Source organism: Weissella minor, from assembly GCF_001437425.1.
Taxonomy (GTDB): domain Bacteria; phylum Bacillota; class Bacilli; order Lactobacillales; family Lactobacillaceae; genus Weissella; species Weissella minor.
In genome coordinates, this window is record NZ_JQCD01000009.1 from 57429 (window position 1) to 110083 (window position 52655).

Below are 52655 nucleotides of genomic sequence, written 5' to 3' on the forward strand. Positions count from 1 at the left end.
TGGCACAAGCGATGGAAATTGTTGAGGTTAATGGCACACAAACCTTTGCCTTTCCAGATCCAGATGGTCATTATTTCGTTGTGGCAAAAGGATAAGTGGCGGTCAGGTTATGACATATTGGCAACCAACTCCAGCACGTTATCAATTAGCCTTAACCTATTTGCGACATCAGATTTCTTTTGGACAACATCAGATTTCTTTTGGACAACATCATTTTTTGCAATACAAGGCTAATTAAGACGCTCAAAAAGAATATGTGGAACCTTTAACGCAAACGAAGATGCGATGTGGGAAATGACGAGCTGGCTGTCACCAACAGACCGGGTTCAGGAGGATGAGTAAATGCGTTTATGGCATGAAAAATTGATTTCCAAGCTGCCACGCCAACAATTGTTAGGACAACATCGTGAATGTTGTGCCTTGCGTGGCAAAGGCTGGGGAAGACCGCATCAAACGGTCAATTATGTCTTTTTACATTCACCTTATAAATTATTTCAGTACCATCAACTCGTGATGGCAGAGATGACAAAGCGTGGTTATCAGCATGAAGTGAAATGGGATCAACCAAATTATCGTGGACAACAATTAGCGGCATACGCAGAACTAACGCCGGTTCCTTTAACGAGACCTATTTTTCCAGAACATGATGATGCTTATTTGGATGAATGCTTGCGGAATTTAGCCGCGAAGGGCATTGAACTTAATTAAAAAGAAAATACAGGACGAGATTATGGATGAAATGATTACTTTAACCCATGCACGTGAGAATAATTTAAAGGATGTTAGCTTAGAAATTCCAAAACATAAAATTTCTATTTTTACTGGGGTTTCAGGTTCTGGTAAATCTTCAATTGTTTTTGATACAATTGCGCAAGAGTCAGGGCGTCAAATGAATGAGACTTACACGGGAATCGTTCGAACATTTTTACCAAAGTATAAACGACCAGATATCGATGATATTCATGGTATTTCGCCCGTTATTATTGTGGATCAAAAAGCAATGGGTGGTAATGTGCGTTCAACTCTGGGGACGACAACTGACATTAATTCATTGTTCCGAATTTTATTCTCGCGCGTAGCTGAGCCACATTTGGGTGATTATGCTAATCTCTATTCCTTTAATGATCCACAGGGGATGTGTGAAACATGTGAGGGCTTAGGGCGCATCATTACCTTAAATATTGACGCTGCCTTTGATAAGACGAAATCTTTAAATGAAGGACCATTTATCTACCCTGGTTATAAAGTTGATGGGATGCAATGGCGGACTTTTGCTGAATCAGGATTTTTCGACAACGATAAAGCCTTGCAGGATTATACTGATGCAGAATGGCATCAATTCTTATATGGTGAACAAACAAAAGTCGAAATCACTTATAAAAAATCAAAGCTTGAAGTGACGTATGAAGGTTTCGTGAATCACTTTATCCGGACCCAAGTGAAGACGGATAAGGAACAAACAAAGACATCAGCAAAAATTATGGACGAATTTAGCATTGCTGAAACATGTCCAACCTGTGGTGGGGCGCGTTATAACCAAGCCGTTTTAAATTCAACAATTGATGGTTATTCGATTTATGATTTAACCAATTTAGAGCTAGATGAATTAGCACAAACATTACCTAAATTAACCGTGCCAGCTTCGGCCCAAGGCTTGATTGACGGCATTTTAACCCGAGTAAACAGCTTGATTTCAATTGGTTTGGGTTATATGAATTTGACCCGTGAAACCAGTACATTATCTGGTGGGGAATCACAACGTGTGAAGATGATTAAAAATCTTTCAAGTAGTTTGACGGATATGATTTACGTTTTTGATGAACCAAGTACTGGTTTGCATCCGAAAGACGTCCACCGGATGAATGAATTATTGGAACAAATTCGTGATATCGGGAACACGGTCTTAGTTGTTGAACATGACCCGGACGTGATTAAAATTGCAGATTATATTGTAGACGTCGGACCTAAAGCTGGTGTCCATGGTGGTGAAATTATGTTCACCGGTTCTTATGATGAATTATTAGCATCAGACACGTTAACCGGCCGTTCTTTAAAACAGGCTTTGCCTTTTAAGCCAGTTCCACGTAAGCCTGAGCATTTCATTACCACCCAGCCAAGTGAATTACATAATCTTAAAAATGTTGCGTTATCAATTCCAGAACAGGTGCTAACCGTGTTAACTGGTGTGGCTGGATCAGGAAAGAGCTCGCTGATTAAAGGTGTGTTCTTAATGGAACATCCTGAAGCTATTTATATTGACCAAAAGCCAATTCATACCAATAGTCGTTCGAATCCAGCGACGTATATGGATATGATGACAGCGATTCGAAAGTTATTTGCGACTTCAAATGACGTTGATAATGGTTTCTTCAGTTATAATTCAAAGGGTGCTTGTACGGAATGTAATGGAACAGGAAAACTACAATTGAACCTATCATATATGGATCAAAATGATGTAGAATGTCCACGTTGTCATGGAACACGTTATGAGCCCGAGGTCTTACAATATACGTATAAAGATAAGAATATTGTAGACGTTATGGATATGTCGATTGAGGATGCGTTAGATTATTTTGAAGCGAAGCCACTTCTTAAAAAGTTACAACAATTAGTAGATGTTGGACTAGGTTATTTGAGCCTCGGACAGAGTTTAAGCACCCTGTCAGGTGGTGAGTCGCAACGTTTAAAGTTAGCTAAGGAGTTAGCTGGAAAAGATGGCATTTATGTCTTAGATGAGCCAACAACAGGTTTGCATATGTCAGATATTAGTTTAATCTTGGATATTTTAAATCGTTTAGTTGATCGCGGAAATACGGTCATTGTGATTGAACATAATCTTGATGTTATTCGACAAGCGGATTGGATGATTGATATGGGACCGGCCGGCGGAAATGCTGGTGGTCAGATTATTTATACAGGAACACCTGCAGCTGCCGTAACAGATAAACAGTCAGTGACAGGTCAATATCTATAAAAAAGGTTCGAACGACTGCATTGTCGTTCGAACCTTTTTTTATTTCAGGATTTTCTTAATCGCTTGCGTGACACGCTTACGTGCTTTTGTATCCATTTGTTTGTAAATGTTTTCTGGCACTTGTGAACGTTGGGCATTCGTTAAACGTTCTTGCTTAACCGCATTCTTTAAGGAGAACAATAAATCATCTTCATTATCGACAACTGGGCCCACAATATCGTGAGGGTCAATATCAAAATGGCGATTTTCAACCAGTTCATCAAATTGATAGTAAATAACTGGTCGGTTTTGTAGGGCAAAATCAAAACTAACACTGGCGTAGTCGGTAATCATAATTTGATTATCCCGAAGTAAGTCTGACACATCTTTACGACGTTTGTTCTCTAAAATTTTAACAAAATCAGAATGGAACAAATGACGGTATTCACGCATGTCAGGATGTAGAATGAACGAAATTTGCAAGCGCTTTTCAGCGGCGAGTGCTTTAAGTTCAGGGTTATTAATTAATTGCATGTATGTCGTATAGAATAAACTTGTTTTAAATTCATCTTCAGTGACATCCATTAATTTACGACGACGCGTTGGCATAATCAAGACGTGGCGACGGGCTTTGAAAGTTGACCACATGCGATTTCGCAACAATTCATCAAAACGGGGAAGTCCGGTTAGTAAAATTTGATTACGCTTATAGCCAAACTCACTTTCAACGAATTCAACTTCACGATCAGAACTAACCACAATTTGTTCATTGACGGCTGGCTTTTCACGGACCGCTTGTGCTTTAAGACCAGCGATACCGTGTTGTAAGTTAATCTTTGGTGTTTGCGTAATTTTTTGATTTAGATAATTAGAATCAAAAGGTAACAAATTTTCGACATCGTGCGTGAATAAGAATAAATCAGCCATTAAGAATAATTCAAGATGGCGTGGCGTTTGGAACGTGATGATATGATCTTCGTAGTGGTCCAAATTCTCACGCTCAGTTGATTCACTAGTGATGACATAGTAAGTATCGAAGTCTTTGGCATGATATTTATTCAGGTAATTAAACATCACGCTACCATTGTCATGTGCTTCTGTGACCCGTTCAGTAATTAAAATGACTGGACGCTTGCCCGTACGTGGGTGGTCAGAGTTTGGATGTTTGGCCTGATAGGCTTGAAGTTGAATTTGTAATTCTTGCGGTACAAAACTAGCAGCATAAGCTAATTGTTGTGTCGCTAATAGGGTTGGTTGAATCAACATGCACAACTGTTGGTCATAGTTTGTATAAGCATCCGTTAATGCTGTGGCTTTTTCAATGGTCAAAGGCTGGACAACGGGTGCAATATCTTGATGGTCTTGATCAATCTCAATCCAAAAAGTATTTTCTGTTTTGGCACCATTCTTTTGAACGGAAGGGATTTCATCAAATTCACGCGCAATATCAGTCGGTGAGAATTCAGCTAAGACACGACTTTTAAATGTGCCTTGTCCCATATCAAAAGTTGAGGTTGTAGCACTCGCAACTTTCATAATTTGTTGCTTCTCTTCATGGCCAATCAAAATTTGGACCGCTGAAGGAGCGACTGACTTAGCATAAACATCTAATGTTAATTTGATATTGTTTTGATTTTGTTCAAAAGCAATTAGCGTTGCATTTTCGAATAAGGCTTGCCCCGAAGGCAATGCATTCATTGAAAACGCTAATTGTTCTTGTTCATCCATGAAAAGATAAAGGCGGTCATGACCAACATTAGCGGTTAATTTATTTTCAGGCACAAAAAAATTGTCAACCTGAAAATCAATTGTCTGTGGCTCAGCATCTGAACCATAAATTAAACGTGCGGTAACAATGTTTTCTGAATGCAAGAAACTCGTAACTTGTGTGTCAGAAATGGTATACGTGTGCGCCCCCTCATCTGAAAAATAAGTATCCGAGTTAATACCTTGGATTCGAAGACTTGGTAAGACCATTTCACTTGAAATAATAAATTGCCCTTGCGAGAAATGGGCCTTAACGTATGCCGGCATGTTTGTGCACTTCCTTTCGATGTCATTCAACCTGTACTTTTTAATTGTACAATTTGTCATTTAAATAATAAATCGATTTTGGTCAGGCTTAATGCTTCATTAACCTTTAATTGAATTGGTATGAATTATTCTGGAGAGTGCGCTATTTCAAAGTATTAGATATATAATATATGTAACTAAGACGGATAGGTGGGGAACGTGTATGCGAAAATTGTTGCAAGTGTTAGCAGGATTAAGTTGGTTTGGGTTACTATGCTTTGCGGGTTGGCAGATCTATCAAGGGACCTTTGGGAATCAAATGCCCGTATTCGCCTATAATCGACCACAAGGACATTTGGGATGGGGCATCACCGGTGCAGGAATTTTAACGTTAGCTGCAGTTGTTTGGCCTAAAGGCAAGTAAACTTAACAAAAAACAGTAAATTATAGTTGAAACAGAAGTGGGATTTATGTATAATAATCATGTTGTGTTTGTGTGACCCACAAACTGCAACCATTCGTCGCCTGTACTAAGTGGGAAACCCGCGGGCACGGTGAGTCTAAGTTGTCGCTAGAAATAGCATTAATTTTTATAGGAGGTCTGCAGACTCATGGCAGCATATGCAATTATTGAGACTGGTGGTAAGCAATACAAGGTTGCCGCTGGTGATACAATTTATGTCGAAAAGCTAGACGCCGAAGCTGGCGAAAAGGTTACTTTTGACAAGATCGTCTTTGTTGACGATAAGTTTGGTACACCTTATGTTGAAGGTGCATCAGTAACTGGAACTGTTGAGAAGCAAGGTAAGGAAAAGAAGGTTGTTACTTTCAAGTACAAGCCAAAGAAGCACTCACACTCAAAGCAAGGTCATCGCCAACCTTATACTAAGGTTGTCATTGACGCCATTGCCTAAGACATCGGAAAGAAGAGGATTTAAATCATGGAATTGAATTTGAACAACTTGACGATGCTTGCTCACCACAAAGGTGGAGGTTCATCAGCCAATGGTCGTGACTCAGCTGGACGTCGTCTAGGTACGAAGCGTGCAGATGGTCAAGACATCAAGGCCGGATCAATCATTTACCGCCAACGTGGAACTCACATCTACCCAGGTGTAAACGTTGGTCGTGGAGGCGACGATACTTTGTTCGCCTTGACTGATGGTGTTGTAAAGTTCGGTCGTATGGGCCGTGACAAGCGCCAAGTTTCTGTTGTTTCTCGTGAAGAATACAACGAAATTATCGCTAAGTAATTAAACTTAAATAAAGACTTACCAATTAGTTTTGGTAAGTCTTTTTTTGTTTAGTTATGCATAAAAAAACATTTGATGAATATGATAAAATAAAGTGTTTTAAATTATTTATAGACTAATACGGTGTGGGGAGAATCAATGAGTATTGTTGTTTTGTGTATGTTTGCAATTATTTCTGCAGCCTCACGTGGTGTTATTAGCGTGATTGATCGATATCAGATGGGTTATCGAAAAGAGTCAGCATTAACAGTAAATTTTTATAATAATTTACTGGCGGCGATTGTGGCAACCATTGTCTTATTGAGTATTAGCAGGCAAGCTGATTTTCGTTTTCTAACAACGCTGTCAGGCTGGATGAATATTTTCTTATATGCCTTATTGGTACAAGGGGTAGCTTATGGTTATAGCTTTGTCTATAAGAGATTGACGGTTTTAGATGCAGTCATTGTGAGTAAAAGCTCGGATGTGCTGATACCAGTTGCTTTATTTGTAACGACTGGTTATTTTAGTTGGTACCAATATTCATTTTCAATTTTATCAACTTTACTAGTTTTTACTTTGGGTTATGTGTCGTTGAATTTGGCGAAACAAAGGAATCAATTGCAAGCACAGCTTAGCAATATGACAAAAGCTAGTTTAATCATTGTACCCATCATTGTTTTTCAGGCGTGTGTCTCACCCTTGTTAGTGACAGGTGTATCACACAGTATCTATACATTAATGGCGTTTACTTTATTTACAATCTATATCAGATTGGGAATTAGTTTCGTCAGTCTTGTCCCCAAGTACTTGAAAGCATCAACGCATCGGACCCCGGCACAGATTTCAAAAAAGCAAGTTATTTTGATTTACGGTTCGCGTGCATTTTTGACAGTGCTAGCACAGGTAACGTTCACTTTAGCGACATCGTCAAGTGAATCTGGAATTGCTTGGATTTTCTTGAATATGACTTCTTTGTATAGTGTGGTCTTTAGCCATTTGATTTTAAAAGAAGAGCTGTATAAGTCTGAATTTATTATCCTGGTTGTCGTAACACTGCTAGCAATTATTGGATCACTATAAAGCAGGCCATTTCGGTTTGCTTTTTTATTTGGTACATTAACAATAAAATATACCTGTATTAATTCTCATTTGCGTTTAAAATAGAATTATAAGGTTACTGAATATTGGAGGATTATTATGCGCTATGTATCGTATTTCGGAACGGATGTTGTCACAAATATCGCAATGGACTCTTGGTTATTAAGCAATTTGAAGGCTGATGAACCAATTTTTGCGCTTTGGCGTAATGATAATGCCATTATTATTGGACGTAATCAAAACACATATGCTGAAATTAATCAGGATTTTGTTGATGAAAAAAATATTAATGTTGTGCGACGTGCAACTGGTGGTGGTGCCGTATATGACGATTTAGGGGTGTTATGCTTTAGTCTGTTTGTACCCGTGACATCAAAGACCGGGACAATTGATTTTGGCACCTTTATTAAGCCAGTTCTTAAAGCGTTACAGGATATGGGCATTCCAGCAGAGCTGACAGGACGGAATGACTTACTCGTTGATGGTAAGAAAATATCAGGTAATGCGCAACGACTTGAGCATGGTTATGTCTTGCATCATGGAACATTGATGTACGACGTGAATGTGGATACAATGACGCGTGCGTTACACGTTTCGGATGATAAATTCGTGTCAAAGGCCGCTAAGTCAGTGCGCAGTCGTGTGGGGATGATTCGTGATATTAAACCCGACTTATCATTTGAAGATTTATATGAAGGTTTGATGGATGAATTGACCAACCACGGGGCTGATGGTGAACTTATTTTGACCGATGAGCAGAAGCAAAGCATCCTGGACCTTCGGAATAATCAGTTTGCAAAGTGGGAATGGACGTATGGGGAATCACCAGCTTCTGATTTTCATAATCAAAAGCGCTTTTCTGGTGGCACATTAGGAATTTCCGTTAATCTCGAACATGGCTTAATTCAGGCAATTGATTTTACCGGTGATTTCCTGGGTCTCGAAGAATGGCGTGATATTGCGGATGACTTTAAGGGGATTCCATTTAACAAGCATGCTGTATTAGCAGTGCTTGAGCAAAAAAATAATCAGTTACAATATTTTGGTACAATTACGAATGAAGAAATTGTGAGTTTGATTGAAGCGTAGTTAAATAAGTGATGTGAAGCGTCAGTTTCATATCGCTTTTTTTATGGGTTAATCGCATTCGTTGTATTGAGCAAGAAGTTGTTATGTGTGCATGTAACAAATTAAGTGCTTGGCGTAATTCGTTTAAATTTGCTAAATTAAACCGTAAAGAAGACGAAGGGAAATTGAAAGATGAGAATTGGAGAACGGTTAAGAGGGCTACGGGAAGCGCATGGATATTCACAAGAAGATTTGGCTCAGGTATTACATGTGACGCGTCAATCAATTTCACGCTGGGAGAATGAAAAAGCGGATCCGAGTTTAGCCATGTTAGCTAATATTGCAGAATTATATGATTTATCCTTAGAAGAATTATTTCAAGATAAGCAACAGGCAGTGATTCATGAAATTGACCGAAAGGTTCGCTGGGGACAGTGGAGCTTGCGCATTGGCTTGGGCTTACTTATTATCGGGGTACTTGTTGGTGGAACGTTACTGTATGGTCGAAAAAATCAAGTGGTCTTGATTGATCGTTTTAATCCATTTTTAAAAACAAAAATTGAATATGCCATTGCACCAACGCCAGAAGATTTAAAAAAAGTGAAAAAGCAGGCAGGAAAAACAAATTTAGATGTTGATTTATGGGTAACGTCGGATCCATTTGGTTCGGGAGAATGGATTAAAATGACATTGTTCGAACCAGCTGATGAAGAAAATCATTATGTGATTGTGCGACATAAAGGGGCATATGTTTCAGGTGCACGTGTGATTAGCAAAAATGATATTCCTAAGCCAAATCAGGTTAACTTGGGGGATGCTTATGTGCCTTATGAACCTAAGGCAGAGGGGCCACGTGTAACTCTATTTGAAAATAATGGGCCATCATTTTCAAAATGATGTATTAAAAAAGTCATCGCCACTTTAATTGGATAGTGGGGATGACTTTTTATGATGATTAATTAAATAGCATACTGTAGATTGATGCATACATGAGACCCGCACCAACAAGCACAAAAATGTGCCAGTAAACATGGTTTAAAGGTAATTTTGGAATCAGATAAAGTAAGGCACCGCAGGTATAAACAATACCACCAGCTAATAGTAGGTTGAAGGCAACTGGCGTTAGAGCAGCATGCAACGCGGGGAAGGCGAGTAGGATTAACCAGCCCATAAATACGTAAATCAGAACAGATACCCAGGGCCAACGACCAACGAAAAATAAATCATAGATAAATCCTAAAATTGTACATAGTAGAATCGTAAACCAAATGGGCCAACCAACTTTTGGATCTAAAAATAACCAAGTATAGGGTGTGTAGCTTCCAAGAATGATGAGGTAGATACCTGAATGATCTAAGAATTGAAAAAATTTGCCAGCTTTTGTAAAAATAAGAGAATGAAATAAAGTAGATGCTAACAAGAATAAAATCATTGAGCCAGCATAAATTGAAAGTGCTGTGAGCGTAAACGCTGAAAAATGTTGTTGGATACTTTTCGTAATCAAGACAGTTGTACCAACAATTGCAGCGACAACACCGATACCATGGGTAACAGCGTTCAAGGTTTCATAGGTGATTAAGTAACGACGATTTTCTTGAGTGAGACTGGGCATAGTGAACTCCTTTGATAGCGGATTTGTAGTTTGTTTAAATAATAGTAACGCCTATATCTAGTTTTGTAAACTAGATTGTTGAATATTGGTAAACTGTATAGGCGTTTTTGTACACAAAAAAAGCCCGATGTGCATCGGGCTTAAGGTTTAAGATTTAAATTGAATTTTAACGTAGTCACGATAGAGTGGTAACTTATCCATTAGTTCTTGGTGCGTACCATTACCGCTAACTTGACCGTGATCAATGAAATAAATATTATCGGCATCAACAATTGTACTTAGGCGATGGGCAATTGTTAAGGTTGTGCGTCCAGCCATTAAAACAGCTAAGGCTTTTTGAACCATTGCTTCAGATTCTGAATCTAAGCTAGCAGTGGCTTCGTCTAACATTAAGATCTTTGGATCGCGTAAGAAAGCACGGGCAATTGCTAAACGTTGTCGTTGACCACCACTTACTTTAACACCGCGTTCACCAACTTGAGTATCGAGACCATCCGGCATCTCGCGCACAAATTGATCCGCATACGCTAGTTCAAGTACATGCCACAAGTCATCATCTGAATAAGCGTTATCATCTAGGCCATAAGTTAAATTGTGGCGAATGGTACCGGCCATAATGGCAGAATCTTGACTGACAAAGCCAATTTGCGAACGCCAATCTTGTAGATTAATATCATTAATATTTTGACCATCAATACTGATTTGGCCATTAGTCGGCTCATAAAAACGTTCAATTAAGCTGAATATGGTTGACTTTCCACCACCAGAAGGACCAGCGAAGGCAACGACTGTGTTAGGCTTGGCTTCAATTGAGATGTCTTTCAAAATTGATTCACCAGTATCATATTCAAAATCAACATGTTGCATCGCAAGGGTCTTACCACTTACATCTAAAGTGTTAGAATTGTCGTCGAGCTGTTCTTCAGGTTCTTCTAATACCTCACGCACACGTTCAGTTGATCCAGCGGCCTTTGACAAAGTTGTGAAGAAATTTGCCACGATGGCAATCGGGCTCATGATTTGGAATAGGTACATTAAAAATGACACCATTATTCCCATCGACATCGTTCCGTTCATCACACGAACTGCTGCATAACTTAGTAAGCCAACAATGACAGCAAGCATCATTGAAGACATGATTGGGCCAACGATTGAATCATAAATAGCTTCTTTTAGTCCAATTTGGTAAAGGTTTTGAATATATGAACGACCATGCTTACTTTCATAAGGTTCAGCATCTGAAATTTTAACAAGGCGAATTTCGCTTAGCGTTTCATCAGAGACACCACTAAATTTAGAAAGTGCATCCTGGCGTTGACGACCAACTTCGCCGGATTTTTTCATAATTGGTAACATGATGACCATGGTTAAGGGCACTGTGATAAACATGATGGTTGTCATTTTCCAATCCATCAAAGCCATGATGACTAAAGCTCCAAAGAATTGAAGTAAAGCTGTAATCATCTTAGGGAATGCATTGGCTAGTAGATCCTTGATTTGCGTCGTATCATTCACTAATCGAGAGGTCATCTCACCGGATTTGACGTCATCATAGTAACTAACATGTAAGCGAATGAGCTTGTTCCAGAGTGTTTCACGTAATTTTGCGACAACATCCTCGCCAAAAAAACTGAGAATAATACCAGACAATGAGCTAACAATGGCACTCGTGATAAAGAGGCCTAAAACTAAAATTAAGAATGTTTTATCAACACCATGATTCAGATTATTCACAACGGTTTGTGCCAATCTTGGAACTGCTAGTTGTGCGGCGCTGGCAATGATGCCGAGTCCAAGCCCTAGAGCAAGCTGCCAGTATTTGGGTTTTGTATTTTTAAGTAAGGTAAAGAAGGCTTTCAAATCAAACTTATGTTTTGTCTGTTGCCTTGCATTAGATGGTTGACGATCCATTTTTTGACTTCCTTTTTTTAAATTAGCGGTCCCAAGGGCCGTTCCAATTTTGTTTATGCATATTGTGCCAATCGTGATTCATTTGATGTTGCATGTCCGACCAATTGATAGCTTCTTGAGTATCAACGAGCTTATTTAATAACGCATCCAGTTGATGTTTCTCTTCATCGGAAAGGCCATTAAATAGTTTGGCAGCGATGTTATCTGATACTTGCTCTAAACTATCAAATTGCGCCTGGCCACTTTCACTAATTTGAACTAATGAAGAGCGCTTATCTTGTTCATTTGGTATGCGATTGACAAATTGATGGTGTTCCAAATGTTTGACCATTATGCTTACAGAGCTGGGTTTAATATCCAATTTGATTGAAATGTCAGTATTAGACAAGCCTTCTGGATATTCGCGCAACAATTGAAGTAAACGTAATTGACCACGGCCAGCATCTTGACTACCGCGTTCAAGGAATTGGCTTTGGCGATGAATGGATGCATCAAATTGACGATTTTGAAATAGCTTACCAAATGTTTCAAGTAAATCTTTGTTAATGGTCATGAATGAGTTCCTCCTGTGCTTGATTTATTTTAGTTAGTTTTAAAGTGGATTAGCTAACTAAATTAAGCACAAAACATATCTTAGTTTTTTAGTTAGTTTTTGTCAACAGAAAACTAACTAATTATTTTAGAAAATGAAAATGAAACTGCGGAATGATGGTAAAATTAAAGCATAATACATTAGAGGAGTTGGGATATGGTATATTTATGGATCCATTTAATTACATGGGTGGTATTACTAGTGGTTGCGAGTTTAGCAATTTTTGTTAGTGATGATAAGATCAGCAAAATCAGTATGATGGTTGCACGTTTGGGGTATATTTTCGCAATTGTTTCCGGTGCGATGCTCTTTAGCTATGCCTATCAGGAAAATGCTATGCAAACGATTATCAAGGTTGTGTTGGGAATTGGTTTAATTGGCTTAATTGAGGTCGCATTTGCAAAGAAGAAGCGGCATGAGCTGAATGTTGGGTTTGCGTTCGTTGTGATTGTGGCAATTATTTTAGTTGGCTTGTTTGGAATTCATCTGGCAGGCGGCTACCCATTTGTCCACTAAGAAAAAAAAGAGCTTCCATTTACGGAAGCTCTTTTTTAGATATTAGCAGCCAGGCTATCAAGACTGGCGATGACAATATCACGATTAGTATGTTCGGATTTAAAATTGAGTTGACGATCAGCTTTAGTTGTATCAATTTGACGATTAAGTTTAGCCAGTAATAAGCCTTCGCGTGCAGCGTGATTGAAGTGGCTTGCAATTTGTAATGCCCAAGTTGGTAAGGTGCGCTTTGGAAGATTTTTAGATAAATCAGGACGAGTTTCTTGAATGATTTGTGCCATCTCTTGGAATGAAATTTGGCCAGGTGCAGAGGCGATGAGTCGTTCGCCGGTTGATTGGTCATTCTCCATCGCCAGAATGTGCATGGTGGCGACATCACGAACATCGACGATATTGAGATTGATTTTCGGCAAGACAGACATCTCACTGCCGACAATTGTCTTCAATACATCAAAGCTACCTGAAATGTGATTGTTCAGTGCTGGCCCAAACATCGCCACGGGGTTAATAGTTGTTAGATTAAGGTTGTTTTGTTTAGCAAAATCCCATGCGGCTTGCTCAGCAAGCGTTTTTGATTTTTCGTAAGCTGAAAGGCCTGGTTGATTGATATTTGTCCAATCATTTTCATTAATGAGATGGTTTGGATCAAAAGAACTAAAACCAATCGCGCCATAATTAGACGTCATCACAATTTTTTTAACATTAGCGGCCTGGGCAAAGCCCATTAAACGAAGTGTTCCAGCCTTTGAAACATTAATTTGTTCTTCTTCATCTGCATTACCAAAAAAGACAGGGGATGCAACACTTAAAAAATAGTCGACATCTTTAAAGGCGTCAGCCCAACCATCGTCCTTTAATAAATCGGCATAGAAAAGTTCCAACTGATTTAAGCGCGGTGTATTGTTTTCCTGCAAGGTTGTCCGTAACTTAGTGGCACTCTTTTCATTCCGAACGGATGCTTTAACTTGATAATCACGCTCTAATAATTGGTCAATAATGTGAGTCGCTAAAAATCCATTACCACCTGAGACTAATACTGTTTTTTTCATAATAATACCTCTTTTTATTTTGCTTTAAGTGAATAAATGTAGTATAAAGTGTAGAGTTAACTCTATAGCAAGCGGAGATTTTAAAATGACTTATAAAACACATGAATTTGCTCAAATGATGGGTGTGTCAACATATACGATTCGTTATTACGATAAAGAAGGCATGCTACCCTTCGTCATTCGTGATGCCAATGGGTATCGGGTTTTTACAGATGCTGATGTGAATATTTTTAAAACAATCTTGTGTTTGAAACAAACAGGGATGCCTTTAAAGCATATTAAGCATTACATTCATTTGGTTGAAGTTGGACCGGAAACGGTGGATGAGCGATTAGAAATGTTAGAAGACCATAAACAAATGGTGCTTGAAAAACAACGCTTGGTGACTGAGAACCTAAAAGGTGTTCAAGAGAAAATCGATAAATATCGTGATCCAGATGCAAAAGACGTCATTAGGCAAGAATTAGCTTATGTAAAAGCAGAAAAACAAAATGTGTAGGTAAATTTAGATTTAGATAGAAGAAAGACGGAGTCAACTGATGCAAGCACAATTAGGTTTAGTTATTGCAATTGATGGTGTTTTATTTGATACTGATGCGTTGTATGATGCCATTGATGAAAATAACAAAAAAGTAAATAAACGTTTACCGCGGAGCATTTGTAATAAGTATGTCCCTGCGTTACAAGTACCGCAGAGTGAATTAGAAACACTGAAAAAGTATCCCATTCGAGTTGGCTATATGAGCCATCATGATCCGATTATTATTCGAGAAATGCTTAACCAACGTAGTGGGGTTCGGCAAAATTGGTCATCCCTATTATCATTAGCAGATATTACAGAAAATGATTTTGGGTGGTTTGCAGGCTCAAATTTCATTACAACAAATGCTGGGACATTGTCCCCTGATATCAATCATTTGACGAATCAGGCTGTCCCAAACAATGATCAAGTTTCGCAACTTAAAGCAGTCATGGCATCGGAATTGAGCGCAGGGGCTCCAATGATTGGTGTTGTTAATACGGTTGCGGATTTTAAACTGCTTGAAGCCAATAACATTGACGCGTATTTTGCATTGTGGGCAGTTAAAGAACGGCCGCAAGAGGCACTTATAAATGAACGAGGCGTTGAATCATTCTCGGATGTGTTTGCATTGATTGAAAAGATACTTTGAAGGAGCATGAAGGCATTAAGATTTGTTAATTAATTTGTTAAATTGAAAGAACTCGCTTATAATGTATCCTGTATGTTTGTGCCCTAATGGTAATAATTGCGGGGACAAGAAAGAGAATTGTTAACAATCTAAAGGTAAAAATTTATGATAGACGATGAAGAAATGAAAATTGTCACCAAGAATGTCACCAAGAAATTTGAACTGGAATCATCTAAGAAAAAGCATATTAAGGAGCTACTTACACCATTTCGCAAGAAAGAAGATAATTCTTTTTGGTCGCTAAAAGGTGTAACATTTGATGTTAAACCAGGAGAAGCGGTTGGAGTTGTTGGCTTAAACGGGTCAGGAAAGTCAACTTTGCTAAACATTGTGAGTGGTATTTATCCGCAAACAACAGGTGAAGTACAAATTAATGGAGATACCTCTATTATTTCGATTGGTGCCGGTTTAAAAGAAAACTTGTCAGGTCGTGACAATATTGATTTTAAACTTTTGATGATGGGCTTTACGAATGCTCAAGTCAAAGAAACAATGCCAAGTATTATCGAATTTTCTGAATTGGGTGAATTCATTGATCAACCGGTTAAGACTTACTCATCAGGGATGAAGTCAAAGCTTGGTTTTTCAATCATGGCCCATACTGACCCAGATATTATGATTATTGACGAAGCTTTGTCTGTTGGAGACTCGACTTTTGCTAGTAAGAGTTTTGATAAAATTCGTGAATTTAAAAAGCAAGGGAAAACGATTTTCTTTGTGAGTCACTCAAATAATCAAATTAAAGAAATTGCAGATACCGTTTTGTGGATGCATTATGGTGAGTTGCGAGAAAATGGACCTGCTGATGTGGTGATGCCACATTACATTCGCTGGCAAAAAGAATTCAATGCACTACCGCGTAAAAAGCGTGAAAAGTACATGTCACAGCGTAAAAAGTTACAACGTGATTTTTCAGTTCAAGATATTGCAGAGGCAGAGCTACGTGAAACGTTAGAAGGTCCAAACCCTGACCCTACTCTTGTAGAAAGTCGTAAAGCGCGTGCTGAATTTGTTACAAAAGAGTCCAAGAAACTGAATAAGCGAAGCAATCCGCATCGCCTGGGATGGGTGAATTTAGCGATTATTTTTGCACTAATTTTCACAATTGGCTATACAGCTTATACAACTGTTCATAGTGCTGAAGCGCAAAGAATTGAAGTAAAGCAAAAGAAAGAAGCATCTCGAAAAGCTAAAATAGCTAATGAAAAGAAAGCATCTGAAAAAAGAAAATCTAAAAAAGAGAAGCGGGAAAGTAGTGTAATTACGAGTGAGTATTCGCCTGTGCCCGAATCTCAAATTACCAATGAGACACCGGCCTCTATATTACAAGATGCTGGTAATCAAGAAGATGCTGGTAATCAAGAAGATGCTGGTAATCAGGGTGACACTGGTAACCAATCAATTGCAGGTAATCCGGCAAACGCAGGCAATCAGGCAAATACGGGTAGCCAAGCAAATGTTGGTGGGCAAACGGATTCCGGTAACCAAACTGATTCACAGGCGCCAGGAGATGCAACGGATGTACAAGGTACAACTGATGCGGATTCAAATGGTGTAAATTAAATCGTAAAAAGTTGAGAGGACAAATAGTCCTTTTTGTAGAGGAGTTGTAGACATTATGATTAATGCACTCAAAATACTTTGGGAGCAAGTAACCAATTTGCCATTGATTATCCGTATGGTGAAATTTGGGGACCAAAATACCTATGGTAGCTTTATACTTGGACAAACCTGGAAAATTGTGAACCCAATTTTGCAAGTAACCGCTTATTTTTTGGTTTTTGGTTTAGGTTTTAGACAAGTAACTATGCCAGGTGCTCCCACATCAAGTCCGCTTTACTATTTAGCATGGATGATGTTTGGAATGGCAATATGGCGTTTTATGAACGAAGCAATAATGAATGGTTCATCTTCCATTAAAAGACAACTTAAAATTGTGACAAAGATGAAATTTCCCATGTCAGTTTTACCATCAATTTCAATTGGAACATCAATTTGGACATTAATTGTACTAACGGTACTTGGACTGGCTTTTTTGTTCATTTCAGGACAACCAATCAGTTCGCATTGGCCATGGGTAATCTATTATCTTATTGCCACATTAATATTTGTTTATAGTTTTGCATTGTTTAATTCAACAATTTTAATTATAATTCCCGATTACATCAGTATTTTGCGACTTGTTATGTCGATGGGAATGTGGTTTGCAGGTGTTATCTTTAATTTAGGACAAATGAATAATCTTGTTGGAGATATTTTAAGATTAACACCATTTTATTATTTAGTTGCTGGTTATCGTGATGCATTGTTTGCACCTGATCCAGTATTAGCACGAGAGTTTACTTCAACGACTATTATTTTCTGGTGTTCAGTTCTACTATTGCTAATTGTGGGAACTTACTTGCATCGTAGTTTTAAAGATATCTTTGTTGAATATAAGTAATTTAATCAATTTTTAAATTATTCTCAAGCTTAGTATTTCTTAAGGACGTTACAAGAATTGACTGTTACACTATAAGGTAGTCAAATAAAAAGTATCGTTTTTGAATTATATGAGTCGGATTTGATTCGTACATTACAGAAAATATTTAATTTAAGGGGAGCAATTTATGGCAGCGCCGACATCATATTTAGTTATCGAAGAAGTTCATTTATGCATGTTAAACATTTTAGATGATATTTTGGCATATTTAAATGAGCATGATATTCCATATGTGCTTAGTGGAGGCTCGGCTTTGGGGGCCATTCGTCATCGCGGATTTATTCCTTGGGATGATGACATTGATTTAGCAATTCCACGTGAAGGGTACAATGAATTTTTAAAGAATTATAAGCCAACAAATAAAGACTATTCAGTGATTAGTGTCTATGATTCAGACAATTCTGATATATCATATATGCGTGTTGTTGATGAAAAGACCGCTTCAAGTAACCGATATTTAAATATTAATAATGGTATCTTTGTGGATGTCTTTCCGATTGACCATTTGCCTGACAGTAGTTTTGGTCAACATATGGCTTGCTATCGCATGAAATATCTTGATTTTTTGCGTAATTCAACCCGTCGAATTGAATATAAAAAAGCAGACGGTATGGTCAGAAACACAATGAAGCGTGCGTTTGCCTTCGGATTGCGTAACAAAAAAATTGGTTATTATGCGAATAAAATGAATAAGTTGGCACTTAAAACCAATGAAAAAAATAAAGATAGTCACACTGTTTCTTTGTATGTTGTGCAAGGAATCAACAAATTGCGTGAAAATAACACGGTTGAGACGTACACAACTGATCGTCAAAAGGCAATGTTTGAAGGACGTGAAGTCTATGTTCCTGGTGAAAAGTATCTCGTAAAGATATATGGGCCAGATTATATGGAAATCCCACGTAAGCATAAGACTCATGGAAAGTTCTACATCATTAATGACAAAGATACTGGGTTATCGTGGCGAGATGCACTTGAGCAACTTAATGACCAAGATGAAATGGAAGAATCTAATAACGAGGAGGACAATCAAGCATGACAGCATTAATTAAAGCCGTGGATAAAATTGATGATATTTATCATTCAATTGATGCTTCGCTTCGTTCTGATTTAGAAACCATTTTATATCAAGCCGCCCAATCAGGTGAGTTTGGGGTCGTTTTAGAACAGCATAATGATTTGTTTGATAAGCTACGCTTAGCCAATTTTTTTGAGATGCCACTAGGCTTTAAGTTGGTTAGTGCGAATTTGGCAAATGGAGATGTTCAAAGTTCTTTGCTTTGGGGTACGGTATCAGTGAGAAATTCCAGTCTAGTTACTGACTTGATCGCACAATCAATTGAGAATTTTGAGAGTCATTTGACAGAATCAGAACAACAAATTTTTAATCGTATTTCACAGAAAATTGACGAGAATAATTTTTTTGAAAATACAGAAATTCCAGTCTTGGATGAAGAAGCATTCTTCGTTGAAGAGCATGCAATGTATTTCCGAGCATATGGATACCGGATTAAATTTGGTTTGGGTCAAAATCCTGAAATTGTTGGTCGCGCCGAACGAAAATATGCAGTCCGTTTTTTGACAGTATATTAAGACAAACAAAAGCAGTTATGTCATATGACATAACTGCTTTTATTTTGCCAAAAATGGTATGATAAAAATAAAAAAGAGGCTATGTTATGAAGCAAAGATATGAAATTCCAACTGCGGTGTATGCACTAATGTATGATGGAAACCAAATTTTACTACAAAAAAGAAATCATACTGGAATTGAAGATGGGGCCTTTGACCTAGCGACTTCAGGGCACGTTGAGGCTGGAGAAACATATGTAGATGCCATTGTTCGTGAACTAAAGGAAGAACTGGGCATTCAAGTTTTACCAGAGGATGTTGCATTTTCAAATATGATTCATTCCAAATATCATGATGATGGTTTGGTTTATAATAATGTATATTTCAAGATAAAGCATTATACAGGCACGCCTGCTGTAATGGAGCCAAGTAAGAATGCAGGTCTCGAGTGGTTTGATTTACAGACATTACCTGATAACTTAATTGCTGACCGACGCCTAGGCATTGAAAATGATCTCAAGCATCAAGCATTTGCAGAGTTTGGCTGGGAATAGAAAATTCAAGACGAATTGAGGAGATAAATGCATAGAACAAGAAAACATGTTATAGCGTGGTTATTGAGTTTGCTGACGGTTGTCAGTGCTGTGCTCTTAGGGTTAACAAGTATTGCGTCGGCTGACGATGATTATGCAATTACTAATTTTGATCAACAAATTCAGGTTCAATCTGATGGCTCAGCCGATGTCTACTTAAAAACAACTTATCGCTTTGATGATGATATGAACGGTGTCTACATGCAGCAAGGGCTAGGCGATGATGTGTCCCTAGTTGGTACGCCTAAAGTAACTGTCAATGGGAAACCTATGGCTGCGTATTCCGAAGGATCTAAGCAGGGGTTAAAGATTGAAAATATCAATGACGGTGAAAAAGGGGTTCGCTTTAAATTATACAACCCGGTTGAATACGGGGATACGACAACCATTGAATGGCGTTATACATTAAATAATGTGGCCAAAAGATACCAGGATGTCGGTGAGTTAAATTGGCGCGTTGTGGGCGGAAATTGGATGGTGCCATTTGATAAAATGCGAGTTTCTGTGACATTTCCCAATGCACCTTTAAAAGATGAAAAAACTTGGCAACACGGTTTAAGTAAACAAGAGGGAAAGTATGAAAATAAAACGGGCCGTTGGTTGTATGAAGACACTGATTATCCTGAAGAGCAACCGTTAGAGTTACATATGATTTTTGACCCAGCTACTTTAAATGATGCCAAAGTGATTCCTGAAAAAAAGCGTGCTGAAATTGAGGCGCAAGAACAGGCTTTAGCTGATCGTGAAGCTAAACGTGTCCGTCAGTATCAATACTTTCAAATTGGATTATTTGTACTGGTAGTCGCTGGCTATGTTTATTTACGTCGTTATTGGCAAAAAACACAAGCTTTAAGCGCTTTTGAAAGAGATCAAGAGCGTCAGTACGATTTACCATCGAATGACTTGCCAGCCACGATTGGGCGACAATTATATGATAATGATTTAGAAGATCAAGTTACGTTATCAGCGACTTTGATGGACTTGATAGCACGCCATTATGTTGAAATTGAAGATTTGACACCGCATAAATCCGGACGTCGTAAACAGTTTATCTTAACGCTAAAAAAGCCAGTTGATGATTTACAAATGTTCGAACAGACTGCTTTGGTATTAGTATTCCAACAACCCCTACAGGTAGGCATATCAATCGAAAGTAATAAATTGGAGCGTAAGCGAAATTCTGAGAAAAAGAAATATGCTAAAGATATTAAAAAATATCATCGACAGTTAGTTAAGGCTTACCCCGATACGTTAATCGATCGGCCAGTTCGGCAACACTTGGATCAAAATAATATGATCCAATGCTGTTTCTTTGGCGTCCTAGCAGTGATGCAAGTGATGCTACTTTTGACAAATGAGGGGGCTGTTAATTATATTTATGGCTTACTAGGTGGTGCTATGATGGGAATTGGCATGACGCTGTTACTGGTACGTAGAAGCGTTCATAAATTTTCTTATACCTCGGTAGGAAGGCCAATTGCGCTAGACTGGCATCGATTTGGCAATATGCTGGACCATGTTGGTCAGATGTCAAAACGGGAGATTGATGAAGTGGTCCTATGGGATCGTTATTTTGCGTACGCCATTATTTTAGATAAAGCAGATAAGGTATCGGCTGCACTAGAAAAGTTGGATAATTCGCAGAATGCAGATTTTGCATCATCTCAAGTATCAACAACTGCAAAGATGATTTTTGCTTATCAATTATTCCAACCAAATGTATTAGGTAATAATTTACCATCAACTAGTTCTGGCTCAGGTGCAAGCGGGAGTGCCTTTGGTGGTGGCGGTACCTCTGGTGGCTTTGGCGGATCAAGCGGTGGTGGTGCATTTTAATAGTGTTAACATCGTATGAATTAAAACAGGGTCTACGGACGCTGTTTTTTTTGTAGCAGTGTCTTTCTTTATCTTTAAGTCTGCAGAACGTATAATTAAAAATAGTATGCGATATGCAGCAACGACAGAGAAAATAAAAAAGCAATTGGTGTAAAGGGATTTATGGTAATTGCATGAAATGGTGAAATCATGACGACATTAAAAGATGTAGCAGAAGCTGCAAACGTATCTCCGACAACAGTATCTCGAATTATTAATGGTGATAGTTCATTGAAAGTGTCGGATGGAACGCGTGAGACAGTTCAACAAAAAATTGAAGAACTTGGTTATCGGGTTAAAACGAAACGACCAACTGCCGGTAATAAAGTGGCGTTGATTACAGCGCTTTCCGAAGAGCGTTCAGTCAATGATTCCTATTGGCAAAGTATTTGTTTAAGTATTGAACGACATGCAAAAGATATCGAGATTACGAATTTAATCCGACTTAGTGATGATTTTCAGAAACATCAATTAGAGATGTATGATGCTGTCATTCTGGTGGGTGATTTATCTGAGCAATCTATTAATCAATTAGCCTCAATTAATCCCAACTTAGTGGCAGTAGATTCAAAAGCTGAACATATACATGTAACGAATATTGCACCTGATTTTGAGATAGTGATGAAAGAGATTTTAGAATCCTTACAAGCAAATCAATACCAAGCGGTAGCTTACATTGGTGGTATGAATCGTCTACAAGACGTTCAAACAGGGCAAGCTGTAGAAGCCTTGGATGATCGTTATTATATGTACCAATCATGGATGAAAAGTCATGGACAAGCTGATTATAGTTACATCGGAGAATGGGACGCACAGACCGGCTATGACGGTGTTGAAAAATTGTTGGCACAAAGCCCAACATTAAATGCAATCATTGTCGGATCTGATTTAGTGGCCATGGGGGCCATGAATAAACTTAAAGAATTAGAATTAGTACCTGGTAAAGATATTCAGGTAATTAGTTTTGATAATCTTGATTTTTCACAATATTTAAATCCCAGCTTAACGAGTGTTGATTTGAATATTGATGCGTTGGCGCAAATGGCGATAAATCAGGCTGTGAGCTTAGCTCAAGCGCCTAGGGATTGGATGGCCAATATTAAAATTCCAGGCAAAATTTTATACCGAGATACCTACCAAGGTTAGAATTTGTTTTTTTGAAAGCGTTTACACAGGTAAACTGACATGTTGAGTGTTCAGTAAAATTTTACTGAAAGTATTTTTTAGGGATGAATTGATGCGAGCTGGCCTTTACGAGACTTTTGAGCAAGCTGATTTTACAACAAATGTTTATCATTTTAAGGCACTTTAAATCGTAGCATAGAAAAAAACGGTATGGCTGTTAAACCATACCGTTTTTTTTAGAAATTTAAACGAGTTTATGTGCAACAAATTGATCACCAAGATACTTGCTTGTCCAAGCCACGATAATAACGACCGGATAGAGGCTTAAGGGGCAAAGGACCAGGTAGACAAGGGCCATAATTAAGGGACTACGATTAATAAAGACAGACGCTGCTAATGAGGTCACAATCACAAAAATAGGCGAGAAGATACCAACTAAGCTAGCTAAGACACCTGCAAATAGAAAACTTGAAAGCATGGCTGGAAAAATTAATCCACCACGCCAGCCAAGGTAGAAGCCAACGTTAGAAAGAATGGGCTTTCCGAGGGCCACAAGCATTAGAAAAGCAAGTGAATAAGCGGTTGGTTGTTTAACAATCGCGATTAATTGTTGTTGGCCTGAGAATAAAAACATTGTTGAATAGTAACCGACAGCACCAATGATGATACCACCAACGATGGGGCGTAATGTTTGGGGCATGGTCATACGATTTGAAATCTGTTCAGTCCACTTTGTAACGTATTTAAAGTAAATCCCAAAGACAACCCCAGTTAAAATGGCTAATGGTAAGAGATAGAGTTGTTGCCAACCCCAATCCAGCGTGAATTGTTTGAAAATACCAAATAATTCATTCTTTTCAGTATCAAAAATTCGATAGGTGAATAAAAAGGCTAATAGTGCTGAGATACCAGCGATAATATGCACATTGTGCGAACCTTCAGTGACACGGACGGCTTTATTATTATGGGTGAAGCTATTTAAGTCTGGTTTCATCCATTGAAATAATCCGACAATTAATCCAGCTAAAGGTGCTTCGGGTCCAACACTTCCACCAAAACTTAAAACAATCAGGGAAGTGATAAAAACACGAGGAATATCTTGGCGATAAGTCTCGCCTAGATGCTTGTCAACAGTTAGCTCAGCAATGGTGCGAGGGTAGCCGACTGCATATTTTTGAAGTATCCCTAATAGCAGGCCACCAACCACACAAACAACGAATGTATAAGCTGAAGGGCTAAGCCCGACCATTTTAGGTAAAGTTGACCAAAGGGTATCAGATAGGTAAGTTGTTGATGCGGCGAAGATTGCAACGACAACCCCGGCAACAAGTGATTTTAATAAAACCCGCAGTAGAGTTTGTTGATTTTCTTTCTTAATGAACACTAGTTAATCCTCGCAATATTTTAAAAGTATTTAATGTTAATTTTTTTGTCTAAGACTGATTATACTAGTTGTAGCCGTGTACGCAACTGAATTGAGGTAATAAATTCCTAAAATTTTAACTTTCGCTTAATAAAAAACAGCTATGGTGTTCTCTACTAAAAAGGGAATGGTGATATAAAATGATGAAAAAACAACTAGGCTATGCCTTTCTAATTGGGGTACCGCTATTTTATGTATTAGCAGCAATCGTCCCATTTTTACCAGTCGATGTTAAAATTAAAGGCATGCTTGTACCGGCATTAATTGTGATTGCAGATGTATGTTTCTATATTGCTGCGTTGTTCTTAGGTAAAGAAGTGATTACGAAAATTAAAAATAAGTTTTCACGTAAGAAGCAAACTGTAAGTGTTGACGAACAAGTTAAATAAGCTAATTAATATGAGGGGCTATAATCTGTCTGGACATGATATATGTTTTAGAAAGCGTTTTCGTGTGACCAAGTCAACTTTCATTTGCAAGTATCATTTCACGAGCAAATGTGACTGTGAAACCTTTGAAAAAGGACTATCATTAAATTATACAGATGATTCAAAGGAATCATTTATTAAGACAAATGAAGTGTTTTTTTACAGGAGGTAATTCACAATGAAGGCAGCAGTATGGCATAGTCAAGGTGATGTACGTGTTGAAGATGTAGAGCTAAAGCCCCTAAAGGCTGATGAAGTAAAGGTTCGAGTTGCTTATACTGGTATTTGTGGAAGTGATTTGCATGAGTATCAAGAAGGTCCAGTTTTTGTTCCGGTTGAAGCAGCAGATGAATTGACTGGTGGACAAGCACCATTAACAATGGGACATGAATTCTCTGGTGTTATCGCTGAAGTTGGTCCTGAAGTGACCGAATTCAAGGTTGGAGATTCAGTTTCAGTTAACCCAACAATTACGCATCGTAAGTCACCAGACGGTGTTGATGTGTATGATGGATATAGTTTTATTGGGTTGAGTACTGATGGTGGATTTGCCCCTTATGTAAATGTACCTGAAGGAAATTTGTATCATATTCCAGCTGAATTCTCAAAGCGTTTGGCTGCAACAATCGAACCAACGGCTGTTGCGGTTCAAGCGGTTAAAGAAGGTGAATTGAAGTTTGGTGAAACCGTTGCAATTTTTGGTGCTGGTCCAATTGGTGTCTTAGTTGCCGCTGCAGCTAAAGCCGCAGGAGCTACAAAGATTATTGCAATTGATTTGTCAGCTGTTCGTCTTGAAAAGGCCCAAGCTATGGGGGCGACTGATGTGATTAATCCCGCAGAAGTTGATGATACAATTGCTGAAATTGAAAAGATTGTACCTGGTGGCGTTGATGTTTCATTTGAAGTGGCTGGTGTTCAACCAACATTTGAACAAGCTATTGATGCAACACGCCCACGTGGACACGTTGTGATTGTATCAATCTTTGCTAAGCCAATTAGCTTTGATCCAATGCAATTGATGAATGCGGGTGTTAAATTAACAACAAGTATTGCTTACTCACGTGAGACTTTCCAACAAACAGTTGATCTAGTCGCAAGTGGACAAATTGATGTTGCACCCGTTATTACTGACGAAATTGCGCTTGATGATATCGTCGAAAAGGGCTTTGAATCATTGACACATGATAAGAGCCAAGCTAAGATTTTGGTTAACTTAGAAAACGAAGCCGACTAAATATTGATAATAAAAAAGCATGTCAACTAAATTCACTTAGTTGGCATGCTTTTTTTGTTTAATAGAAGAGATATTTTTGCATGAAATCAAGACTTTGAATAATTTCGGGCGTAATTTCGTCCGTTAGGGCATAAGTTAGGAAGGCCATTGAAATCGCAACATACAAATTAGCGCTATAATCTAAAGGTAAATTCATTCGAATCCCAATTGCGGGATGATTTTCGATGAAATAAGTAAATTCATCATGTAGAACTTGATTTACCTGATCTTGAAGTGGATTTGGAATGTCTGTAATGCCTAAACATGCAGAAATTTCCTCTGCATTACTTTGGAAGAAATCAGATAGCTCCAGTAAAATAACCGTTAAATCAGTGAGATTTTGTCGACGTTTACTAAACATTCTTAACTGTTCAGCGTAATAGAGATTAATTTTTTCGATGAGTGCAAATTTATCGACGTAGTGACGATAAAAGGTTGTTCGACTGACATCGGCTGCTGAACAAATTTGATTGATGGTCACTTTGTCAAAAGGGGTGGTTTCAAGCGTTTTGAAAAGACCTTTCCAAATTTGTTGTTTTGTTTTAGGGATTTCAGGACCAATTAACATACAGAAGCTCCTTTTTTACGTAAATAATTTTTTTAAATTTTAAAATGTTGTTATAATATATAAATTATAGCATAAGTTAAAACGATTTCACAGTCCTGAAATGTTGATTTGTCAGCAATGAAAGCGGTTAAAATGTTTTTTAAAAATATTTGTTTTTAGTTAAAAAATGCGCGTATATATTGAATATGTTTAAATCGGCATAACGGATTGAACTAGACCATTAAAAAAGATGCATCATGACGATGCATCTTTTTTTAATTAAGCGGGTTCATTTTTAGAAGAATTAAAGTAGGCTAGTGCTAATCCTAGTCCAGCACCAACTAAACCAGGAACAACCCAACCAAGACCATCACTCGCAAATGGCACAAATTGGTGATAAGCATCAAAGAGTGGCTTTAGAACAGGTGTTGATGCAAAAGGTGCAGCTGCCAAGGCATCTAAACAGGCTGAGGGTGTTACAAATAACATGGTTAGTTGATACACGATAGGAGCACCGCCGAAGAAACGCTTTGTTAAGGAAAGTACGATTAAAGCGAGTACAAAAGGATAGATAAACATCAAAACCGGAACTGACCAAGCGATGATGTTTGTTAAGCCGGCGTTGGCTGTCGCAAATGACCCAACAGCAGAAACAACTAGCCAAGTATTATATGAAAATTGTGGGAAGATTAAATGCATATCATGCGCAAATGAAGAGAATAAACCAACCGCAGTTGTGAAAACAGCTAAGATGACTAAGACACCAGTGAGGACAGATCCAAATGTGCCAAAGTAATGGTTAATGATAGCCATTAATGAGATACCACCATTTTCGGCTGGATTCATGATCGCTAAACTAGAAACACCTAGGACGATTAGGGCTGTATAGATGATCGCTTCAAGGATGATACTAAAGAGTCCAGCTTTAGCCAATGTTTTTGATACTGCGGCACCACGGTAACCAAGACCACGTACGGCATAAACGACAGAAACAGCTAAGGCGACTAGGGCGATACCATCCATTGTGTTATAACCATCTAAGAAACCTTGCATAAACGTATGTGATTGATACATTTCAGAGACAGGTTGTTGAAGATTACCCATGGGGTTAAAAGCAGCGACGGCTAAGATAATCACTAACAATAAGATGAGAACAGGCGTTAGGTAACGACCAATCCAAGCCGTGACACGTGAATCAGTGATACTTAAAACAAAGGCAAGGGCAAAGAAGACGAATGAGAAGGCAACCATCCCCAAGGTCTGCCATTGTTCAGGTAAAAATGGCGCGATGCCCATTGTGAAACCAGTTGCAGCAGTACGTGGTGTGCCAAAGAATGGACCGATGGTCATATGAATTAAGAAGAGCAATGCCATACCAAACCAAGGTGCAACAGGCTTGGCAATGTCATAAACGCTTTCTGAATTCGTCATTGAAACAGCTAACATGGCCAGATATGGAACGACAGTTCCGGTAACTAGAAAGCCAAGTGTCGCGATGAACCAGTTCGAACCGGCCATTTGACCAAGTTGGACCGGGAAAATTAAATTCCCGGCTCCAAAAAACATACCAAAGATGAGGGATGACATGAGTAATAAGTCACCATATTGTTTTCGACGTGATTGTTGCATGGGTGGTACCTCCTAATATATACCATAAAGACAAAAAAACACGATTGGCTACATAAAACAGCCAATCGTGTTATAGAGTTATCCATCACTCATCACAATTGAACTGCTCGCTTTGTTGGTTTAACAAAGCGAGCAACTCAAAAGGAAGCTTACTTCGTTAAACCGAAATAATCTTAATAATTGCGATTTGTTCAATTGTTTGATTTGATAAACGCATAGTGATGAACTCCTTTTCGTGTTTGATTAATTGATGACCTTTATATTAAATAAAAATGAGAAAGATGTCAATGAGGAAATAAAAAATAATTTTAAAAAAGGGAACAAGCGTCTTGTTGAATTAAAAAAGCGCGATTCATTGGAGCCGTGCTTTTTTAATATTATCCCAACTGTGAAAGCTTGGTTAAAGTTGACATATCATCATTGAGATCATCGTAAAGCTTACGATAGAGTGCGAAATACTCGTTATAGATTTCATGACGTTTTGGATCTGGTTCGACTTTTTCGCCGAGCACTTGCCAGTTTTTCACTTGTGAGAGGGTTAATGTTTCAGTCGCTAAACCAGCCAACATGACATCACCAAGGTTAGCCTCGGCATTTTCAATTGGGGTACGAATGGCATATCCAGTAACGTCAGCGAACATCTGGACCCATTCAGGCGACTGAGTGACACCACCAGCTAAGATGATGTAGTCGCCTAGATCTTGACCAGTTAATTCGATTGAGTGACGTAGGGCATACGCAACCGCTTCTTGGAAGGCATGGTAAATATGCTCTTTATTGTGGGCCAATGATAGGCCAAACAAAACGCCCTTAGCATCAGAATTCCAAACGGGGGCACGTTCCCCCATAAAGTATGGCAAGACAACTAAACCGTTACTTCCAGCAGGAATGTCTTTAGCACGTTCACTGAGTACTGCATAGGCATTACGTCCACCTGCTTTTTGTTCTGAGACTTCTAATTCAGCGAAGTTATCACGGAACCACTTGGTAATGGCACCGGCTGTTGCGGAACCACTGAAGTTGTAGTTGAGTTTTTCTGATTTGTAAGGATATGGCCAGACGATTAAGCCTTGATCTTTAATTGGTTCCTCACTGACAAGGGCAGCATTCATTGAAGTTCCAATCGCAGCAACATAACGACCAGGTTCTAAGACGCCCATCCCAACATTCGCTGCACCCACATCGACACCACCAACAATGACGGGCGTGCCAACAGGCAAACCAGTTTCTTCGGCGGCCTTTGTTGTAATGGTACCAACGATTTCAGTCGCATCAACTAAACGGTCAGGCATCATTGAACGGGGGATGTCTAATTCAGCGAGTAATTCATCTGACCACGTGTTTTCATTAATGTCATACACACCACCGATATTCCCAGCAGCCGAATAATTAACGGCAGTATTGCCAGTCAAATCTTTAACAATGAAGGTGTCAGGTGGTAGAAGTTCTTTGATTTGCGCCCAGTTTTCAGGTTCATTTTGCTTAATCCACAAAATCTTTGTGTAACCATAATACGGATCAACAACGTCATTACCTGTGATATCTGATAACTTTTGCAAATCAATATGATCTTTGACCCATTGCACTTGTTCTTCAGCACGGCGGTCCATCCAAATTAAGGTTGGACGGACTTCCTTGCCCTCAGCATCAACAGGTATGCCTGATCCACCGTAAAGGGCTGAAATACCAATGCCTTTAATATCAGTTGGCGTAACACCGCTATTTGTGACAACTTGTTTGATTGATTGTTTGGCAGCAGCCAACCAAACGCTTGCCCATTGCTCAGCCCAAAGTGGCTTAGGTGTTAGAACGTCATATTCTACAAGGCTTTGAGCAATTAACTTACCACTCGTATCCATCAAGACACTTTTTGTCCCTGATGTTCCAATGTCGGTTCCAATTAAATAATTCATAATGCTATCCTATTCTTAAATGACAGGTGCCAGTAAAAAGGGGACTGATTGTTTACCAGGCCGTGAAGGCACCATCGATTCCAAAGTCAGCGCCAGTTGCAAAGCTACTTGCATCAGAGGCTAGATAAACGGCAATTCCTTGCAATTCTTCTGGCTTACCCATCCGACCAAGCGGTGCCCAGTCATTCCAAATATCAATTAATGGCTTCAATTCTTCAGAATTCAAAGTTAAGTCAGTTGCCATGTAACCTGGCGAAAGCGTGTTAACACGAACACCCTTCTTAGCCCATTCAATTGCTAATGACTTTGAAAGTTGAATGACACCAGCCTTTGAGGCGTTATATGAAGCTTGTGGTTGTGGACGATTAACGATGTGCGCAGACATTGAAGCCGTGTTAATAATTGACCCACCACCATGTTCAAGCATGTACTTTCCTGCAGCTTGTGATGTTAGGAAAGTCCCGTTTAGGTTAATGTTGATGACCTTGCTCCATTCTTCGAAGCTTGTCTCTTCAGCAGGGGTGTTAATAACAATTCCCGCATTATTGAAGGCAACATCCAAACCACCTAATTCTGTGGTGATCGTTTCAATCATTTGGTCCACATCGTCTGGGTTTGTCACGTCGGCTTTAACAGCAATCACTTTACGGCCTGTATCAGCAGCAATTTCGTCAGCAGTTGCTTGTGCCTTTTCCAAGTTGATATCAACAATTGCTAAATCAGCTCCCGCTTGAGCTAAACCTTCAGCCATTGACTTTCCTAAGCCTTGTGCACCACCGGTGATATAAATCTTTTTGCCATCTAAACGAAGATTATCCATAACAGTCATAAGAAAAACCTCTTTTCTCAAATATAAGTAACGTCATTAATTAAAAGTTTTAACATGTCTCTGTTTCACAAAGAGTACACCATTAGATTATGATAGCGCTTACAGAATGTCAAGCGTTTTTATAAAATGATTTTACTTAATTGGGGGTAATTTGCGGAAATGTGTTCCAAACAGTACACTTAACATAATGTTTAAGAAGAAAGTTTGAGGGGTTATGGCTGATCAAGGAATGAAAGCAGTGCAAAAGAATAATTTTTCAGAAACCTTTCGCTTGTTTTATGAGCATGAATCGTTATCTAAAAAAGATATTGCACAAACATTAGGCAATAGTTTGCCAACGGTATCAACAAATTTGACGACATTGTTGGAAAGAGGACTGATTCTAAAAGATGGCCGTTTCACTGGTGCGCGGGGCCGTCGCGCCGATCGATATATTTTGAATCCAAGCGCATTTGGTTGTGTGGGGTTAGAAATTTTTCGTGAGTTTGTGTCAATTGTCTTGTTGGGGGCCAATGGAGCGGTACGACAACAGCACCAGCTAATGATTGATTTCAAGAATGAACCGGGCTATTACAAAAAAATTAGTCAAGAAATTCGGAATTTTGTTTCCGATAGTGAGTTTGATGAAGGTGAAATTATTGGCCTAGGTGTCGGTGTGCAGGGATTAGTGTCATCTGATGGTCAAGAAATTTTGTACGGGAAAATCTTAAATATGACCGGGGTAACAACTGACGTTTTTCAACGCTATTTACCCTATCCAGTCTATTTCGTGCATGATGCTGATGCGGTCGCAATTACCGAACAACATGTTGCAAAACGTCAGGCCGATGCAGTCTACCTATCAATTGGAGAACACCTGGGAACGGCAATGATGGTGGATGGACAAATTTATCATGGTACCTTTGGGAGTAGTGGGACAATGGAACATATTTCGATTAATTCAAAATATGGACGTCGTTGTTACTGTGGTAGACGTGGGTGTTTGGAAACTTACGCATCCATATCCGCGTTACTGCATGGACGGACGGAAAATTTGGATCAATTCTTTGAGTTACTGAATGTAGGTGATGAAAAGGCGCTAGAACGCTGGAATAGCTATCTTGACCATTTGGCCCATGCCATCGTTAATTTGCAAATGTTTGCCGATAATACGATTGTTTTGGCAGGAGATTTAGCGCGTTTTATTAATCAAGATACGTTACAGCGTCTTCAAAAACGAATTGCTAAAATATCACCATTTCCCGAAATTGCTGCGCATTTGGAAATTGGAAAAGCCGATCGTTATGTCGTTGCGGAGGGAGCGGGGCTCCCCTATTTACAAGCATATATTGATTCAATTTAAAGCATACCGAGGCGGTATGCTTTTTTATTTTTGTAAAATGAATTAATAAAAAGCTTGTGATTTTTACAAGGCTCAGGCATAATCTTTCTTGTAAGCGTTTGCAAAGAACGCAAAATTATTGTTTTTGGATTGTGAAAAACGATTCTTGGGATACCTTAGGAGAAAGAGGAAGGTTATGAAAAAGTATCTTTCATTTGCTGTTGGTGCCTTTGGGCACGATGCCTTTTATAATACTTTAAGTCTGTATTTTGTGATGTTTGTGACGAGTCAACTATTCGTGACGAATGACCAAAATTTTAATTCAACGATGATTGGTTATGTGACATTACTCATGACAGTTATTCGTGTTGGTGAAATTATGTTTGATCCAATGATTGGTGGGGCTGTTGATAATACCCAGACGCGTTGGGGAAAATTTAAGCCTTGGTTATTGATTGGAACGATTGTCGCCTCATTGATGTTGGTTTTAATTTTTACTGACTTTGGTGGTTTAGCAACAAACAAACCAATGCTTTACTTGGTTTTGTTTGGAATTGCCTTTTTGCTATTAGACGTGTTCTATTCATTTAGTGATATTGCATTGTGGTCAATGTTGCCAGCCTTATCATTGGATAGTGAAGAACGGACAAAATTTGGAACATTCTCACGTTTTGGATCAACCTTGGGTGCCCAAAGTGTGATTATCATTATTGTCCCCGTCGTAACCTTCTTCTCAGGTATCTTTGGTGCCTCAGCGGGCGAGCAAAATAAGTGGGGATGGCTTGGTTATGCCATGGTTATTGCCTTGCTTGCTTCAGGTGGTGCAATCTTCCTTTCTCGAAATGTGAAGGAAGATGAAAATGTGATTCGTGAAAATGTGGAACATACACGTTTCCGTGATGTCTTTAAAGTGATTGGCTCAAATGACCAATTGATGTGGTTAGCATTGAGTTATTTCTTGTTTGCCTTTAGTTATGTGATTAATAATTCACTCTTGTTGTACTATTTCCGTTATGTGCTTGGACATGCTGAAGCTTATACAATTGTTGGTGTGATTACTTGTTTCTTAGGTGTATTGTCCGTATCAATTTTCCCAGCATTAGCGGCAAAAATTGGACGTAAGTATGTTTATATTGGTGGGATTGGCATCATGTTAATGGGATTCATTGTCTTTGCTGTTGCGGGACAAAGTGTACCCATGGCTTTGGTTGCATCATCAATAATTTTCTTCCCGTATCCATTAGTATTTTTAGCTACGCTGATGACGATTAGTGATTTAGTTGAGTATGGGCAATTGAAGAGTGGTAAGCGTAATGAAGCGGTGACACTATCAGTGCGACCTTTGATTGATAAATTAGCCGGTGCATTCTCGAATGGAATTGTGGGAATCGTGGCAGTGGGTGCCGGAATGACTGGTAATGCATTACCAAGTGATATTACGCAATCTGGTTTGTTACAATTTAAAGCCTTTATGTTCTATGGACCAATGGCATTGCTTGTTGTGTCAGCCCTTATCTTCTTATGGAAGGTGACTTTGACCGAAAATAAGCATGCTGAAATTGTTGAAGAACTTGAAGAGCGTTTGACAGCTGAAGATGCATAAAGTAATCAATGCAAAAATATACCTATGTCTATTCACTAGATATGGGTATATTTATTTGTCAGCACGTGGCTATAATTAAGCAAGAACGATATTGTTGATCAGTTATATTTAGGAGGAAACACGATGATTACACAAAACACATTTGGTAAAGTTCAAGGACAGGATGTTATCCGTTATACAGTTGAAAATCAGCATCAAACTCGGATGAGTGTGCTTAATTTTGCTGGTATTTTACAAGAATTCTCTGTCGTTGATGCTGATGAACGCATAAATTTATTGCTATCGTCGGACCGAATTGAAGGTTTCACCGAAAATCCTTTTAATATAAATCGCGTTATTGGTCGGACCGCCGGACGAATTAAAAATGGGACTTGGACCCAAGCGGGGGAAAAGCATACGGTACCAGTAAATGACGGCCCTAATTCACTACATGGTGGTGCTGAAGGAATTGGGAACCAATTTTTTGATGTGACAGTGGATGCAGATGCGAATCAGATTGTGCTCACGTATCTTGCTCAAAACGTTGATGATGGATTCCCTGGTGATTTAAAGGTAAAAGTTGTGTATACACTGACTGAGACTGATGAAATTAAAATTGATTTTGAAGGTCAGCAAGCAGGAGAAGCGGGGCTATTTAATCCAACGGTACATGCCTATTTTAATTTAGGTAATGCCGAAGCGACCGATTTAATGCAGCATGATTTAATGATTAATGCTGAGCAACATTTAGAAACGGACCAAGAAAAATGCCCAACCGGTGTCTTTACTAATAATGCGGGGACTCCCTTTGATTTAAAATTCCGACATGATTTAGGCACAATTTTACCAGAGATGCATGCAAGTACGGATGAACAAGGTTTTGATGATGTATTCGTTGTGCCAGCTGATTTCAATCAAATTGCGGCTAGTGTTAGTGATCGTGCGTCTGGTCGCCAAGTCGATATTTACTCGGACCGAAATGCAATTGTTGCTTTTACTGCGAGTCAGATGGACAACCAAGTACGCTATTTGAATCGTGGGACTAGTAAACCGTGGATGGCAGTTGCTTTAGAAGCTCAGATGTTACCAGATACGCCAAATCATTCGGATTTTGGAGATGTCTCAATTGACGCAGGCGCATCGACCGATTACCACATCATGTATAAATATCATAAAAACTAAGCGAATCAACTTTACTTAAGTGTTATAAATCTAAAAGCTTTGTAAATGATTGATTTAAGTTGGTTTTGACTTCCTAGTTTAAAAAGAAAGCGGTTACAAATTTAGGCGTTAGTGTTATACTTTAGTAAATGTTTACTAAAAGGTTTTTGGAGGATAGGATGATGGACGAAATTTTTGATAAATTAATTGCGGCATATCAATCAGAATTTGGGACAATGCCCACTGATAAATTTTTCTCACCAGGGCGGATTAACTTAATTGGCGAGCACACTGATTATAATGGCGGACATGTATTTCCAGCTGCCATTACAATTGGGACAAGTGGCGTTGCAGCAAAGCGTGATGATGACCTAGTAAAATTGTATTCTTTGAATTTTCCGGATGAACATATTAGTTTTTCGATCAACGATGATGAAAAATTACCTAATCATGCCTGGGGAAATTTTGTTAAAGGGGTCTTAATTGCAATGCGTCAGTTTGGTAATACCTTTGACACTGGATTTAATTTATTAATTGAAGGGAATATTCCAAACGCGTCTGGATTATCATCATCTTCATCCCTTGAATTATTAGTGGGTGTCGTCTTGAAACGATTGTACAATTTACCAATTCCTAGATTACAGTTAGTGGCTAGTGGACAGCGTGCTGAAAATGATTATATTGGCGTGCAGACCGGAATCATGGATCAATTTGCAATTGGCTATGGAGAAGAAAATCAAGCGATTTATCTAGATACGAATACCATGATTTATGAGATGGTTCCTGCTGATTTTAAAGATTATGACGTGATTATTATGAATACAAATAAGCGTCGTGAATTAGCTGATTCAAAATATAATGAGCGTGTTGCTGAAACACAAGAGGCGCTACGCCGTTTACAATTAAAGCTCGATATTCATACACTGGGAGATTTGGACGCTAAAACTTTTGATGAGCATGCTTCAATGATTGGTGATGAGACCTTGATTAAGCGGGCCCGGCATGCGGTATATGAGAATGAACGAACCATTAAAGCCAAAGCTGCTTTAGCTGATAATGATTTAGTGACCTTTGGTGCGCTCTTAAATGCATCGCATACGTCTCTAAAAGATGATTATGAGGTGACCGGAATTGAATTAGATACCCTGGTTGCGACTGCTCAAGAAAATCCGAATGTTTTGGGTGCGCGTATGACTGGAGCTGGTTTTGGTGGCTGTGCGATTGCATTAGTTAAACATGATGCGGTTGAAGCACTAGAACAGGCCGTTGAATCAGCATATGTTAAAGCAATTGGGTATGCCCCTGCTTTCTATGAAACACATATCGGGGATGGTGCCCGTTTTGTTGGAGAGGTATAGGGGTAGTTTCATGACGATTGAAAAACTTATTCAGTCTTTTGTCGCAGCAATTATTGCAGGTAGTGATTATGAAAAGTTTGATAATACCTATTTGTTTAATCAAATTTTAGGTTGGATTGGGAATCCTGATCTAACTGAGGCGCTGGAAAGCGATGTATCCCAGGTTGATACTTTAGAAATGATGGATACGTTGGTCACTATTGCCGAAAAAAATGGTAGCTTAGACCAACGTCAGATGAATCGTGATATGCTTGGCGCACAATTAATGAATTTTTTTGTACCACGTCCATCAGTTGTTAATCATCGTTTTCAACAATATTTAATCGAGGGTCCACAAGCTGCGACGAACTATTTTTATCAATTATCACAAAAGTCAAACTATATTAAAACGCGTGAAATTGCAAAAAATGACAGTTTTGATGTGACAACACCTTATGGGGATCTCGAAATTACGATTAATCTTTCGAAGCCGGAAAAGGACCCTAAGAAAATTGCTTTAGCAGGAAAGTCAACTTCTAAGCAATATCCAAGTACAGCGTTAGATATGAATAATGTCGGATTTTGGGGAAGTCAAAATCAGGCGGCTCGGGTCAATCATCGTGTTGTGGATGTCGTCTTAGATGGTGAAACATGGGGACTTCAGTATTCACCTTATGCTTACTTTGCTGAACATTGTATTGTGTTAGCGAAAACAGCACGTCCAATGAAAGTCGATGTTAAGCATTTGAAACAACTGATGGATTTTGTTGATCAATTCCCGGATTATTTTATTGGATCAAATGCTGATCTCCCAATTGTAGGTGGGTCAATTCTATCGCATGATCATTTTCAAGCGGGGAAGCATACCTTCCCGATGGCAAAAGCGTCATTGCGAGAACTAATAACGATTCCGGGCATTGATTTAGAATCAGCTGGCATTGTCAATTGGCCGATGTCTGTCATTCGTTTAATGGACCAGGACCAAGACAAGCTTTTGTTGGCAAGTGAAAAAATTATGCAAGCATGGAATAACTATTCCGATTCAGCTTTGTCGATTCAAGCTACCGATGCACAACAAACACGGCATCATACGGTAACGCCAGTGGTACGCAAGGAGCATGCAACCTATGTGGTAGATTTGGTATTACGCGATAATAATACTTCGATTGAATTTCCCGACGGTATTTTTCATCCACATCCTGATGTGCAACATATCAAGAAAGAAAATATTGGTTTAATTGAAGTCATGGGGCGTGCGATTTTGCCACCACGTTTAAAGCGTGAGTTACAAGATGTTGAACAATATTTGCTAGATCAGCCAAATGATATTCAAGCCATGCATTTAGCTTGGGCTGATCAAATCAAGGACAATCAGGTCGTCACACCAGAAAACGTTCATGCAGTCGTTAAGGATGCAGTCGGGCATGTGTATATGCAGGTGCTGGCTGATGCAGGTGTTTTCAAAGATGATACAACTGGTCATGCTGGATTTAAACAATTCATTGCTTCTATATAAATAAAAACGCACATGAAATTTATCATGTGCGTTTTTATTGTATTAGAAATACCAGCCGTAAGGGGCCTGCCTATATAATTGATCAATGACTAATTGATGTTGTTCGTTAAACATTTTAGGTTGGTCAGCGATAGAGACATATTCTAGTGCCAAGGTTTCGTCACCATCAGGGACTAGTTCACCGCCAACCTGGGTGACTTCGAATATGAAGCACGGAATCTGAGCTTTATCGCCTGAAGGGAACACTTGATGAAAATTTGTATCGACACCGATTAATGCTGTTATTTCAACATCTAAACCAGTTTCTTCTTTGAATTCTCTTTGTAAGGAAGTCATCGCACTTTCATTTAAATTTTGCATGCCGCCAACAAGGCTCCAGCCGGTTGAACCATCACCGCGTTTTTCTAAAAGAATTTTAGTACCGGTTTCATCGAATAAAACACCTGTAACCCCGGTCATAATGATTTCATCATGGCCGATTTTTGAACGTAAATCTTTAAAATATTTTTCCATTACCATAAGCAGACACTCCTTCATTAATTAAAATCCTTGAGAATATGATTTAATTTTATCACAGAAGGTTGAGGAGTACTCGTAAGCTGAGTTGTTAAAAATTTTTTGAAATGAAAAAATTAAGCATCATGACTAAAATGTTAGATTATTATTGTTAGTAATAAGTTAATAACATTTAATCTGTATTATTAATGTCGTTTATATTTTTATGGATAGCACAGCGACTAATTTAACAATTGACGACTTAAAACGTTTAACTTAAACTTATCAGGCGCATTTAATTTTATTAATTTTTAATAAGAAAAACAATCGATTGTATTTTCAAACAGAGAGGTCATATGCAAAATTTAGAAAATGCTACCGTGAAAAAAATAGCCCTAGCAACAGCGATGTTTGGCATGGGTTTAGTTGGTACGCCGGACGTTAAGGCGGATGAGATTAAGCAACACGCTTCAACAACAGTGAATACGGAACAACCAATAGCGAGAAAAGCAACTGTGCGACCAGAAAGCACACGGGCGCTATCAGGTATTCAGGTTAAGCCAAAAAATAAGCCTGATTTAAAACAGCAACCATTAGTGAAAGCGGGTCAAGCTCAAACAAAGCCAGTGGATGGTCCTAAAACAGGTGGTCAACAAGCGTCAGGATTGAAACCTAGCGCTTCCAAAGTTGCGCATACGGGCACGAATTCAAAGCAATTCGAACAAGACAATCAAAAAACGATTTCAAGACAAGTTCAGGCGACCCAAAATAGGCGTACGGAGAAAAAGGTTGAACAACTGCAAAGCCAACCGTCTGATAAGCAACGAGCTGAAAAGAAGATATTGCCACAAGCGTCTAAAGCAAAAAAAGAAATCAAGCCGGTGGCAAAACAAGTGGGTGACAAAACACAATCGGTTGGACAAAAGGGGCAATTGCAACGTCAAGTCGCTGATAAGCAACAACCAGAAGCTAAGGCATTGCCACAAACGCCTAAAGTAAAAGATGAAACCAAGCCCGTTTCAAAACAAACTGCTGACCGAGTAAAACCGATTCGAAAAAAAGCAATTGAAACGAACTTGAATAAGGGGTTACCTGCGGACTATGTCCCCAAAGATTACCATTATTCAGTAACGCAGGAACAAAATGCACGTTATTTGTACCAATTCTTTTCAGAGCGGGGTTGGAGCCGCAATGCGATTGCCGGTATGTTGGGGAATATGATGGTTGAAAGTTATCTATTACCCGATATTACTGAGTTTGGCGGCGGTGGTGGTTATGGATTGGTCCAATGGACACCAGCGGATAAATTAATTAATTGGGCGAAAGAAAATGGTTATGATCATCGCACTCTTTTTGCGCAGAGTATGCGGATACAATATGAAATGACCCACGGCATTCAATTTTACCCATCGAGCGCCTATCCAATCAATGCAGCTGAATACATGCAAAGTCAAGATTCGGCCTATCACCTAGCAAAGGTGTTTTTATCAAATTATGAACGACCATTTGAGAGTAATCAGCCTGAACGTGGAAATATTGCCATGTATTGGTATAAGTTTTTAGGAGCAAAGGAGGCTAAAACGAATGTCGTGCAAGTGCCGGGTGAAAAAACAAGTCAAAAACGCAAGCAAGGATATGAATTCAAAAATGGGGCTTGGTATTACTATCAAAATGGTAAGCCCATTAGTGGCTTCCGTAAATTTGGCCAGAATATGTTGGAGTATTATCGCCAAAGCGACCATACACAAGTTCGCAATAACTATGTGCAAGTAGGCACGAATGTGTATTATTTCGATGGTAAAGGTGATGCAATCAGTGGTTTCCGTAAATTTGGCCAAAACATGCTGGAGTATTATCGCCTAAGCGATCATACACAAGTCCGCAATAACTATGTGCAAGTTGGACCAGCTGTGTATTACTTTAATGGTGAGGGTGATGCAATTAGTGGCTTCCGTAAATTTGGCCAAAACATGCTGGAGTATTATCGCCTAAGCGACCATACACAAGTCCGCAATAACTATGTGCAAGTAGGGACGAATGTGTATTACTTTAATGAAGAGGGTGATGCAATTAGCGGATTCCGCAAGTTTGGTCAGAATATGTTGGAGTATTATCGCCCAAGTGATCATAAGCAAGTTCGCAATAACTATGTGCAAGTGGGAGCAAAAGTGTATTACTTCAATGGAGAGGGTGATGCAATCAGCGGATTACATCGTGTCAATCAACAACGCTTGGAATATTATGATGCTAAACATCATGCACGTGTTCAAAATGGCGTGGTGCACCTTAAACAAGGTGAATATTATTTTGACAAAACTGGTAAGGCGGTTGATGGTTTATATCAACACGCCCCAGGCAAAATTGCTTGGTATCATCCGAATTCTTTTGTGCGTGTGAAACAACCAGGCTATCATGCGATTAAAAAAAGTTATGTGTATCTCAATTCAAAAGGGGACGTGGTTACCGGATTTAGAAAGTATGGGAAATCTGGGTTAGAATATTATGACCTTAAAACAGGTATTCAAAAACGGAATCAACATTTAGTGATGGCGGGAAAACGTTACTTCTTTAATAAAGATGGAGATGCTGTAGGTGGATGGCAGAAGTTTGGTAAAAGAGACATGTATTTTGATTTGAAAACACATGTTGCGGTGCAAAAAAAGCAGCTAAAAATTGGCAAAATTAATTATCAGTTTGATGCTAATGGTTTTGCAACACGCAAGGGATGAACATGACCGATAAAAATTTAAGAATTTTCAAAATTGAAACTTTTTACCATGAATTTTGGCAGCAGGCTTAATATAATAATTCTCGCTATTGATTTTTTGGTTGTAATAGTAAAAATTCATTTTTTGGAGGTCGTACAAATGGGTACAATTTGGATGCTAATCGTTGGTGCTATTATTGGTGCCATTGGTGGTGCAATTACGAAGTCATCAATGGGGTGGATTGCTAATATTGTTGCTGGACTTGTTGGATCATGGTTGGGTGAAACCCTCCTTGGTTCATGGGGGCCACATATGGCTGGTATGGCATTAATTCCATCAATTATTGGTGCGGTTGTTGTTGTCATTGTCGTCACTTGGGTCATGCAACGTTTCTCAAATTAAACAATTTTAAAGCGTCGTGAGCAGAAGTATGCTCAGGCGCTTTTTTTGTGGTCAGGACTGAATTGACTTATTTTATTAATAAATTTATAATCTAGTTATCATAACTAGATTAAGGGGACTTTGAAAAATGGATACGGCGAATTGGAATGAGTTTAAGCTACCGCGATGGGAAGAATTGCCCAATCTGTCACTGTATTTAGATCAGGTCGTTGAATTAACGACAGAATCTTTGGCAGAAATTATGCCAAGCCATGAAAAAAAGGTGTTAACATCATCGATGCTAAATAACTATGTTAAGCAATCTTTGATGCCGGCACCGATAAAGAAGCGGTATTCAAAACAGCATATTGCCTTCTTGATTGTCATCACGTTAATGAAACAAACGTTCAGTTTGTCAGAAATTGAGACGACTTTAAATTTGGCACTAAAAGAGACATCACTTAAAGAATTTTATAACGAGTTTGTCCAACAACAAGAGCAGTCTTTAGCATTTGTTAGTCAAAATATGCAAGCGAATGCAAGTGATGGTGAAGATCCAAATCAACTCATTCAAGCTGTGACTTTGGCAATTGCAACAAGTCTATACAGTAAACAATTGATTGAAACAATGTATTTGGAAACACAGAAATAGTTTTTTAAGCATGATGACAAATTCAATAGACAGCGCTTTCATTTTGGCGGATAATAAACATATACAAAATTAAAATGAGGATTATATTGGAGGATTCGATCATGATAGATACCTATAAAGTAATTGCCAATGCATATAATGCTGGTGTTTCAGAACAGTTCAAAATTCCAGAAAATATGACTGGACAAGGTGAGACCAAGGTATTAAATACAGATAGCATTGATGTTTGGTTTGACATGCAAGGCGAACAAGTTGAATCGATTAAAATTGACTGCTTTGTCGAAGGTGATCATCATTTTGATGAAGTCTTTATTGGTTTTGAAAGTGGCTTAAAGATATCGTCTCGGATTTTCTTTGATGCTTACCAAGAGCTTCTTAATACTGATAGTAACCATACAACAGGTGAGACGAATGGTTTTAGAGTTGACTACATGCGCGAAAATGGGCATGTGTTTGCAACATTTAATCGGAGTACAACCTTATAAAAATAAACGTTTTCAGTTGAATTTGGGCGTTGTATTCGGTGTGATTTGTGAGGCGACTTGTAAAGTAACAAATGGATTAAAAATGTACTTTTAAAGGCATTTTCAAAGCTTTTTTGGCATTCCTTAAATTTGACTTAACTTATGTATTTTGATATATTTACTGAGATATGCGCGTGAAATTTTATGAGGGAGGTAGCTTTAAGAATGACGGAAGAGTTGTCACATAGTGAAGTCCACGAGACAATGACAGATATGCTAGCGGATCTTGCTGTTTTTGCAATGAATCAAGATTTAAAACTATTTCTCCTTGGTGGCACTTTATTAGGAAAAATTCGTGATGGAGAACTTATCCCTTGGGATGATGATATTGATGTTGGCTTGAGACGTGAGGATTATGAAAAATTTAAAACACAATATTCTTCAAAAAATCCGAATTATTATTTATTAACCGAAGAAGAAGCCCAAAATGATTTTCCGTATATGCGCTTAATTGATAAGACAACGCATTCGAAATCAAAGTATTATGAACAAAAGCACGGTATTTTTATTGATATTTTTCCAATTGATGACTTCAGTAAAAACAAAATTCAATTAGATATTTTCTTTATTAAGCACAAGTATCTAAATGTGATGAGAAATATTGGACGGTCAACTGGTAAGTATCCGAAAAAAGCCAAAGCAAAAAAAATAAAAGAAATGTTGCGACAAGCACTACCAAATTTGTCTGCGCATAAGTTAGCAGTTTCAGAAGATAAATATGTAAAAAAGTTTGCTGGGAATCCCAAAAAGCCAAAGCAATCGGGAGTTCTTAATGGGATGTATGGTCGAAAAGAAGTCTTCCCTGCCAAAATGTGGCGCGAAGTAGAACGTGTCGATTTTTTAGGTATTCCTGTTTGGCAGGTTAAAAATTATGATGAGTATTTGACACAGTTTTTTGGTAATTGGCATGTGAAAGAAAAGCATGAGAAAAAGCATGGTTCTTTTTATAAAGGAGAGGGATAAATGATTTACGCACAAGTGATGGCTGGTGGAATTGGAAGTCGTATGGGACATACAGAGCGACCAAAGCAATTTTTAGATTTAGCTGGGCGACCAATTATTATACATACGCTTGAAAAATTTGCCTTGATTCCTGATTTCAAGAAAATTGTTGTATCAATTCACCCACAGTGGGTGCAATATGGTAAGGATTTAATTGCGCAATATATTGATGACGACAGAATTGTTGTGATTGAAGGTGGGGCTGAACGTAACGACAATGGGTGCAATCAACTATATTCATGATCAATTTGGTGCAAATGAAGATGATATTTTGGTTATGCACGATGCTGTTCGTCCTTTCGTTACGCGACATATTATTATGGAGAATATCCGCCTAGCTGAATCATATAAAGCTGTTGATACTGCAATTGGTGCCACAGATACGATTGTAAAAGTTGAAAATGATGAAGTTTCGGAAATTCCAGTTCGTTCATTCATGTACCAAGGTCAGACACCACAGACTGTAAATATTCCTGCCTTTGAAGCACAATATGAGCATATGACTGATGAAGAGCGACGTGCTTTGAGTGATTCTGCAAAGGTTATGTTGCTAGCTGGACATAAGGTGGGGATTGCTGACGGTGATGAGAGTAACATGAAGATTACGCGTCCATACGATCTACGTCTTGCCAATGCGATTGCGAAAGAGGACGATGATGTTTAATAATATTTATCGTTTGACTGGTGTTCGCCAAGTTGAACAAATGAAAAAGCAAGATAATTTAGCTGATCCTCATAGTGTCATTGTGCGGCCAACGTTATTGTCAATTTGTCGTGCTGATGAACGATATTATACCGGTACACGTGATAAAAAAATTCTAGCCAAGCGTTTGCCAATGGCTCTAATCCATGAGGCTGTTGGTGAGGTCATTCGTGATAATACTGGAACATATGAACCAGGAACCATTGTTGCAATGGTGCCAAATAATGCCCAGAAACATGATGATTTAGTGTCGAGTAATTATTTACGAGACAGTACATTTAGTTCGTCAACGGCTGATGGTTTTATGCGCGAATATGTGTTTATTCGTCCAGAAAATTTGGTTGCCATTCCAAAAGAAGCCCAAGGTGATATGAATGCCTTTTTGGAAGTTGTGACAGTTGCCGTGCAAGCGATTCGACGTTTAAAAGAAACGATGATTCCAAAGCAGGGTAAAATTGGTATTTGGGGTGACGGGAATGTGGCATACATTGTTGCTGTCGTAATGAAAGAAATGTTCCCAGATACTGAATTAATTGTTCTAGGAAAGCATGAAGAAAAATTGAGTTATATTAGTTTTGCCCAAACCATGTTGATTGATGAAATCCCAGACGATTTAATGTTTGATCAAGCAATCGAAGTAGTTGGTGGTATGGGTTCTGAATCTGCGATTAATCAAATGATAGATCATGCAAATCCACGGGCAACGCTTGTGTTGTCTGGTGTTTCAGAAGAAAATATTGCGATTAATACACGCTTAATTCTTGAAAAAGGCTTGGATTTGGTTGGTACATCTCGTTCAACACGCGAAGACTTTGAACAAGCGGTAGATTTGATTGAAAATAGCAGTTCTGTCCGTGATCGTTTAGGATTGCTTGTACAAAATATAAAAGAAATAAATTGTGTAACAGACATTACCAATTCGTTCGATGAAGATTTGAATATGAATTGGGGTAAGACAGTCATGAAATGGAATATGTAAATAAAAAGAACCTAAGCTTTATGTTTAGGTTCTTTTTATGTTGAAAAAAGTAAAATATTAACCGTTATAACTGCAATTTAAAGTCAATTGGACTATACTGTACAGTTAAATAAGATGAATTGGAGAGATAATCAATAATGGAATATTTGCTTGCGTATTTAAATCAGACGGATGGTTTTCAATTTGGAAAGCTTTTCTCATTTAAGGGGATTCTGGACCGCAAAAGTTATTTTCTGGGTATGTTAATCTGGAGTGTGCTTGTATCGTTAATTGCGATGCCATTAGCGACAATGGGTGAAGTTTTGGTTCAAGTAATGATGGGACAGCAAAATGCGGCAGCAATGCAATCAATTTCTGGTATTATATTCGTTATTTTTGCCATTGGGTTTATTGTGATACTGCTACAAGGGCTAGCAGCAATGAGTCGTCGTTTGCACGATGCAGGTGTATCAGCCTATAAGTTATTGTACATTGTTGTGCCTTATCTTTTGGCCCTTATTTCTGGTTTAGTAACCGGAATTTCAGGTGCTGTTATGGGCGGATTTGCAACGTTCTTTGTGGTGTTACCATTTATCGGTTTCATTGTTGTCTTGTGGCATTTAATTAAGCCAACACAACAAATTCTAGGTCGATCAGCAACGGAGGCCTAAAACATGGAATTTTTTAAACAGTTTTTGAATCAAGAATATGGTCTATATTCGTTTTCTGGTCGATTAAGTCGAACTGGCTTCTTTATCGGATTGCTCTTATTATGGATCTTTACCTCATTGGTGATGATTCCCGCAACGTATGTAATATTGTCATTTTCACCACAGTTGCTGATGATGGCAGGAAATACATTAGGAATTTGGTTAGGCCTTTTGACGGCTTTGTATGTGTTTATTCTCGTAAATACTTTGGTCCTTGTGTTGGCTGCGGCAGTCCGTCGATTACGTGATTCAAATGTCTCACCAGTATGGCTACTCGCTGCGTTTTTGCCATTTATCGGTGAAGCCATTATTTTTTGTCAATTAGTTCGACGTCCAGTGGAGGTGCACAATGAAGAAGCAAACTAGAATTAGTATTGTGCTTGGTTTATCTTTGTTGGTTGCCGGTGGTGCTGGTGTTGCAACAGCCACGCAAACACAACAAATTCAGGATGTTTTACAAGTAGAAGCAGTTAAACCGGTTGCCAAAAATGATTTGACGGAAGCAGCCATAGCTGGCGTTCGTAAGGCTGATAAGCCGACTGCTGAAAAAATTACGAATTTACAAAAGTCAAAGACATGGGTTGGTCACAAGAAAGCCGCTTACTTTGAATTACCCAACTTTGGTAAGAAAAATGATGTGAAATCTGCTCAAGATGCAGATGATTTGTCAAAATCAGGAACGTATACGCAAACGTACGCGATTACAAAACCTAAGATTTTTATCACTGATACAAAAATTGATGCAAATAGTAAAATTACGTCATCGATGAATCAGAATGTGATGTCATTAGCTCAGCAAACATTGGGTAATGTACCGGCATTAACCGATTTGAATCAAAAACAAATCAACAAGAATATGGTTATTGTGACTGGTTATAGTGATGCTGAGGATAAGCAACAAGGAACAGTTAAAGAATTTATTTCCTTTATTTTCATGCGTGATGCACATGGGCATATGCATATGATTTCAATTGAGAGTGAGCAAGATGCAGAGAGTGTTGCTAAAAATATTGCAACAGCAAGTACCTTGGGAAATAGTTTAACGGTTGAAAAGCCAAGCGGTGTTGCGTTTAAGAAGAATGTTGAAAAATAGATAATAAGATGCCTTAGGGCATCTTTTTTCATATACAGAAAGGAACATCAATATGCAAATTGAACAATTTACGCAGTTAACGCAAAGTCAGATTGAAGATATCCATTTATTGTCGCAAGCAGTCCATGACTATGATCATACGCATAAAGATGCTTATTTAAGTAATCAGTATAATCATTTTCCTGAAATGCCAACGTTCGTTTTAGGATATGAAAATGAATCTTTGATTGGTTTTGCGATGCTTTATGCGGATGGAGATATCGATGAAATCGTTGAAATTAGTCTGATGGTCCATCCAAGTGCGCGTCGTAAAGGAATTGGGACAGCGATTAAACAGCGCGCTTTCGAAATTTTAACGGAATTTGGTTACCACAAAGTACAGTATTTGACTGAACGGGCTTTCTTAGTAGCGAATCCTGACTTTATCATGAAGAATCAGTTAGTTGTCGATGCTGAATTTGAATATCAGATGCGTTTTGAAAAAGAACCAGTTTCAGTAGAAAGTAAGATGGGCATTGGCATTCGGCGAATGCAACGAGCGGATGTCGTCCAATTAGTGCCACCATATATGAATGCCTTTCCAGATTCGACAGCACATGCCGCCGAACAGTATTTACAGGAAAGCTTGGATGATACATCAATTGAGACTTACGTCCTTTTGTATGAAGACCAACCCATTGGATATTGTGCCGTGGATAATGGCGATTACTATTATATCTTTGGTTTATTTGTGGATGCTGGTTATCGTAATCGGGGCTTCGGCGCGCAATTTATGCAATTAATCATGCGAGAACTATATTTGCAAGAGGCGAAGCCGTTTGTCATTGGGGTTGAAGGTGATAATCATCAAGCGCACCATCTGTATCAAAAATTGGGATTTGAGGATGAAACGGTGTTGGAGTACTTGACTGAAGGTGAATGAAAGCACAATACTTTTTTGTAATCAAATTGTCATAATATTTAGATTTATTCACAAAAAGGTCAATCAAGTTGCAGTAAACCTAGGTTTAAGGTTCAGTTATTATGGTAATATATGTAAAGTAAAAGCAAATAACTAGGAGGGGTAGATGTATGGAAAAATATCAAACAAATCTTGAAGACTTGTTTACAGAATACAAGGTCGACACTAATGCCGGCCTGACAGATAGTCAAGTGACTGCGCAACGTGATGCGCATGGATCGAATACTTTTGAAGCAGGAAAGTCTGAGCCTTTGTGGCGTAAGATTTTACGTAGCTTAAATGATGTTGCCACAATTATTTTGTTGATTGCAGCGGTGATTTCATTCATAACTGCGATTATGGAAGGAACCGGTAACTATTTCGAAAGTTTGCTAATTATCGGAATCGTTATTATCAATACGACATTGTCAATTGTGCAAGAAGGTCGTGCTGAAAATTCTTTGGCAGCCTTGCAAAATTTGAATCGATCACAAGCTAAAGTGATGCGTAATGGGAAGACTGAACTAATCGATGCGGATGACGTTGTTGTTGGTGACATTATGGTTATTGACAATGGTAGTTCAATTCCTGCCGATGCACGTTTGTTGGAAGCAGTGGAACTTCAAGTTGAAGAATCTGCCTTGACTGGTGAAAGTGAACCTGTTCAAAAAGATGAAAATGCAACATTTGAAGCTGGAGATGACGTTGACTTAGGTGAACGTATTAACATGGTATACCGTGGAACAGCGGTTGTTAATGGTCATGGTCGTGCTGTTGTAACAGCGGTTGGAATGCAAACAGAAATGGGAATCATTGCTGGTTTGTTGAACAACGAAACCAAGACACCATTGACACCATTGCAAATGCGTTTGGTGCAATTGGGTAAGAACATTACTTGGATTGCCTTAGCTGCAGCCGCAATTGTTATGGCTTTGGGATTGTACCAAGGCATGGATTTGATGCACATCTTCTTAACAGCCGTATCATTGGCTGTGGCGGTTGTGCCTGAAACTTTGGCAGTTATTGTGACGATGACATTGGCTTTGGGTGTTCAAAAGATGGCCAAAAAGAATGCGATTATTCGTCGTCTGCCAGCTGTTGAAACATTAGGAACAACAAGCGTGATTGCGTCTGACAAAACGGGTACATTGACACAAAATAAGATGACTGCCCGTGAAGTTTGGTCAGCACTTGATGATACGCTATCAGAAGTTGAAGACGATGTGAGCGACTCAGCTTTTGAAGTACTATTCCGTGGTGCCATTTCAACGAACGTTGAAGTAAGTACCGTTGATGGTGAAACACGTTATGATGGTTTGCCAACAGAAATTGCATTGGTGCATGGGGCTGAAAAGGTTAAGTCACGTAAGCAGTTGTTAGAAGAATGGCCATTAGTTGATCAAGTACCATTCAACTCAACTAAGAAGCGTATGACAACAGTGCATAAGCGTCCTGATGGTGGCTATATTGCGATTACTAAGGGTGCCTTTGATGTCTTGCTACCAATGATTGAAGATGGTGACAAGCAACGTGCCGAAGAAGTTAATGCAACATTTGGTAAGAATGCGTTGCGTGTGCTAACAATCACACAAAAGACATTTGATGAAATGCCTGCTGATCCAACACCAGACTTTTACGAGAGTCATTTGAAGTTAGTTGGATTGGTTGGAATTATTGACCCACCACGTCCTGAGTCAGCACCAGCGGTTGAAAAGGCCCGTGAAGCTGGTATTAAGACTGTGATGATTACTGGTGATCACTTAGAAACAGCCAGTGCGATTGCTCGTGAAATTGGGATTATGCAACCAGGTGATAAGGGAATGACTGGTCATGAACTATCACAATTGACTGATGACCAATTGGATGAACGTGTACGTGATTACAGTGTCTATGCGCGTGTAACACCAACAGACAAGATTCGTATTGTGAAGTCATGGCAACGACAAGATGCTGTGATTGCCATGACTGGAGACGGTGTTAATGATGCGCCAGCTCTTAAGGCAGCCGATGTTGGTATTTCAATGGGTGAAACTGGAACTGACGTTGCCCGTAATGCGTCTGATATTATCTTGACTGATGATAACTTTGCGACGATTGTTGATACAGTTTCTGAAGGTCGTGGTGTGTACGTGAAGGTGCGTAAGACAATCAACTTCTTGTTGAGTGCGAACCTTTCTGAAATCTTTGTTATCATCATTGCGATGTTGCTTGGATGGGGATCACCATTATTGCCAGTTCACTTGCTATTCATCAACTTAGTATCTGATGGATTGCCTGGATTCGCATTGAGTCGTGAACCAATGTTGACAGATGTGATGCACGACAAGCCAATGAGCAAGGATGCTAGTTTGTTTGAGGGTGGTTTACGTAAGCAAATCGCCATCGGAGCTACGCTATTTGCGATCGTGGCCTTGTTAGCAATGTGGTTCGGACGTAGCTTTACGATTTCAGGCTTGGCACCAAGTCATGAAGTTGGTCAAACAATGGCCTTCGTCGTCCTATCATTGACATCAATTGTGCACGTCTTTAACATTCGTTCAGCTAAGTCAGCCTTTAGCATCAAGTATGCTGCTAACCCAACATTGGTTAACATGGCATTGCTTGCTGGTGCAATTACATTAGTTGTTGCCTTGGTACCATTCTTAGCAGGATTGTTTGGACTAGTACCATTGACACTAACACACTGGTTGATTATTGCTGCATTGACTGCTGCACCAACTGTTGTTATGGAAGTATTGAAGATGGTTATGCCTAATAACTTCCGTGTTTAATAGATTTAAATCTGAGAGAAGCTAACGTGCGCGTTAGCTTTTTTTATGCATGTTGATGGTAGCGCTTTCATAAAATATTAAACTAGGTTACAATGTGATGTGTATGACGATATCAGAAATTATGAAATTTACGGGTCATCAAATTGGACGTAAATTTTATGGCATGTGATTAATTAAATCACGAGGAGGAATGTTAGTATGGTTGAAGCTACAGCAGATTTTGGCGTTGTTGGACTAGCCGTTATGGGGCGTAATTTAGCATTAAATGTTGAGTCACGGGGATATAAGGTTGCGGTTTACAATCGCTCAAGTGAACGTACAAAAGATTTAGTTGAAAAACATGAAGATAAGCAATTTGTACCGGGGTATTCGATTGAAGACTTCGTTGCAAGCATTAAGCGTCCACGCCGTATTATGTTGATGGTGAAGGCTGGTGCTGGAACTGATGCGGTTATTGAAGAATTATTACCATTTTTGGATGCAGATGATATTTTAATTGATGGTGGTAATACATTTTATGAGGATACGATTCGCCGTTCAAAGCACTTGGCTGATTCAGGTATTAACTTTATTGGTATGGGGGTTTCAGGTGGTGAATTAGGTGCATTGCAAGGGCCGTCACTTATGCCGGGCGGACAAAAAGCTGCCTATGATTTAGTTGAGCCAATTTTGACGGAAATTGCAGCAAGAGCGCCTGAAGATGGGAAGCCAACAGTGACATATGTTGGACCTGATGGTGCCGGACACTACGTTAAGATGGTGCATAATGGTATTGAGTATGGCGACATGCAATTAATTGCCGAATCATATGACATTTTGAAGCGGGTCGTTGGGTTAGATGCTGACGAGGTTGCTAAAACTTTTGCCGAATGGAATGAAGGCGAATTAGACTCGTACTTAATTGAGATTACGGCTGATATTTTAACCCGTAAAGATGACCAAGGTTCAGACAAGCCAATTGTTGATATGATTCTTGACCGTGCAGGTAACAAGGGCACTGGTAAGTGGTCATCACAATCAGCTTTGAACGTTGGCGCCCCACAATCATTGATTACAGAATCAGTTTATGCCCGTTATATTTCAGCGATGAAAGATGACCGTTTAGCTGCTGCGAAAGTTTTGGATGGCCCTGATTATCAATTTGAGGGTGATGTGACAGCAACAGTTGAAGATATTCGTGAAGCACTTTATTTTGGAAAAGTGATGTCATATGCGCAAGGATTTGATCAATTACGCTTGGCTTCTGATGCGTATGGATGGGACTTGCCATTTGGTGAGCTAGCGCAATTGTGGCGTGCAGGGGCAATTATTCGGGCACGTTTCTTGCAACGCATCACTGACGCTTTTAATGCTGATGCAGACTTGCATAACTTGTTGCTAAATGATTACTTTAGTGACGTGGCGATGAAGTATCAAGGTGCGGCTCGTCGTGTCCTAGCGTTAGCAGTACAAGCTGGTGTGCCTATGCCATCATTGTCGGCCGCAGTTGCTTACTATGATTCATATCGAGCTGAAGTGCTTCCTGCTAATCTGATTCAAGCGCAACGAGATTATTTTGGTGCACACACATATGAGCGTGTTGATGCGCCACGTGGAGAGGCTTTCCACTATTCATGGTATGATGAAGCCTAAATAATTTAATTAGTGAAAAGCGTTTAATACTTGTTTCAACGCTTTTTTGTATATAACATATTGCTTTTAAGGTTGAGTTTGGGTCCATTTAATGTTGTTTTATTTTTAGATGGGCATAATGCAAGACATAGAGTTACCCAATGCTCTATCGTAACAAAAAAAAAACACACATGCTTGTATTTATAACCTACTCCTACTCCTAAAAATAATAAACACAAGTTA

Annotated in this window: 53 protein-coding genes (1 of these 53 only partly in view); 41 read left to right on the top strand and 12 right to left on the bottom strand. The window is 38.9% G+C overall.

Features of this window, described 5'->3' with window-relative positions:
- The 4 genes from IV67_RS00780 to IV67_RS00790 all read left to right on the top strand — a co-directional run.
- Positions 1-95, top strand: partial view of a VOC family protein gene (locus IV67_RS00780; RefSeq protein ID WP_057786149.1) — the 3' portion only. Its footprint begins 262 nt before the window's first position; 95 of the gene's 357 nt are visible here — the last part of the coding sequence; its start codon lies off the left edge, out of view; it ends in the stop codon at positions 93-95.
- 14 nt (positions 96-109) lie between these two features.
- Positions 110-238 (top strand): hypothetical protein, encoded by a 129-nt coding sequence (locus IV67_RS09540; protein ID WP_269082749.1) that lies wholly within the window; start codon positions 110-112, stop codon positions 236-238.
- Between the two features lie 104 nt (positions 239-342).
- Positions 343-708, top strand: coding sequence for a TIGR02328 family protein (locus IV67_RS00785; protein WP_057786151.1), 366 nt, complete (start codon positions 343-345; stop codon positions 706-708).
- Positions 709-730: 22 nt separating this feature from the next.
- Positions 731-2974 carry an ATP-binding cassette domain-containing protein gene (locus IV67_RS00790; protein WP_057786153.1) on the top strand — a complete coding sequence of 748 codons (2244 nt, stop codon included), beginning with the start codon at positions 731-733 and terminating at the stop codon, positions 2972-2974.
- A 39-nt stretch (positions 2975-3013) separates the two neighbouring features.
- Here the strand turns inward: IV67_RS00790 and IV67_RS00795 are convergent, their stop codons facing one another.
- Positions 3014-4987: a CDP-glycerol glycerophosphotransferase family protein gene (locus IV67_RS00795; protein ID WP_057786155.1), complete on the bottom strand. Its 1974-nt coding sequence runs from the start codon at positions 4985-4987 to the stop codon at positions 3014-3016.
- Between the two features lie 202 nt (positions 4988-5189).
- On the opposite strand from IV67_RS00795, the gene IV67_RS00800 reads away from it, so the two are divergent.
- The 6 genes from IV67_RS00800 (at position 5190) to IV67_RS00825 (ending at position 9264) form a co-directional block, all read left to right on the top strand.
- A complete protein-coding gene (locus IV67_RS00800; RefSeq protein ID WP_057786157.1) occupies positions 5190-5390 on the top strand; it encodes a hypothetical protein in 201 nt (66 codons plus the stop codon).
- Between the two features lie 187 nt (positions 5391-5577).
- Positions 5578-5880, top strand: a complete 303-nt coding sequence (gene rplU, locus IV67_RS00805) for a 50S ribosomal protein L21 (protein WP_057786159.1) — start codon at positions 5578-5580, stop codon at positions 5878-5880.
- 27 nt (positions 5881-5907) lie between these two features.
- Complete coding sequence (gene rpmA / locus IV67_RS00810) at positions 5908-6219, top strand: 50S ribosomal protein L27 (protein ID WP_057786161.1); 312 nt, start codon at positions 5908-5910, stop codon at positions 6217-6219.
- A 138-nt stretch (positions 6220-6357) separates the two neighbouring features.
- The gene (locus IV67_RS00815) at positions 6358-7281 is read left to right on the top strand and encodes an EamA family transporter (RefSeq protein ID WP_057786163.1); all 924 of its coding nucleotides are present in this window, start codon (positions 6358-6360) and stop codon (positions 7279-7281) included.
- A gap of 117 nt (positions 7282-7398) precedes the next feature.
- Entirely contained in the window at positions 7399-8388 is a 990-nt protein-coding gene (locus tag IV67_RS00820) for a lipoate--protein ligase (RefSeq protein ID WP_057786165.1), read from the top strand.
- Between the two features lie 171 nt (positions 8389-8559).
- Entirely contained in the window at positions 8560-9264 is a 705-nt protein-coding gene (locus IV67_RS00825; RefSeq protein WP_057786168.1) for a helix-turn-helix domain-containing protein, read from the top strand.
- A gap of 58 nt (positions 9265-9322) precedes the next feature.
- Here IV67_RS00825 and trhA read toward each other — a convergent pair whose 3' ends face one another.
- The 3 genes from trhA to IV67_RS00840 all read right to left on the bottom strand — a co-directional run bounded on the left by trhA (position 9323) and on the right by IV67_RS00840 (position 12443).
- Positions 9323-9979: a PAQR family membrane homeostasis protein TrhA gene (trhA, locus tag IV67_RS00830; RefSeq protein WP_057786171.1), complete on the bottom strand. Its 657-nt coding sequence runs from the start codon at positions 9977-9979 to the stop codon at positions 9323-9325.
- A 147-nt stretch (positions 9980-10126) separates the two neighbouring features.
- Entirely contained in the window at positions 10127-11890 is a 1764-nt protein-coding gene (locus IV67_RS00835) for an ABC transporter ATP-binding protein (protein ID WP_057786172.1), read from the bottom strand.
- A gap of 22 nt (positions 11891-11912) precedes the next feature.
- A complete protein-coding gene (locus IV67_RS00840) occupies positions 11913-12443 on the bottom strand; it encodes a MarR family winged helix-turn-helix transcriptional regulator (protein ID WP_057786174.1) in 531 nt (176 codons plus the stop codon).
- 195 nt (positions 12444-12638) lie between these two features.
- Between IV67_RS00840 and IV67_RS00845 the strand changes: the two genes are divergently transcribed.
- Positions 12639-12998 (top strand): DUF1516 family protein, encoded by a 360-nt coding sequence (locus tag IV67_RS00845; protein WP_057786176.1) that lies wholly within the window; start codon positions 12639-12641, stop codon positions 12996-12998.
- Positions 12999-13033: 35 nt separating this feature from the next.
- On the opposite strand, the gene IV67_RS00850 is transcribed toward IV67_RS00845, so the two are convergent.
- Positions 13034-14047 (bottom strand): NAD-dependent epimerase/dehydratase family protein, encoded by a 1014-nt coding sequence (locus IV67_RS00850; protein WP_057786178.1) that lies wholly within the window; start codon positions 14045-14047, stop codon positions 13034-13036.
- Between the two features lie 85 nt (positions 14048-14132).
- Between IV67_RS00850 and IV67_RS00855 the strand changes: the two genes are divergently transcribed.
- The 9 genes from IV67_RS00855 to IV67_RS00895 all read left to right on the top strand — a co-directional run bounded on the left by IV67_RS00855 (position 14133) and on the right by IV67_RS00895 (position 22926).
- Positions 14133-14546 (top strand): MerR family transcriptional regulator, encoded by a 414-nt coding sequence (locus IV67_RS00855; RefSeq protein WP_057786180.1) that lies wholly within the window; start codon positions 14133-14135, stop codon positions 14544-14546.
- Between the two features lie 40 nt (positions 14547-14586).
- Complete coding sequence (locus tag IV67_RS00860; protein ID WP_057786182.1) at positions 14587-15219, top strand: hypothetical protein; 633 nt, start codon at positions 14587-14589, stop codon at positions 15217-15219.
- Between the two features lie 144 nt (positions 15220-15363).
- On the top strand, positions 15364-16821 hold the full coding sequence (locus IV67_RS00865) for an ABC transporter ATP-binding protein (protein ID WP_057786184.1): 1458 nt from the start codon (positions 15364-15366) through the stop codon (positions 16819-16821).
- A gap of 55 nt (positions 16822-16876) precedes the next feature.
- Positions 16877-17701, top strand: a complete 825-nt coding sequence (locus tag IV67_RS00870; protein WP_057786186.1) for an ABC transporter permease — start codon at positions 16877-16879, stop codon at positions 17699-17701.
- A gap of 166 nt (positions 17702-17867) precedes the next feature.
- Positions 17868-18779, top strand: a complete 912-nt coding sequence (locus IV67_RS00875; RefSeq protein WP_057786188.1) for a LicD family protein — start codon at positions 17868-17870, stop codon at positions 18777-18779.
- Complete coding sequence (locus IV67_RS00880) at positions 18776-19333, top strand: hypothetical protein (protein WP_057786190.1); 558 nt, start codon at positions 18776-18778, stop codon at positions 19331-19333. The genes IV67_RS00875 and IV67_RS00880 overlap by 4 nt, the downstream gene beginning before the upstream one ends.
- 86 nt (positions 19334-19419) lie before the next feature.
- Positions 19420-19866 carry an NUDIX domain-containing protein gene (locus tag IV67_RS00885; protein ID WP_057786192.1) on the top strand — a complete coding sequence of 149 codons (447 nt, stop codon included), beginning with the start codon at positions 19420-19422 and terminating at the stop codon, positions 19864-19866.
- Positions 19867-19893: 27 nt separating this feature from the next.
- On the top strand, positions 19894-21741 hold the full coding sequence (locus tag IV67_RS00890; RefSeq protein ID WP_057786194.1) for a DUF2207 domain-containing protein: 1848 nt from the start codon (positions 19894-19896) through the stop codon (positions 21739-21741).
- A gap of 189 nt (positions 21742-21930) precedes the next feature.
- Complete coding sequence (locus IV67_RS00895) at positions 21931-22926, top strand: LacI family DNA-binding transcriptional regulator (protein ID WP_057786196.1); 996 nt, start codon at positions 21931-21933, stop codon at positions 22924-22926.
- A gap of 223 nt (positions 22927-23149) precedes the next feature.
- Here IV67_RS00895 and IV67_RS00900 read toward each other — a convergent pair whose 3' ends face one another.
- Entirely contained in the window at positions 23150-24289 is a 1140-nt protein-coding gene (locus IV67_RS00900) for a chloride channel protein (protein WP_057786198.1), read from the bottom strand.
- A 179-nt stretch (positions 24290-24468) separates the two neighbouring features.
- On the opposite strand from IV67_RS00900, the gene IV67_RS00905 reads away from it, so the two are divergent.
- Together IV67_RS00905 and IV67_RS00910 are read left to right on the top strand one after the other, a co-directional pair.
- Positions 24469-24717: a transporter suffix domain-containing protein gene (locus IV67_RS00905; protein ID WP_057786200.1), complete on the top strand. Its 249-nt coding sequence runs from the start codon at positions 24469-24471 to the stop codon at positions 24715-24717.
- 217 nt (positions 24718-24934) lie between these two features.
- Positions 24935-25990, top strand: a complete 1056-nt coding sequence (locus IV67_RS00910; protein WP_057786202.1) for a 2,3-butanediol dehydrogenase — start codon at positions 24935-24937, stop codon at positions 25988-25990.
- Positions 25991-26048: 58 nt separating this feature from the next.
- Here IV67_RS00910 and IV67_RS00915 read toward each other — a convergent pair whose 3' ends face one another.
- The 4 genes from IV67_RS00915 to IV67_RS00930 all read right to left on the bottom strand — a co-directional run bounded on the left by IV67_RS00915 (position 26049) and on the right by IV67_RS00930 (position 30947).
- Entirely contained in the window at positions 26049-26597 is a 549-nt protein-coding gene (locus IV67_RS00915) for a TetR/AcrR family transcriptional regulator (protein WP_057786204.1), read from the bottom strand.
- A gap of 258 nt (positions 26598-26855) precedes the next feature.
- Positions 26856-28205, bottom strand: coding sequence for a branched-chain amino acid transport system II carrier protein (brnQ, locus tag IV67_RS00920; protein WP_057786206.1), 1350 nt, complete (start codon positions 28203-28205; stop codon positions 26856-26858).
- 377 nt (positions 28206-28582) lie between these two features.
- Positions 28583-30118 carry an FGGY-family carbohydrate kinase gene (locus IV67_RS00925; protein WP_057786208.1) on the bottom strand — a complete coding sequence of 512 codons (1536 nt, stop codon included), beginning with the start codon at positions 30116-30118 and terminating at the stop codon, positions 28583-28585.
- 52 nt (positions 30119-30170) lie between these two features.
- Entirely contained in the window at positions 30171-30947 is a 777-nt protein-coding gene (locus IV67_RS00930) for an SDR family oxidoreductase (RefSeq protein WP_057786210.1), read from the bottom strand.
- Positions 30948-31161: 214 nt separating this feature from the next.
- Between IV67_RS00930 and IV67_RS00935 the strand changes: the two genes are divergently transcribed.
- The 5 genes from IV67_RS00935 to galT all read left to right on the top strand — a co-directional run bounded on the left by IV67_RS00935 (position 31162) and on the right by galT (position 37864).
- Positions 31162-32289, top strand: a complete 1128-nt coding sequence (locus IV67_RS00935) for an ROK family transcriptional regulator (RefSeq protein ID WP_057786212.1) — start codon at positions 31162-31164, stop codon at positions 32287-32289.
- A gap of 175 nt (positions 32290-32464) precedes the next feature.
- Complete coding sequence (locus tag IV67_RS00940; protein WP_057786214.1) at positions 32465-33871, top strand: glycoside-pentoside-hexuronide (GPH):cation symporter; 1407 nt, start codon at positions 32465-32467, stop codon at positions 33869-33871.
- A 123-nt stretch (positions 33872-33994) separates the two neighbouring features.
- Positions 33995-35032 (top strand): aldose epimerase family protein, encoded by a 1038-nt coding sequence (locus tag IV67_RS00945; RefSeq protein ID WP_057786216.1) that lies wholly within the window; start codon positions 33995-33997, stop codon positions 35030-35032.
- Positions 35033-35193: 161 nt separating this feature from the next.
- Positions 35194-36369, top strand: a complete 1176-nt coding sequence (locus IV67_RS00950) for a galactokinase (protein WP_057786218.1) — start codon at positions 35194-35196, stop codon at positions 36367-36369.
- A gap of 10 nt (positions 36370-36379) precedes the next feature.
- Positions 36380-37864 (top strand): UDP-glucose--hexose-1-phosphate uridylyltransferase, encoded by a 1485-nt coding sequence (gene galT, locus IV67_RS00955; protein ID WP_057786220.1) that lies wholly within the window; start codon positions 36380-36382, stop codon positions 37862-37864.
- 42 nt (positions 37865-37906) lie between these two features.
- Here the strand turns inward: galT and IV67_RS00960 are convergent, their stop codons facing one another.
- A complete protein-coding gene (locus IV67_RS00960) occupies positions 37907-38383 on the bottom strand; it encodes an NUDIX hydrolase (protein WP_057786222.1) in 477 nt (158 codons plus the stop codon).
- A gap of 332 nt (positions 38384-38715) precedes the next feature.
- On the opposite strand from IV67_RS00960, the gene IV67_RS00965 reads away from it, so the two are divergent.
- The 14 genes from IV67_RS00965 to gndA all read left to right on the top strand — a co-directional run bounded on the left by IV67_RS00965 (position 38716) and on the right by gndA (position 52433).
- A complete protein-coding gene (locus tag IV67_RS00965) occupies positions 38716-41088 on the top strand; it encodes a phage tail tip lysozyme (RefSeq protein ID WP_057786224.1) in 2373 nt (790 codons plus the stop codon).
- Positions 41089-41226: 138 nt separating this feature from the next.
- Positions 41227-41469: a GlsB/YeaQ/YmgE family stress response membrane protein gene (locus IV67_RS00970; RefSeq protein ID WP_057786226.1), complete on the top strand. Its 243-nt coding sequence runs from the start codon at positions 41227-41229 to the stop codon at positions 41467-41469.
- A 127-nt stretch (positions 41470-41596) separates the two neighbouring features.
- Positions 41597-42100: a DUF1836 domain-containing protein gene (locus IV67_RS00975; protein ID WP_057786228.1), complete on the top strand. Its 504-nt coding sequence runs from the start codon at positions 41597-41599 to the stop codon at positions 42098-42100.
- A gap of 101 nt (positions 42101-42201) precedes the next feature.
- Positions 42202-42585 (top strand): hypothetical protein, encoded by a 384-nt coding sequence (locus IV67_RS00980; RefSeq protein ID WP_057786230.1) that lies wholly within the window; start codon positions 42202-42204, stop codon positions 42583-42585.
- 204 nt (positions 42586-42789) lie between these two features.
- Positions 42790-43587 carry a LicD family protein gene (locus tag IV67_RS00985; RefSeq protein WP_057786232.1) on the top strand — a complete coding sequence of 266 codons (798 nt, stop codon included), beginning with the start codon at positions 42790-42792 and terminating at the stop codon, positions 43585-43587.
- Positions 43588-43869, top strand: a complete 282-nt coding sequence (locus IV67_RS09580; protein ID WP_337250193.1) for a 2-C-methyl-D-erythritol 4-phosphate cytidylyltransferase — start codon at positions 43588-43590, stop codon at positions 43867-43869.
- Complete coding sequence (locus IV67_RS09585) at positions 43844-44290, top strand: D-ribitol-5-phosphate cytidylyltransferase (protein ID WP_337250194.1); 447 nt, start codon at positions 43844-43846, stop codon at positions 44288-44290. The genes IV67_RS09580 and IV67_RS09585 overlap by 26 nt, the downstream gene beginning before the upstream one ends.
- Entirely contained in the window at positions 44283-45308 is a 1026-nt protein-coding gene (locus IV67_RS00995; RefSeq protein ID WP_057786234.1) for a zinc-binding dehydrogenase, read from the top strand. The genes IV67_RS09585 and IV67_RS00995 overlap by 8 nt, the downstream gene beginning before the upstream one ends.
- A gap of 137 nt (positions 45309-45445) precedes the next feature.
- Positions 45446-45958: a DUF805 domain-containing protein gene (locus IV67_RS01000; protein WP_057786236.1), complete on the top strand. Its 513-nt coding sequence runs from the start codon at positions 45446-45448 to the stop codon at positions 45956-45958.
- A 3-nt stretch (positions 45959-45961) separates the two neighbouring features.
- Positions 45962-46363 (top strand): DUF805 domain-containing protein, encoded by a 402-nt coding sequence (locus IV67_RS01005; RefSeq protein ID WP_057786237.1) that lies wholly within the window; start codon positions 45962-45964, stop codon positions 46361-46363.
- Complete coding sequence (locus IV67_RS01010) at positions 46347-47090, top strand: hypothetical protein (protein ID WP_057786239.1); 744 nt, start codon at positions 46347-46349, stop codon at positions 47088-47090. The genes IV67_RS01005 and IV67_RS01010 overlap by 17 nt, the downstream gene beginning before the upstream one ends.
- 52 nt (positions 47091-47142) lie before the next feature.
- The gene (locus tag IV67_RS01015) at positions 47143-48012 is read left to right on the top strand and encodes a GNAT family N-acetyltransferase (protein ID WP_057786241.1); all 870 of its coding nucleotides are present in this window, start codon (positions 47143-47145) and stop codon (positions 48010-48012) included.
- Positions 48013-48161: 149 nt separating this feature from the next.
- The gene (locus IV67_RS01020) at positions 48162-50801 is read left to right on the top strand and encodes a cation-translocating P-type ATPase (protein ID WP_057786243.1); all 2640 of its coding nucleotides are present in this window, start codon (positions 48162-48164) and stop codon (positions 50799-50801) included.
- Between the two features lie 198 nt (positions 50802-50999).
- Positions 51000-52433: an NADP-dependent phosphogluconate dehydrogenase gene (gndA, locus tag IV67_RS01025; protein WP_057786245.1), complete on the top strand. Its 1434-nt coding sequence runs from the start codon at positions 51000-51002 to the stop codon at positions 52431-52433.
- 35 nt (positions 52434-52468) lie between these two features.
- On the opposite strand, the gene IV67_RS09450 is transcribed toward gndA, so the two are convergent.
- Positions 52469-52655 (bottom strand): hypothetical protein (locus IV67_RS09450; RefSeq protein WP_236698223.1); only part of this gene is annotated, 187 nt, incomplete at its 5' end.

Bases quoted from the DNA above. Each gene is read 5' to 3' on its own strand.
- IV67_RS09540 (WP_269082749.1), top strand. From the start codon at position 110: ATGACATATTGGCAACCAACTCCAGCACGTTATCAATTAGCCTTAACC.
- IV67_RS00785 (WP_057786151.1), top strand. From the start codon at position 343: ATGCGTTTATGGCATGAAAAATTGATTTCCAAGCTGCCACGCCAACAA.
- IV67_RS00790 (WP_057786153.1), top strand. From the start codon at position 731: ATGGATGAAATGATTACTTTAACCCATGCACGTGAGAATAATTTAAAG.
- IV67_RS00795 (WP_057786155.1), bottom strand. From the start codon at position 4,987: ATGCCGGCATACGTTAAGGCCCATTTCTCGCAAGGGCAATTTATTATT.
- IV67_RS00800 (WP_057786157.1), top strand. From the start codon at position 5,190: ATGCGAAAATTGTTGCAAGTGTTAGCAGGATTAAGTTGGTTTGGGTTA.
- rplU (WP_057786159.1), top strand. From the start codon at position 5,578: ATGGCAGCATATGCAATTATTGAGACTGGTGGTAAGCAATACAAGGTT.
- rpmA (WP_057786161.1), top strand. From the start codon at position 5,908: ATGGAATTGAATTTGAACAACTTGACGATGCTTGCTCACCACAAAGGT.
- IV67_RS00815 (WP_057786163.1), top strand. From the start codon at position 6,358: ATGAGTATTGTTGTTTTGTGTATGTTTGCAATTATTTCTGCAGCCTCA.
- IV67_RS00820 (WP_057786165.1), top strand. From the start codon at position 7,399: ATGCGCTATGTATCGTATTTCGGAACGGATGTTGTCACAAATATCGCA.
- IV67_RS00825 (WP_057786168.1), top strand. From the start codon at position 8,560: ATGAGAATTGGAGAACGGTTAAGAGGGCTACGGGAAGCGCATGGATAT.
- trhA (WP_057786171.1), bottom strand. From the start codon at position 9,979: ATGCCCAGTCTCACTCAAGAAAATCGTCGTTACTTAATCACCTATGAA.
- IV67_RS00835 (WP_057786172.1), bottom strand. From the start codon at position 11,890: ATGGATCGTCAACCATCTAATGCAAGGCAACAGACAAAACATAAGTTT.
- IV67_RS00840 (WP_057786174.1), bottom strand. From the start codon at position 12,443: ATGACCATTAACAAAGATTTACTTGAAACATTTGGTAAGCTATTTCAA.
- IV67_RS00845 (WP_057786176.1), top strand. From the start codon at position 12,639: ATGGTATATTTATGGATCCATTTAATTACATGGGTGGTATTACTAGTG.
- IV67_RS00850 (WP_057786178.1), bottom strand. From the start codon at position 14,047: ATGAAAAAAACAGTATTAGTCTCAGGTGGTAATGGATTTTTAGCGACT.
- IV67_RS00855 (WP_057786180.1), top strand. From the start codon at position 14,133: ATGACTTATAAAACACATGAATTTGCTCAAATGATGGGTGTGTCAACA.
- IV67_RS00860 (WP_057786182.1), top strand. From the start codon at position 14,587: ATGCAAGCACAATTAGGTTTAGTTATTGCAATTGATGGTGTTTTATTT.
- IV67_RS00865 (WP_057786184.1), top strand. From the start codon at position 15,364: ATGATAGACGATGAAGAAATGAAAATTGTCACCAAGAATGTCACCAAG.
- IV67_RS00870 (WP_057786186.1), top strand. From the start codon at position 16,877: ATGATTAATGCACTCAAAATACTTTGGGAGCAAGTAACCAATTTGCCA.
- IV67_RS00875 (WP_057786188.1), top strand. From the start codon at position 17,868: ATGGCAGCGCCGACATCATATTTAGTTATCGAAGAAGTTCATTTATGC.
- IV67_RS00880 (WP_057786190.1), top strand. From the start codon at position 18,776: ATGACAGCATTAATTAAAGCCGTGGATAAAATTGATGATATTTATCAT.
- IV67_RS00885 (WP_057786192.1), top strand. From the start codon at position 19,420: ATGAAGCAAAGATATGAAATTCCAACTGCGGTGTATGCACTAATGTAT.
- IV67_RS00890 (WP_057786194.1), top strand. From the start codon at position 19,894: ATGCATAGAACAAGAAAACATGTTATAGCGTGGTTATTGAGTTTGCTG.
- IV67_RS00895 (WP_057786196.1), top strand. From the start codon at position 21,931: ATGACGACATTAAAAGATGTAGCAGAAGCTGCAAACGTATCTCCGACA.
- IV67_RS00905 (WP_057786200.1), top strand. From the start codon at position 24,469: ATGATGAAAAAACAACTAGGCTATGCCTTTCTAATTGGGGTACCGCTA.
- IV67_RS00910 (WP_057786202.1), top strand. From the start codon at position 24,935: ATGAAGGCAGCAGTATGGCATAGTCAAGGTGATGTACGTGTTGAAGAT.
- IV67_RS00915 (WP_057786204.1), bottom strand. From the start codon at position 26,597: ATGTTAATTGGTCCTGAAATCCCTAAAACAAAACAACAAATTTGGAAA.
- brnQ (WP_057786206.1), bottom strand. From the start codon at position 28,205: ATGCAACAATCACGTCGAAAACAATATGGTGACTTATTACTCATGTCA.
- IV67_RS00925 (WP_057786208.1), bottom strand. From the start codon at position 30,118: ATGAATTATTTAATTGGAACCGACATTGGAACATCAGGGACAAAAAGT.
- IV67_RS00930 (WP_057786210.1), bottom strand. From the start codon at position 30,947: ATGACTGTTATGGATAATCTTCGTTTAGATGGCAAAAAGATTTATATC.
- IV67_RS00935 (WP_057786212.1), top strand. From the start codon at position 31,162: ATGGCTGATCAAGGAATGAAAGCAGTGCAAAAGAATAATTTTTCAGAA.
- IV67_RS00940 (WP_057786214.1), top strand. From the start codon at position 32,465: ATGAAAAAGTATCTTTCATTTGCTGTTGGTGCCTTTGGGCACGATGCC.
- IV67_RS00945 (WP_057786216.1), top strand. From the start codon at position 33,995: ATGATTACACAAAACACATTTGGTAAAGTTCAAGGACAGGATGTTATC.
- IV67_RS00950 (WP_057786218.1), top strand. From the start codon at position 35,194: ATGGACGAAATTTTTGATAAATTAATTGCGGCATATCAATCAGAATTT.
- galT (WP_057786220.1), top strand. From the start codon at position 36,380: ATGACGATTGAAAAACTTATTCAGTCTTTTGTCGCAGCAATTATTGCA.
- IV67_RS00960 (WP_057786222.1), bottom strand. From the start codon at position 38,383: ATGGTAATGGAAAAATATTTTAAAGATTTACGTTCAAAAATCGGCCAT.
- IV67_RS00965 (WP_057786224.1), top strand. From the start codon at position 38,716: ATGCAAAATTTAGAAAATGCTACCGTGAAAAAAATAGCCCTAGCAACA.
- IV67_RS00970 (WP_057786226.1), top strand. From the start codon at position 41,227: ATGGGTACAATTTGGATGCTAATCGTTGGTGCTATTATTGGTGCCATT.
- IV67_RS00975 (WP_057786228.1), top strand. From the start codon at position 41,597: ATGGATACGGCGAATTGGAATGAGTTTAAGCTACCGCGATGGGAAGAA.
- IV67_RS00980 (WP_057786230.1), top strand. From the start codon at position 42,202: ATGATAGATACCTATAAAGTAATTGCCAATGCATATAATGCTGGTGTT.
- IV67_RS00985 (WP_057786232.1), top strand. From the start codon at position 42,790: ATGACGGAAGAGTTGTCACATAGTGAAGTCCACGAGACAATGACAGAT.
- IV67_RS09580 (WP_337250193.1), top strand. From the start codon at position 43,588: ATGATTTACGCACAAGTGATGGCTGGTGGAATTGGAAGTCGTATGGGA.
- IV67_RS09585 (WP_337250194.1), top strand. From the start codon at position 43,844: ATGGGTGCAATCAACTATATTCATGATCAATTTGGTGCAAATGAAGAT.
- IV67_RS00995 (WP_057786234.1), top strand. From the start codon at position 44,283: ATGTTTAATAATATTTATCGTTTGACTGGTGTTCGCCAAGTTGAACAA.
- IV67_RS01000 (WP_057786236.1), top strand. From the start codon at position 45,446: ATGGAATATTTGCTTGCGTATTTAAATCAGACGGATGGTTTTCAATTT.
- IV67_RS01005 (WP_057786237.1), top strand. From the start codon at position 45,962: ATGGAATTTTTTAAACAGTTTTTGAATCAAGAATATGGTCTATATTCG.
- IV67_RS01010 (WP_057786239.1), top strand. From the start codon at position 46,347: ATGAAGAAGCAAACTAGAATTAGTATTGTGCTTGGTTTATCTTTGTTG.
- IV67_RS01015 (WP_057786241.1), top strand. From the start codon at position 47,143: ATGCAAATTGAACAATTTACGCAGTTAACGCAAAGTCAGATTGAAGAT.
- IV67_RS01020 (WP_057786243.1), top strand. From the start codon at position 48,162: ATGGAAAAATATCAAACAAATCTTGAAGACTTGTTTACAGAATACAAG.
- gndA (WP_057786245.1), top strand. From the start codon at position 51,000: ATGGTTGAAGCTACAGCAGATTTTGGCGTTGTTGGACTAGCCGTTATG.